We start from the raw sequence: 57,671 nt of genomic DNA, 5'->3' as shown, positions 1-57,671 counted from the left end.
GGTAGGTGAGGCAGCCGACGGCGTCGAGGCCATCGCACAATTCAGAAAGTGCCAGCCCCATGTCACCCTGATCGATCTGCGCATGCCACGCCTTTCGGGTGTCGAGGTCATCCAGCGCATCCGCATGGAGACGCCACAGGCGCGATTCATCGTGCTCACCACCTACGACGGCGACGAAGACATTTTTCGTGCGCTGCAGGCCGGCGCCCGCGCTTACCTGCTGAAGGGCATGACGACCGACGATCTAGTCTCGACTATTCGCACCGTGCATGCGGGCCGCTCACACATTCCTCCTGCTATTGCTCAGAGGCTGGCCGAACGCGTCGGCACGGAAGAGCTGACTCCTCGCGAGTTCGATGTCCTGGAGCAGATCGTGCGCGGGCGAAGTAACAAGGAAATCGCAACCGAATTGGTCATTTCCGAAGCCACGGTCAAGACCCACATCAACAGCCTGCTGGGCAAACTGGGGGTGACCGACCGAACCCAGGCCGCGACTGCCGCGATCCAGCGCGGCATCGTTCCCCTTGAGTCTCTGCGAAAACCAAAGCCATGAACAAGGTGATCATGAAACGAATTCTTCTTCTTGCTTTTCTTGTTGCATCCGTTCCGAACCTTGCACACGCGCAGAAATCCACATGGCATCAGGCGACGGATGCGGAATTGGCAACGCTGTTGCCAGCGCGCGCTCCCGTTATTAAGGAACACATTGAAACCGAGATGCGCACGGCTAGCGGCATTGTGGATGGCCGCGGACACTATATTGCGGGAGTGGTCTTAATTACCGCGGGATATAGCGCCGAGGGCAAGTACTCGCACTTTCTCGTGGTGCAGTCGCTCATTCGGCTCGGCGGCGTGGACCTCAAGCCCGGCGAGTATGTGTTTGGCTACACGCACGAGGGTGAGATCCTGAAGGTGCATTTCAACGAAGCAGCAACAGGTGCGCTGGTCGGAACGACCGATGCACACCTCATGCCAACGATTAAGGGGGTGACCGAGATTCACATCTGGCCACCGGCGACCCGGGCCTTCGTTCAGATTGGGCGCTTCGGCATCCCCTATGAGCTGGGCGAGAAGTAACGCGGGGAGCTAAGCATCCAACGGTCCGACAAGAATGGAGGAGGGCATGGCGTGGTACCTATTGGCATGGCAAAGGGCAACAGATTTCAGCGGCAGATCGCGGCGCACCGAGTATTGGATGTTTCAGCTGTTTAACTTTCTCGCCGCTGTCTTACTGGGTTCGCTGGCTTTTGGGTACGGCGCGCTCTTTGGCGAAAAGGATGGCTTCAATATGTTTGCCATGTGCATGGGAGTATTCGGGGTTATCAGCTTTATTCCGGCGCTGGCAATTACGATCCGGCGGCTGCACGACATAGGCAGAAGCGGCTGGTGGTATCTTATCGCTTTCGTTCCGTTGATCGGCGGTCTGATTCTGATCGTGTTTACGCTGCTCGACAGCGATCCCGATAGAAATGAATATGGCCCCAATCCCAAGGTCCCCGGACATGCCAATGTTGTGATTTGATCCATTTGGGAACGCGCTGGTATTGCAAGATTGTCAATCAGGCTGAACAGCGAAGGCCCGCGCCCTGCGGGCCTTCGCTATCAGTGGACAGGGAACCATTATTTCCGCGCGGTGAGCACCGGCTTTTGTGCAGCAGGCGATGGCGGGTTCACTTGCGCATTGAGAAAATCGGAAAGATCGTTCACATCCTGATCGGTTCCAACCATGGGCGGCATGAATTTGCGGTAGGGCGAATCATGCTTGGGATCGGTGTCATGGAGCATGACGATGAAGTTGTGAATGTTGGCGCGATCGCGTCCCTCGAGCAGATGAGCCAGCGGCCGATAGCCTCGCAGCGTGTGGCATGAGCCGCACTCACCGCGGAAGATTGCCTCGCCTCGCGAATAGCTCGAGGCCGATCCGTTCCAAACCCAGTTCGATTCGGCCAGATAGCCTTGGGAATTGATCCTGCCTGCATACGGCACGCGCACTCCGTTTGAATACATCCACCGCCCGATGACGTAAGGCTTGCGGAGCATCTCGCGCGAGTACTCTCCCGCGCCCGTCGCCATCAGCGCCAGAACCAGCACAGCGATGGCGTGGGCCAGGTTGAACTCCTTCGGATTGCGGTACGCCAAAAAGTACGCGACCCAGATGATCGTAGCCGAAGTGACGATGATGATCAGCGCCATGCGCGTCACTGTCGAGAACGTGCCGGAGTTGATGGTGTCGATACCAAGGGTGAGCAACGCGCGCTGCGAAGCCGGAACCATCGCGTAGTACCAGATCATCAGGAATGGCATTGCCACGAAGGATGGCACCAGCCACTTCACACTCCACCGAACCTTGCTCGTTTTAAGCTCGGGATGCTTGTCGCCGTTGATGCAGCTCGCTGTGATCAGTGCCCAGACCCCCGCCAGCGATGCGCAGACGCATGTACGTAGTAACAGGCTCGGCCAGTACGTCGGGTTGAAAAACGCGTTCCAGAATTTGCTCGCTTCGTGTCCCGTTCCCGCAACCCCGATCCAGGTGTCGCCTGGCGTCAACATGAATGACAAAATGCCGTTAATGATGATCAGCGTAAAGACAGAAGCGACGGCATAGACCCAACCCACTTTTAGGTGCAGCTTTTCAGGGACGCGATTCCACGTGTAGTAATAGACCGCGATGGTGGTCAGCTCAACCATGAAGAAGACCCACTCCAGCGCCCAGCCAAATACGAAGTTGTGAATCAGCGTGCTGGTTGCTTCAGGATGCGTCAGTCCGATTGCAAACCAGATGCCAACACCCGAAACGGTTCCGAACACCGCGGTGAGAACGAGGAAAAACTTCGAATGGCCTGCAAGCTGCCTTAACCACTCGGCGCGCAGTGCAGGATCCGTCATGCGCAGCGCTTTGCGCTCGGCCATGGGCAGATAGAATCCGCCACCTACCGCGAACTGAGAAATCATGACGTGGAAGATGGCGATCAGCCCGATCACCCAACCCGACCCTAAATGCGGAATGTCCCAGAATGGATAGTTCATCTTTGCTCCAGTGTGAAGAGTGAACAGTGCGCAGTGCGCAGTGGACAGTGGACAGTGGACAGTGAACGTGAGCAGTTGCTCTTGTTCAGACCCTGAGCTTTCCTAAAATTGCGAAGATCATTCTTCCGATCTCGTGCGAGAGACCCTCAGCATCATTAATGAGCTTTAGATCTCCCAACCCGAGTCTTCGGGCAATCTCCAGCTGTGTTTGCAATTCACAATTCGATCCGCGGGCGATACCGAGAAATTGTTTGAATTCCCGCGTATTCAATCTGCCTTGTCCTTCAGCTATATTGCTGGGCACGGAGACTGCACACCTTCTAAGCTGGCTTGTGAGCCCATATGCCTCTTCGCGTGGGAAGGTCGCGGTGAGTTTGTAAATGAGGACAGTCAGTTCCATCGACCTTTGCCAAACCTGCAAGTCGCGGAACGATCGCACTCTCGGAGTCGATATCATTTCATTCACTGTTCCAACTCACTGTCCACTGTCCACTGTTCACTGTTCACTGTTCACTGCCCTACCGAATCGTCCAATAGCCAATTGCTGTCGTGGCCAGGAGCGCGAAGACTGCGATCAGGCCAAAATAGTGAGCGGCGCGCCCGCGTTTCCCTGAGTCGCGGCTCGTGTCATAAAACGGAATCAGCACCCACAGCGCAATGCCGATGGTGAACAGCAGAATACCTGCGATCTCTCCGGGCTCACCCTGCAGCCACTTCACCATGCCGAGCAACTTCAGCATTTCGAAGGGGCTCATGAAGTACCACTCGGGATGAATGCCCATCGGCGCAGGCGCAAGTGAGTCGAATTGCCTCCCAAGCTGCCATGGAAACACCGAAGCCAGCAGCGCCAGAATGTTCAGCGAGATAAGCCACATCGCCAGATCCTTGCGCAGGAAGTTCGGCATAAACGGCATTGTCTTGCGATCGCGCAGCGGCTTCGCTTCTTCGCTTGGCGGCGCAGCGTTGCCATGTTTCTGCACCAGCCACAAATGAAAGCCAAGCAGCGGCAGGAACAAGGCAGGCAGCACCACGACGTGCAGAGCGAAGAAGCGTTGCACCGTGAATTCGCTCACATCCGGTCCGCCGCGCAGCATGCTTGCGATCGCCGGCCCGATAAACGGGATCGCTGCAGGAATTTGCAAACCTACCTTGGTCGCAAAGTAGCTGAGCTCATCCATCGGCAGCAGATAGCCGGAAAATCCAAACACCGACGCGATCCCAAGCAGGCCCATGCCGCTCAGCCAGCCAAACTCGCGCGGCTTGCGATAGGCCTTCATGAAGTAGACCGAGAACATGTGGACGAGGATCGAGAACATCATCAGGTTCGCCGACCATGCATGTGCCGAACGGATCAGCCAGCCAAAGTGCATCACATACGTGATCTGCCGGACCGATTCAAACGATTCGTCGCCGGGCCTGTAGTAAACCAGCAGCAGAACGCCGGTGAAGCACTGCACCAGGAAAAGAAAGAGCGAAATGCCACCCCAGTAGTACCAAAACGATTGGGCGTGCACCGGAACGGTCTTCTTGCGCGCAAATACGGCGAGTTCCGAAAGGCCTAGGCGCTCATCAACCCAGTCGTATATAGAAGCAGTCTTTGTAGTCATGCCTGATTTCCTCTTGCGTTATGCGCGCGACACTTCAACGGCGTTTTCACCGACAGCAACTTTGAACTTCGTAAGCGGCTTTGGCGGAGGTCCGCTCACATTCGCGCCGGTGTATGGGTTGTAAACACCGCCATGGCATGCGCAGTGAATGCGATCGGCCTGCGGCTCGTACTGCACCGTGCAGCCCAGGTGCGTGCACACCGCGGAGAGCGAAGCCCACGTTCCATCAGCGTGATGAATCAGCATCGCCGGCGATGTGCCGAACTTGAACATCAGCACCGAGCCCGCCGGCAGCTTCTGCGCATCCTTCAGCGAGACTTCCTTCACCGCCGTCGCGCTTGAGGCCATTTCCTCAGGCGAAGCAAGGTAACGATAAATGGGATATGCCAGCGCAGCCGTGTAACAAAGCCCCGCCGCTCCAGCAGCCACCAGGAAGGCGCGGCGCGTGGACTTGTCGGCTTCCTCGCCGGGCTTGATTGTTGGTTCTTCCAGAACGATATGCGTACTCATTTACGCCGCTCCTTCCATCGGCTTTTGCGCGCGTGCCACAACCGAAATCAGCCACCCAACTACGCCGAGCCCGCCCACAAACAGAACGAGGAACAGGCCGACAACTCCCCAATTGGTCACCACCGTCCTGTTCCACACATCGAAGCCCTTCGCCAGTAGCGAGAGATCGCGCACCGCGTCGCGATAGATCACCAGCGTGAGTTCAATCAGGAGCGCCAGCGTGGCTGCGACCCAGCCGAGCCAGTTCGCTCCGACCTTTCCAAATCCAGCGAAAGCCGCGGCGAGAACCGCAATTAACACCAGCGCCATCCAGCCATATCCGGCAAACGAAACGAAGTGATACAGCGGATGCGTCGTCAGTCCCTGTTTCACCGCATCCGGCTGCACGCGTTCCGCCCAGATTCCCGCAGCCAGGTAAACAAGCCCGAATGCCGCTGCCAGTTTTCCGCCCAGCCCGGCGACAAAACGTTTCTCATTCGGAGTGAACGTGCTGCGCCCCGCGAGATAAACCAGCCACAGTCCGCCGATAAACAATCCGCCGGTCATCATCAGCAACCAGCGCGGCGTCAAAGTCGGATCGCCCGTAGGCAGATACGCTCCCAGGGCTGACGCCGAATACATGTCGCGCCACACCTCGGGCCGCAACATCAGCGTCATATTGGTCGAAAGCATGCGCGCGATATACCCGGATAGCAGCCAAGCCGACAGACCCACCCACCACGCCGACTTCCCTGCCTCCAGCCGCGCGCTGAACTGATACAGCAGCCAGTAGGTCAGAGTGAGCACCGCGATGATCGAAATCCAGTACACGCCGATCAGCACGCTGGATGTATAAAGCGCGCGCCCGTAGAGAACCTGCGCGAACAACAGCGGCGGCACGCCCAGGTTGATCACATACGTCATCACCACGGTCAGCCGCTTCGCCAGTGCCCGCGCCGTAACTGAAGCATGCGGCGAATTGCGGAACATGCTGAGCAGAACCGCGATCAGCAGCCCGCCCAGCAACATCTCCACCGCAACGAAGTGCAGTGCCAGCGTCACGATATGCAGCAGCTTGATCAGCCATATCGGTGCCGGCAAGGGAATGGGATCTACAATGGGAAACGATTGCATGAGGTCCTTAGAAACCCCTTTCACGGTTCGAGCACGGTACGACCAAGGAGAAAATCCCTTCCGAGCGTCTGCAGGAGCGGGTGTGGGCCAGCAGTTCGCGAAGCATTTTGGACTGCTTTTCTCCAATTGATTTTGAAAAGACAGAATTAGCTAAATGGCTTCTAAGGGTCTGTGACGGTCGATACATTCGCCGGTGACGCACTCGGCTACTCTGCTCTCAACTCGCTGCGAATTGGACTCTAGCGGTCCGGATGGCCATTTGGAGTCGAGAGCACGCCCATGAAAACAATCCCACCAGACGATCCTGCGATCGAAAGATGCAACTCCTCGATGCAGCTGACCCGCGCCGCCGACTATGCCGTGCGTGTCATGATCCAGCTCGCGACCATGCCTCCAGCGAAGCGAACCTTGCTCCCCGACCTGGCCAAGGCCACCGCAACTCCTGAGAGTTTTCTCTCGAAGGTCATGCAGGCTCTCGCGCGTGCGGGGCTGATCTCTTCGAAGCGCGGCAAGCTCGGCGGCTTCGCCATTCTGCCTCGCGGCCGCGAAGCCACCATGCGCGAAGTGATCGAAGCCATCGACGGCCCCATTTGTCTCAACGTCTGTCTCAATGGCGGCAAGGATTGCGAACGTAAATCCTGGTGCCCAGCGCACCCGGTATGGGCACGCGCCCAGCGCGCCATGATCGACGTGCTGATGAGCGTAACGGTCTCCGCCATGGCATCCAGAATCCCGCCCAGCCAGGATCCAGAGGGACTAGAAAAGTCCTGACCGACCTGAACTAATCGTCCCTGACGATTCGCCAGTTATTGGCGATTTCGTTTACCGCGCCCGACGCAACGGCCATCTGACCTCATTTTCCGCATCCAACTATTTGAGGTGGAAGAGATGCGTGAACGAATCGTTGCGGTGCTCGTGTTTACCGGGCTCCTTGTATGGGCGGCTGGATGCAAAAAGCAGATTGACACGGCAGAATTCAAATCCGCGATCAACAACTCTTTCGCAGGCCGCCACGAGTGTGTCTGGCCCGAACCAACCAAACTGCCCGCCGAGGCCGACACATCCAAGGACGAAAAGACCCGCGACTACGACGCGCTACTTGATGCCGGCCTCCTCGTCCGCGGAACAGCGGAGAAGAAGCGCTTTCTGGTCGGCTCCAAACAGGTCAATCAATACGACCTCTCCGACAAAGGGCACAGCGCGTGGACTCCCGACCCCAACCAGCCGGGTTACGGCAACTTCTGCTTCGGCCACTTCAACGTTACGGCCATCGACAGCGCCGTTCCGAACGACCCTTCGAACCCCACGCAATATACCGTCAATTACCGCTACGAGGTTGAAGGCATTCCCGGCTGGGCCAGTACCCCCGAAACCATGAGAACCTTCCCCAAGATCGCAGCCGACGCATCCGTACAGGCTGGCACCGGCACCCTGATCAAAGGCACCGGCGAAGGCTGGGCAGTCGCACCTCCTTCACAATCCGCGCAATAGCCAATGAGGCAGGCTCTCCTCCGTTCGGTTGAGAGACTGCCTCACGCACGCCCCGTATACTTTTCCCATGTTTCCGGTGAAGCGCGCGTTAAGTCTTTCGGCCTTGGTCGCGGCGGGTCTGTCCGCAACGGGCTACGCACAAACTGCAAATCCGCCTGCAGCACAGCAAAAACCCGCCGACGCTACGCAAGCGGGGGATACGAGCTCGCCGCACCAGATCCAGCTGGACGACCAGCACCGCGTGATCACCGCTGGCGGATTTGTTAAATCGGGGCCTGTGATCTTCGGGGACGTCTCAGAAAAAGCCGGCCTGACCAAGTGGACCTACAAGATGGGTACGCCCGCCAAGGACTACATCATCGAGACCAAGGGATCTGGCGTTTGCCTCATTGACTACGACAACGATGGCTGGCTCGACATCTATGTTGTCAACGGCTCGACCGTCGACGCGCTCAGCGGTAGGGAAGCGCCGCCGCATGCCGGTCTTTTTCACAATAATCATGACGGCACTTTCACAGACGTGAGCGAAAAGGCGGGTGTCACCAACGGCCGCTGGGGGTTCGGTTGCGCTGTGGCCGACTACGATAACGACGGCTGGCCGGATCTCTACGTCTCCAACTTCGGGAAGAATCGCCTCTACCACAACAACCACAATGGAACGTTCACCGACGTTGCCGAGAAAGCGGGCGTAACGCTCGGCAACTGGTCCACGGGCGTTACATGGGGAGACTATGACGGCGACGGAAGACTGGATCTTTTTGTGGCGGGGTATCTGCATTGGGACTGGAACAATCCTCCAGCCAAGGGCGGGGAAGGCGGCTCCAGCAATTCCTTTTGCACATTTCGTGGCGAAGCCACAGCCTGCGGTCCACGGGGCTTGAAGGGCGAACCCGACCATCTCTTCCACAACAACGGGGATGGTACTTTCACCGACGTAAGCGATAAAGCCGGCGTTGCAGACAAGCCAGGTTACTACGGTCTCGGTGCGGTGTTTGTCGACATTAACAATGATGGCAAGCCCGACCTGCTCGTCGGGAACGATTCAACGCCGAACTACCTCTATCTGAATAAAGGCGATGGCACCTTTGAAGACGTGAGTTACGCTTCAGGCTACGCGCTCAACGAGGCAGGGCGTGAAACCGCGTCGATGGGCATCGCGGTCGGCGACTTTGAGAACAATGGCATGCTTGACGTCTTCAACACTACGTTTTCTGACGACTACAAGCCGCTCTATCGCAACGAGGGTGATGCCAACTTCACCGACATCAGTTATCACATCGGGCTCGGCGAGGTCACCGTCCCTTTCCTCAGCTGGGGCGATGCGTTCATGGACTATGACAACGACGGCTGGAAGGACCTGTTGATGTCGGACGGGCACGTTTACCCGCAGGCTGATAAGTACAACTGGGGAACAAGCTGGAAGCAGCGCCCCATGCTCTTCCACAACCTGCAGGGCAAGAGCTTTGAGAATGTTCCTGCTGTCGAGGGTACAGGCCTTGCCGACGTGATCGCCGGTCGCGGCATGGCTGTGGGCGACTTATTCAACGACGGCAAGATCGATGCCGTGATCAGCGTGATGGACAGCCACCCGGTGCTGCTGCGCAACGTGAGCGGCGACCACAATCACTGGATTGAGTTGAAGCTAACTGGCGGACCGAAGAGCCCGCGCGACGCGGTCGGTACAACCGTCTATCTCACTGCCAACGGAATGAAGCAGCGCGAAGCCGTGATCAGCGGCGGCAGCTATCTTTCCTCGAATGATCCCCGCCCGCATTTTGGACTTGGCCCGGCCACCAGGATCGACGACATCGAGATCCACTGGCCTGACGGCAAGGTCGAGCATGTCACCGTGCCCGGCATCGATCGCATCGTCACCATCAGCGAGGGCAGCGGCAAGTAAGCCTAGTCCAACTCTTGACTCGTTGCGCGGATCAGCGCTCCTGCTGAACGTGTCAGCCGGGACACGGTCGTGTTTCCTGAGACACGCACCCCCATCCTTCATTCCTCGTTAAATCCTTTGCTTTCTGCATCGTGTGTTTGGTACTCATCCTGCAATCTCTCACGGCGTTGGCAAATGAGAGATCGATGGGGGACGCGATGAACGGAATGAGCAAATGGGCGATGGTGGCGAGCATGGCGGCGGTTCTGGGAGTTCAGGCGATGGGTCAGCAGGCAGCCCCAGTTCAGACAACTCCCGTTCAGGCGACGCCTGTTGCGAAGCGGGTGATCGTGGTGAGCCTGGAAGACAAGAAGCTGGCGCTGGTGGAAGACGGCCAGGTGAAGAAGGTCTATACCGTCGCGGTTGGCAAACCCTCGACACCGAGTCCAACTGGACAATTCACCATCGCCCGTCGCGTCAAGAATCCAACCTATTCGCACGATGGCAAGACCGTTCTGCCGGGGCCGGGAAATCCGGTGGGGACGCGCTGGATGGGGTTGAACATCAAGGGCTACGGAATCCACGGGACCAATGAACCGAAGTCGATCGGCAAGGCAGCTTCCCACGGCTGCATCCGGATGGCCAAGAAAGATCTGGAAGAGATGTACGAGATGGTCAGCGTGGGCGACTCCGTAGAACTGGTTGGGGAGCGCAATGAAGAGACAGCGCAGTTGTTCGGTGGCGAGCAGAAGCCAGTGGTTGCCGGCGAGCAGGAACCCATGGTGATAGCGAGCCTGGGGTCGGCCGCGACGACAACAACGACGGAAGCAACCGCCGAGGGCGTTGCAGTTACAGGAAATTGGTAAGGAAGGTCGGCGATGAATCTTCTGGGGGAAGCCATGAGCGGGTTGGGGGCAGCGTTGCTGCCTGTGGCAGCTGCGCTGCTGTTTGAGGAGTTGACTTTTGGCGGGCTGGTCCGGCTGTTGCTTGCTCCATGGCCGGGAGCTGGAAAACACGGGGCACGCGGTGGAGGATCATCGTCGCTGGCGTGCGGACGGAAAGAGCACAAGCACGGATTTGGAGGCGGGGAATGATCGCGTTGAAGATGTTGCTGACGGTTGCGGGAGTGCTGCTGATGGCTGCCGCTGTAGGGATTCCGCTGTATGGGCTGTGGCTGCGCATCCGGTATGCGCAGAAGAGGAAAGCAAACAATGGCGAGTTGTTCCTTGAATCAGGCGTGGTGGAACCCGAGCCAGCCCCGATTGCGTGGCGCGGGCCTGTGGCACTGGCGCTGGTTGGGTGCCTGCCGCTGCTGGTCGCGAACAGCATGGTGGTGGTGCCGAGTGGAATGGGCGGCGTGCGCATCAGCCAGATCGGCGGGACGGAGCCGGGGACTCTGTACCCGGGGTTACACTTTGTTACGCCGCTGGTAGAAAGCGTGCAGATGTTTGACTTGCGGGATCATCTCTTCACGGCCGGGATTGTGGATGCCGGAAAGCCGGGTATTAAGAACGAGATGACGGTGCAATCGCGCGAAGGGCTGATCATCGGACTGGCCGTCACAGTGCGGTACAGGCTCGATCCCAATAAGCTCGCAAGCGTACAGGCGCATCTGGAGCAGCCGGCAGACAAGGAACTGGTGCCTCCGGTGGTGGCAAGTGCCTGGCGCCAATTGGCGCCCTCGTACACGGTGCGCGAAATCTTCGCGACGAAGCGTGAAGAAGTGCGGAATGCCGCGGCGGGAATCATCACGAAGAAGTTGGCAGCAGACGGCATCGTGGTGGAAGAAGTGATGCTGGCCGACATCCAGTTGCCTGAACAGTATGCCAAGGGGCTAGAGGGGCTTCTGTTGAAGGAACAACAGGACGATCAGATGGCGGTGGATACTGACATCCAGCAAAAGCAGGTGCGGATCGCCGAGCTGGAAGCCGAGGCAGAGGCGAAGCAGAAGGAGAAGCAGGCCGAGGGCGATGCGCAATCAAAGGTAATCGAGGCCAAAGGCGAGGCGGATGCCATGCAGTACACGCTACCGCTGAAGCAGAAGCAGATTGAGCAAAGCAAACTGGAGGCCGAAGCACGCAAGGAAGCAACAATCCAGAATGCCCAAGCCGACGCAGAAGCCAAGGTGATCGACAGCAAGGCAGAGTTGCAGCGGCGCAATCTGCTGGCGGATGCAGAAGCCAGCCGCATCAAGCTGATTGCGGCGGCCAATGCGGAGCGAATGACGAGCGAGGCGGCACTCCTGAACAAGTCTCCTTTGTTGATCAACAAGATCGTGGCAGAGCGGCTGTCAGACAAGATCCAGGTAATGATGGTGCCTTCTGACGGGAAGTTCTTCTTCGCGAATGACGTCTTCAAGGGGATGGCGAGCGCACCGGTAGTAAAGCAGGAGATGGATTCGGAGTCGGAGCCCGAGCCAAAGAGCGGGCATTGAGAGCCGAGGGGTGGCGCACAACGAGGAGGCGCGGGGAAGGCTGCGCCTCCTCGATTACGTGTGGCGATTACGTGTGGCGCAGCAGGCAAACCGCGGTTAACGGACGTGATACGCCGCAAACGATATAATCCGCGCAAAGCTCTTGGCATAAATCTGGAAGTGTAAAAAGCAGATTCTTCGCTCACCACCCCGAACTGAAAAGCGTTCGGGGCCCCGTTCGCTCAGAATGACACTTTCAAGTTTTATGGACTGACACTTCCAAGTTTTATTGAGAACTTCAGGGACCGGATACTGGTAGAGAAACGATAAGTATTGTGAAGTTCACGGACCGGACACTGGTAGAGAAATGATGAGGGCGATGAGGCTGATCCGGGCAATGGCACTGGGGTTGTTGGGATTGGCCGGCTTGGCGGCATGCCGGGCACAGGCTGTGCCGACGCCGAGCCGATGGTCGCAACCAGCAGCGGACCTTTCGACACAGATCGCGGACATCCTTGGTCCGGGGCAGGCCCAGGTGACTATTCGCAATCTATCCACCATACCGCCGAGCGAGATTCCTTCGGTTCGAAAGCTGATTGAACAGGATTTGAAGGCACACGGCGTTCTTGCCTCGGGTGCGGAGAGCGCTAATTCAATCCGAATAACCCTCAGCGAGAATGCGCGCGAGCGAATATGGGTAGCCGAAGTTGTGGAGGGAAGCGAAACACATGTCGCGATGGTGCATGTGGATGTCTCGATGGCTTCTGTATCGACCGCCGACGCGCGGATGGTGCTGCGCAGCGAGAGGATTGCCGGGCTCTCAATTCGAATCGGCGGATTAGTTCGGAACGACCCAATTTTGGCTGCCGCTGAGATCAATGGGCACTTCCTGGTGATCTATCCGGATCGGATCTCGATCTTCTCTTCGGCCGCAGGTGTTTGGACAGAAGCAAACACAATCATGATGGAAAGGCAGCTTTCGCGCGATCCTCGCACGGTATTGGCAGCAAATGCGGATGGCGGTTTGTTCACAGCCTATATGCCGGGGACGCAGTGCATTGGAAACTATTCCCTTCCCATGGCTGGACCAAGCGCGGATAGTGGCTGGTCTGTTCGTTGTCATGCCAGTGATGATCCGTGGCCGGTTTATCAGAGCGGCGATGCTAGCAGCGCGACACCGTTGAAGGCGTTCTATAACTCCGCTCGCGATTTTTTTACCGGGATCGTTACGCCTGGCATTGGGGTCGATCTGCCGCCGTTTTACATGGCGGTAATGATTCCGCGTGCGGCGGGGGGAGCGGCGTTGCTGATATCCAGCATCGACGGCAATGTGCAACTTATCGAGAACGGCGCCATGCGCTCCGTCGCGGGAACTCGAGATTGGGGCAGCGACTTTGCGGTGGTGCGCTCGGGCTGCGGGGCGGGTACACAAATAATTGCTTCGAGTTCCGGGGAAGCCGAAAACGACAGCCTCCGCGCATTTGAGATTCCTGCTCTTGAAGCTCTTCCCGCGAGCGGCCCTCTGACGCTGGATGGAACCGTGACCGCACTTTGGACCGCACAGGATGGAAAAAGCGCGTTTGCGGTGGTACGCAGTGCGACGGCCGAATACGAGGTGGACCGTGTTACGGCGCTTTGCAATTAGTGCTCTGCTTTTAGCGGGAGCTTTGACGGCGATGGCGCGTACGCGCCCGCACTATGGCGGCACGCTCCGGGTGGAGACAGCGGGCGACCCCTGGCAGCACCCTGACGGAATCGCGCGAAGGCTGGTGTACGACGGGCTAACGCAGTTGGATTCAGACGGCGCATTGCGACCGGCTCTCGCATTGACTTGGGAATCAGACGGTAACAATCATCGCTGGCAGTTTCGGCTTCGCTCCGGCGTGCATTTTCATGACGGCTCGCCTCTCACATCGGCTGTCGTTGTGGCATCGTTGACCACTTCCTGCAGCTCGGAATGCCCGTGGACCGCCGTAAAGGCTGTCGGTCCGCTCGTGGTATTCACAAGCGACTCGCCGATGCCGAATTTACCAGCGCTGCTGGCGGGGAATGCTTTTCTGATTGGATCTGGGCCAATGGGAGACGGCAACCCGACGACAAGGCAAGGCACGGGGCCATTTCAGGTGACGGGATTCAACAATGGCGTGCTGACATTAGCTGCCAATGAAAATTGCTGGCAGGGGCGGCCGTTTGTGGATGCGGTGGAGATTCGTGTACACCGGCCAGTGCGTGAGCAGTGGCTGGACCTTGGCGTGGGGCGTGCGGATGTCGTGGAAGTTCCAGCCGAGCAGTTGCGGCAAGCGCAACAGCAGCGGCTCAGCGTGTTGACTTCGCCGCCTCTCGTCCTCGTTGCACTGCAAGTTGCCGATTCCGGAACTTTGGCAAATGTGAAATTGCGCGAAGCCATTGCGGCAGCGGTCGACCGCAGCGCGCTCTACAACGTCATATTCCAAAAGCAGGGTGAAATAACGGCGAGCCTCCTGCCCCAGCGTCTGACGGGGTATTCTTTTCTGTTTCCTGCCGGCAGGGATATGAACAAAGCCCAGGAACTCCGTGGAGGGCTGACGAGTGGCCCACTGACCCTGGCCACAGAAAGCGACGGTGCGATGCAACTGGCAGCGCAGAGAATTGCGCTTAACCTTCGCGAGGTGGGATTCAATGTGCAGATGGCGCCTGCAGGTGCAAATTATGCGGATTTGATTCTGCGCAAACTGCAATTCACGGGTATTGATCGGGCTGCATCCCTTGAGCAGGTTATGCGCAGCGCCGGCGAATCAGGCCCGGTGACTGAAGCTACTCCCATGGCGCTTTTCAAAGTTGAACAGATGTATCTGGGCGAAAAGAAACTCATTCCCCTTCTCGATTTGCCGTTAGCGTGTGCAAGGGGGTCTCGGGTGCGCGATCTGCATTTGCGCGCGGATGGCACACCCGATCTGGCAGATGCTTCCCTGGAGGATGTACGGTGAGCCTGCGGCAGAAGTTGCTGTTGCTATTTTCGCTCACGGTAGCCGCAGCGGTTGCAGCCGTGGCGTGGACGGTGCTTGTGCGCATCCGACAAGTGTTTGAAAAGCGCGATCAAGAAGAAACTGCCCTTTTCGTCAGCCAGTTTCAACGCGAATTTCAGCATCGGTCAGCGGATGTTGCGGCCGCCGTCGATCGCATTGCAGTTCAGGAACACGTGCGCAGCATGGCGTTTGAGCTGGTGCAATCGAATGATGCCTCACCTTACCTGCATGAAGCGCAAGTATTGGCGCAGGATGCGCGACTGGACTTCCTCGAAATAGTTGGCCCCGACGGCAATATTGTGAGTTCGGCGCAGTGGCCGGCGCGGTTCGGGTATCCGGAACCCGCTGCCAATGAAGCCTCGCAGACCCCATTCTTGAAACGCGAGGAAATGCAGGATGGCACCTCCGTGCTTGGCTTATTAGCTGTGCGCGCGATTCGTGGGGCGGAGCCTGCGGTGAAGCTGGTAGGTGGCAGGCGGCTCGATCAGACCTTTCTTGCCGATTTGCCGGTTGCGCCTGGAATGCAGTTGGGGCTCTATAGCGATGCGGGCGCCATGAACGATGTCGGAGCAAGCGTGAACCGGGGAAGTGCAATGGGTTTTGATCCGAAGCGGCTAGTCAGTGCGAGCGGAGATCTTCCGGGTGCCGTTCATTATGCCTGGCTGATCGATCAGGCACGCAAAAGCGGCCAGCAGGCGAGCGGGATTCTTTACCTGACGACTCGGCGCGAAGACAGCGTAAGTGCAACGGCAATTCCACTGAAAGACACGGCCGGAAATGTTCTTGCAGTGCTGACGGTGGCAATTTCGCGCAGTGGCCTGGTTGCCGAGCAACAGCAGATTCGCGCGATCGCCTACGGTGTGGCAAGCGGTGGCATCCTGCTCGCAATTGTCTTCAGCCTCTGGATTGCGGCGCGTGTGTCGAGGCCGGTGGAAGAACTGGCTCGTGCCGCAGAAGAGGTCGCGGGCGGACGCTGGGATGCGCGAGTGCCTGTGCGGGGACGAGACGAGGTGGGAGTGCTCGCACGCAGCTTCAATCACATGACAGAGCAGCTGGAAAACCAACGCGAGAGGCTGGTGCAGAGCGAGCGTGTAGCCGCGTGGCGCGAACTTGCGCGAAGGCTGGCGCACGAGCTCAAAAACCCGTTGTTTCCACTGCAGTTGACGGTGGAGAACCTGGTGAGAGCGCGGCAGTTGCCGGCGGCGGAGTTCGATGAAGTGTTCAACGAGAGTACACAGACGCTGAGCGTGGAGATCGCAAATCTCAAGAAGATCATCGGGCGATTCAGCGACTTCAGCAAGATGCCGAAACCGGAGCTTGAACGGATCGACGCACGTGATCTGGTGGCGCGCATTCGAGCGCTCTATGGAACCACGAGTGGGGACGGACCGGTAATTCGCCTCGAGACCGTTGTTGATGATCGGCCAATGCCCCTGATGGCTGACCCGGAGATGCTGCATCGCGCGCTTTCAAATCTTGTCCTGAACGCGAAAGATGCGATGCCGGACGGAGGCACCGTCACCGTCTCAGCTCGTTCGAGGGATGAAGCAGTCGAAATCCGCGTGGCTGACACTGGCCAGGGCCTTACGCCGGAAGAGTGCCAGCGGCTCTTCACGCCGTACTACACAACGAAGCAGCACGGAACGGGACTGGGACTGGCAATTGTGCAATCGGTGATCGCCGACCATGCAGGTACCATATCGGTGGAGAGTTGCGAAGGAAAGGGTGCGAAATTTGTGATCACACTGCCGAGGGCTGAAGGATGAGCGCGAAGATCCTGATCGTCGACGATGAAGCCAACACCCTGGCATCGCTTTCACGTGCCTTCCGGCTGGCGGGGCATGAGGCGGTGGTGTGTGACAACGCAGCGCGTGCGCTGGAACTCGCGCAGGCCCAGCCATTCGACCTGATTCTGAGCGACGTGGTCATGCCAAGGCGCGATGGGCTTTCACTGCTCGAAGACTTGAGAAATGCCGGGATCGGAACACCGGTCGTCATGATGAGCGGACAAGCTCATATCGAGATGGCGGTGCGTGCCACGCGGCTGGGCGCGCTCGATTTTCTGGAGAAGCCGCTGACGACCGAGAAACTGCTCGTCACGGTCGAAAACGCAATGAAGCTCACGCGCCTTGAAACGGAGAATCGCGATCTGCGCACGCGGGTCGGCAAACACACTATGGTGTGGACCGGGGAAACGATGCGGCGCGTGATGACGCAGATTGAACGAGTGGCCGCGAGCGAGTCAAGGGTGTGCATCTATGGCGAAACCGGTACAGGCAAGGAACTGGTGGCGCGTACGCTGCACGAGAAGAGCCAACGGGCAGCGGGCCCTTTCGTGACGCTGAATTGCGCCGCAGTGCCGGCAGAACTCATCGAGAGCGAGTTGTTCGGTCACGAAAAGGGGTCGTTCACGGGCGCGGCGCAACGGCACAGCGGCAAATTCGAACAGGCACATCGAGGGACCCTGTTTCTCGATGAGATTGGCGATATGCCCGTTGCAATGCAGGCGAAACTGCTGCGCGTGCTGGAAGAAGGCGAGATCGAACGCATCGGCTCTGACAAGCCTACGAAGGTGGACGTGCGCGTTGTTGTCGCGACACATCGCAATCTTGAACAGCTGGTAGAAAGCGGCGGATTCCGGCGGGATTTGTATCATCGTGTCGTCGTTTTTCCTGTGACACTGCCGCCGTTACGCGCGCGATGCGAGGACTTGCCTGCACTTGTTGAACATTTTGCGCGCCAGGTGAGCGCACAAAACGGATGGAAGCCAGTGCCGTTCAGCGCGGAAGCGATTGAAGAATTGAAGCAATACGGATGGCCTGGAAATATTCGAGAACTGCGGAACGTTGTGGAGCGATTGCTTCTGCTTGCCAACAGCGAAGTGAATGCGGAGGATGTACGCCTGGCGCTGCCTGCGACGCGCGCCATCGGGTCGGAGTGGACGGTCGCAGACCCAGGGACGGGAACGCTGTCGCAGCGCGTGCTCGCTTTCGAACGGGGAGCCGTGCTCGCAGAGCTCGAACGGCACGGCCGGCATATCACCCAGACTGCCAAGGCTCTTGGCTTGGAGCGCAGTCATCTTTACAAGAAATGTGCGCAGCTGGGAATCGTTCTACAGAACTTGCCGGAACGAGAATAGTTCCAGGTCGCCTGCCTTCTCGAAATCAATTCCCTTCAACAGCCTTCATTCCGTCGGCATCTAACGGGTAATGATCGAAGCAATCTGGCAAAATTCGCCTATTCTGCGGAGCTGTGAGACCGCTTTTTCGGGAGGACGATACCTGTGATTCTGGTGCTGGCCGTTGCGGTGCCTGCATGGTTGGCGGTTCTCGCCTCGGTCGCGCTCGTGTTCTTCGTGTCGTCTCTGCTTGGGGGCCTCCTGGGGCCGATGCCCCGATACAGGATGATGAATGCCGATGAGATGCCCGCGAATGGATCGGATCGATTTCTAGAGGTCGTGGAAGCCCTTGCGGATGCGGAATTGAATCGGACGGGTGATGTAGAGGTGCTTACGAACGGTCCCTCCTTCTACCCCGCAGAGCTGGAGGCGATTCGCGGAGCGAAACAGAGCGTGAACCTGGAAGCATACATTTTTGCGAAAGGCGAGATTGCCAGGCAGTACGTTCAGGCGTTGACGGAGCGTGCAACGGCGGGTGTGCGAGTGAACGTGGTGATCGATGCATTTGGCAGTGCAGGCACCGGAAAGGCATTTTTCAAATCATTGGAGAAGGCGGGGGGCAAGGTTCGCTGGTACAACGGGCCACGCTGGTACTCGCTGATGCACCTGGACAACCGCACGCACCGGGAACTGATGATCGTGGACGGCAAAATCGGATTTATTGGGGGAGCCGGTATTGCGGACCAGTGGTACAGCGGGACACACGGGCAGCCGCGATGGCGCGATTCAGCCGTCCGCCTTGAGGGCGAAGCAGTGTACAACCTGCAGGCCACCTTTGCGGAGAACTGGCTGGCCGCTTCGGGCGAGTTGCTTATCGGAGATGAATATTTTCCGCATATTCACAATGAACACAGGCTGATTTCGCTCATTGTGAACAGTACGCCGACGGTGGGAGGATCGACGCGTGCGCGGATTCTTTTTCAGCTGCTGCTCGTGTCTGCCAAGCGGAGCATCTCCATCACGACTCCGTATTTTCTGCCCGACAGAGGTCTCATGGATGAATTGTGCCGTGCGGTCGAACGCGGGTTGCGGGTGCGCATCCTCGTTCCGGGTCGAAAAAGCGACCATATGGTTACGCGGAGCACAAGCCGGGCCGGATATGGACCCTTGCTGAAGGCCGGCGCCGAGGTGTACGAGTATCAAACCGCAATGATCCATGCGAAGGTGCTTTGCGTGGATGATTTGTGGGTGGTGGTGGGGTCAACTAATTTTGATAACAGGTCATTCGGGATCAATGATGAAGTGAACCTCGCGATCAAAGACGGTGCTGTGGCAGGACGCTTTGAGAATGACATGGCACTCGACCTTGAGCAGAGCCAGAGGGTATCGCTGGAGGAGTGGAAGCATCGCCCGCTCACGGAGCGCGCGACAGAACTGATGGGTTTAGTATTCGAGCGACAACAATGAGCAAAGCACTGGTTCACTTCCGAATCGCCTCTTACAACACCCACAAGTGCCGAGGCATTCACGGAACCATTTCGCCGGAGCGCGTAATTCGCGTGATCGAGGAACTTGATGCGGACATTCTTTGCCTGCAGGAGATCGTAGACGCCTCAGGCGGGACCGGAAAATATGACCAGGCACGCCGGATTGCAGAGGCTCTTCCTGAATTGAACGTAGCTTTCGGCGAGACACGGCCACTGCACGGGGGCCGTTACGGCAATATGCTCATGACCCGGTTCCCGATTCGAGAAACGCGGACGCACGACATCACAAAATCAACCCGCGAAGAGCGTGGGGTATTGCAGTGCGCAATCGAAGTCGGACGTGCACTGCACGTGAATGTCTTCAACGTGCATCTGGGAACGGGCTACCTGGAACGGCGGCGTCAACTCGAAGTTCTGATCGGGCCGGAGATCCTTGCACGGCCAATGTTGAAAGGGCCGCGCATCGTGATCGGCGACTTCAACGAATGGACGCGCGGGATTACGACAAGGCTCCTGCAACAGAACTTCCAAAGCGATCGCCCCATCCGGAACAGGCGGTCAGCGCGGACTTTTCCGGGAGTGCTGCCGATGCTGAGCCTGGATCATTGCTACTACGAAGCGCCTCTCGAGATGGAAAGCACCAAGATCTGGCGCAGTCGCCGGGCGATGATTGCATCGGATCATCTGCCGCTGATTGCCGACTTCAGCCTTCCGGCACGTCCCAATGATTGAGGTTCGCTTCGAACTTGACCAGTCGCAGACATATCGTTTGGCAAAGCGAGATGCCGGGCCTTCTCAGAGCATCTCGTCCTTCTTGACCACCAGCGCAGTGCTCATCAAACGAAGTTTAAGCGGGGTACCACCTGCGGCGGGGGCAACTTTTCGCGCAAGATCTTCAAAGCCTTTTACGGACGATGGATTGTCCCACACCCCATCGTTGACAACGAAGGAAATCATGGTGCCGTCTGCATGTTTCGACAGAAAGACATCGCTTCCGTTGCCTTGAAAGAACCCGGCAGTCTTGAGAGCTTCGCCAAGAGATTGGGCGTCTGTCTCAGTCGCGGCGCCGAGGTAATACACACTGTCTTTTCGATCGGCGGCAACTTTTCCAACATTGGAGTTCATCTCGACAACGCGTTCTTTGTTCAGCAGGTCCACCTCGATCGGAAGCCCGCCAACACTTGCTGCGACCTGTTGCCCAACGATCTCGAAGCCTTCAACCATTGGAACCTGATTCCAGACTCCCTCCTTAACTACAAACTGGATTTTCGTTCCGTCCTTGCCTTTTACCAGGATGACGTTTGTGCCTTTGTCGGAGAAATATCCATCGGTCTTCAGTGCAGTTCCGAGTGCCTGTGCCTCTTCTTTCGTTGCTGAGCCTGAGTAGAAAACTTCGTCTTTCGAACCGACCATTACGCCCGGGAGACGATCCTTCATGTAAAGCACCAGGAAAATGCAGCCAAACAGGGCCGCCAGAGTTGCCAAGCCAATCCAGCAGGCGCTCCACATGGATGCCAGTTTGCCTCCGCCCGCGACGTGCTCCGTGATCGTATGGCCCTGGAAAGACTTGGCGATTGCCTTCATTGCGAACATCACTCCGATGGCGATAAGGGAATCGAGCCCATGTGGGATATCCCATCCAACCAGAATCAGGAGTCCAGTCCCGACAATCGCGGCGATCATCGTCTTGACCGCCGTGCCAGGCCGTCCGATGCGGCGATAGTTCAGTGCGATGAGAATGCCGCCGGCAACCGGGGTTCCAAGAAAAGTTGCAAGCGCCACAGCTCGTGCGTCGTACAACGTGCAGGCAGCTTTATCTGTCGAGTTGGGCGTGGAAGAACCTTCCAAACTCTGCGCTGCGATGGTTGTCATGGTTTTCCTCCTTATTGCGATCCATCTCCGTGGACACCGTCCGGATCTGCGGTTGGATTGTCTGGTGGCTCCCCTTGCCGGGAAGTGCTCATCGACGCTAGTCAACGATTGCGGATCGTGGTGGGGATCTTTCTGACTTGTACGCGTTAACCACCTTGGGAATGAATCAAGCAGATCACAAAAGATTGGATAAATCGGCAATCATTTCAAGATCTGGATTCCAAGGCCGGCGCGTTCCGCAATCTGACGAGCGACGGCCATCGGTCGAAAAAAGGTGAAGGACGAGAACGTGGCTTCACTCCCGTCTTTCGCTTCTACCGAGAATTGCAGCCTGTTGCCGATGCGTCGGCGCGTGATTGCCGTGATCTGATCCCAGGGAAGGAACAGGTCTGACGGCTTCTTTTTCGTGCCCAGGTTGAAAGTGATGCCACGCGATTCGAGCTTTACTCGATATTCCGCCATCGCGCGACCCCTGTTCCACACCCACCGGCACATCAATAGCATCGACAATGCGCCGACACCCCACTGCATAGCGGCTATCAAATTGCCGAAACTAAAGCTGCCCTGAAGAAACAACAGAGAGAACACCATCAGCAACATGCAAACACCCATGAAAGCGACGGCAATGCTCAATCCAACGGTGATCCAGCAGAGGATTCTGCTGTTGCGCAACACCCTGGGTATCGCGCGCTTGAATTCCATCTGGGAATTGATGCCTGCATTCGGTCCGGGTGCAGGAAACTCAGCGGTGCTCATCACTTGACCTCCGTCTCACTTGGCTCCGACCGAATGACCGCGGAGCCAATTCGGGGAATCCGCAGGTCCCCACGGATTGAGTAACCGCAGGTGATTTGATCGTTTAATTGAATCGCGTCAAAGGACGAGGAATTGCGTCAAATCGTCGAGACAATGAACGTTGATAAGGTCGGTTCGAACTCTGGCCGACATTTATTTTGTGAGTCTGGATTGAATCCCGGAGAGCACCTCGTGTGCTTCTGCTCCCATAAGTTTGGCGCCGACTGATACTGCATTTGCGGCAAGCAGCTTGTCTGCGATCAGAGCGTGGGGCAGCGCATCCCGGTCGTGATGTTCGCCCACAAGCGCCTCGGCCCACAGCAGATGCGATGCTCCGAATCGCCGGTCGGTGGGGGCAACCTTCCCCTCCTGAACCGCGACCAATTCTTCGGCCGATTTTTTCCCTTGTTCGAATTTGCCGGTTTCAACATAGGCCTTGGTCAGAAAGTAGAGCGGCTCAGCGAAATCAGCGCTCGATCCATAGACCTTTTGAAAGCTCGGCATCGCCTCTTCCATCATTGGCAAAGCCTCTCTGGCCCTCCCGAGCTTCATAAGTGCCCCAGCAATGTACTCTTTCTGAGTAAGTGCGCCTCGGCTTTCCGCGCCGGAACACTTTGCATAACCGTCATAAGAGCGTTGATAAATTGGAATGCTGGCAGCAACCTGACCGCGCATCTCGGTCACGTAGGCCAGGTCGCCGTAGACTTCTGACTGATCGCAGAGAGCAAACGGATCCGAACCATAGACCTGAAGAGACTGGTTGAAAGCCTGTTCTGCCTCGTCGAGGCTCCCACGCAACTCGAGATCTTCGCCCAGAGTGTAGAGGGCATCGGCGGTTTCACGCGGAGAGAGTTTGTTATCGCGGGACTCTTTCACCGCGCTCTGGAGAAGCCGCAGGTTCTCGTCGGCTCGATAGCCATTGTTGTCGCGATCCCAGGCATAAAAAATCTGGCTCCAGACGCGGACATGTGTCGGCACGCCGGGTTTTCGCGCCAGATCAAGCGCATGCCCTGCAAGCGTTTGTCCGAGGGAATTGTCTCCCTGCATATACGCAATGTGTCCTGAGAAAGCCTCCGACTCAGCCTCGGACGGGATATCGCCGGCAACCTTTGCGCTGGCGGTGGTTTGCAGAAGAACTTTCTGTGCCTCATCCACATCGCCGTTTTCGTACATAGATTCGGCCAGGCCAAGTTGAGCCTGCCGGAGATCAGATGGGTCGGTAATGTATTGGGGCAGCATCCTGACCCCTAGCTCGAGAAACTCAGGAACAGTCGCCGCCTGCTTGCCGGTGTAGTTGGAATTCGCCAGCTTGAAGAGCCTGTACATGAAGGTCTGCATGCGTACCGCGCGTTGGGCTTCACGGAGCGCCTGCTGCTGACGCCAGCCAGCGTAGGCCGCGCTGGCGACCAGGCCAACGGCAAGCAGGAGCGTCGCAGCAACGGGGCCTCGATTGCGACGGACGAATTTACCTAAGCGATAAATCGTGGTCTGTGGACGCGCAAGTATCGGCCTTCCGCCAAGATAGCGTTGTATATCCAGCGTCAGTGAGTCCACCGACGGGTAGCGGTCCCGGGGACGCGGGTTCAGGCACTTCGCCGCAATCGTGGCCAAGTCGCCCGTCAGCATCTGCCGCAGTCGAGATTCTGACATGCCACGGTTTTCCGCAGCCAGGGCAGTCACGACGTCGGGCAAGCGGTCGGCCTCCTGCTCTCGCATGGCGCGTTCGATCATGATCGCAACGGAAGCTCCTCGACCGGGTCTTGCGCCGCCAAGCATTTCAAAAAGAATCGCGCCCAGTGCGTAGATGTCGCACGAGGTGGTAACAGGCTCATTGCGTAGTTGCTCGGGGCTGGCGTACGCAGGGGTGGCCATCACCGTGGTCGTAAGCAGACTGTCGGGCTGAATCAGTTTCGAAGTTCCAAAGTCCAGCAGTTTCACACCACCATCGGCCGTAACCAGAATGTTGGATGGCTTCAGGTCAAGATGCACAATGAGATTGCGGTGGGCATAGGCGACAGCATCGCAAACGCGCAGAAACAATTGCAGCCTCTCCGGGATCCCCAGCTTGTGCGTATCGCAGAACACATCCAACTGCACGCCATCCACATATTCCATCACCAGGTACGGCTGACCCCGATCACTCAGGCCTGCGTCAAGCATGCGCGTGATGTTGGGATGATCCAATGAGGCGAGTATGTGTTGTTCGCGGTGAAACCGCTCCACAAACGATGGCCCGGCTGAATGCGGCGCCAGCACTTTCAACGCTGAGCGCTGCAATACGCCTCCCGTCAGCCGTTCCACGAGGTAGACAGCGCCAATGCCGCCGGTGCCAAGGTGCCGGATGAGCGTATAAGGACCGATTTTTCCGGAAAGAAATGATTCCTGCGTGAAGTCGCCCGCCTGCGTCGATACCGCGTCTTCGAGATTGGCCGAGTTGAGTAGCGTCATCGCGCGGCGGCGAAGCTCGACACTCGGGCACTTTTCGGCCAGCACCCGTTCGCGGTCTGCTTCAGGCGTTGCCTCAGCCAGATGAAACAAATCCTGGAGCAGCTGCCAGTTTTCTGCGTCCTTCATCATGCCTATCTCTTCTGTTGGCGCGAAACCAGGCGGAGTTGTGTCATTTTCCTAGGTTGATTGAAGGCGATCGTTGAGCCAGCCCTTTAGAAATCTCAATTCGCGATCAACCGTGGCTTTGGAAATATTCAGCAGCTCCGCCGTTTCCTCCGCCGTAAATCCAAGGAAAAAACGAAGCTCGACCAAACGACACTTGCGTGGATCAATCTGTTCCAGCTCTTCGAGAACTCGATCCAGATCGATCATCTCTGCGGGTTTGGCATTGATCCATGCCATGTCGGCCTCAAGGGGAACGGGAATGCCGCCGTCCCGCTTTTGGCGGCCCTCGGAACGCGCGTGATCGACCAAGACGCGGCGCATTAGTCGCGCGGAGAGGCTGTAGAAATGTTCGCGATCTTCAAACCGCAGGCTGCGCTGCCGCACCAGCTTCAGGAAAAGCTCGTTCACCACACAGGTGGGCTGCAGCAGATTCTCCGGCCGCTCTCCTCGAAATAACGCGCCGGCGATCTGCCTCAACTGCGGATACACCAGCTCGAACAGGTGGTCCATGGCCGCAGGATTGCCGGCTCTCCAGTCGCGGAGAAGTATTGTGATTTCTCCCGCTTCCGCCATGTGTGTGGGTCCTTGCAAGAAAGTATAGATATCTCCGGAGTGTTTTTCTCCAATAATTGTGACTCCCCGTTCTTCCGTCATGCTCGCAGACCCGTTTCAGGGCAAGAAATTGCTCGGGCACGTCCCACCGTGATCATTGCGGATCGTGACGCGTTATTCCGGCGGATAACGCCTACTGACCAGAGAGATCCTCACAGCCCTCCCCGTAGATCAGGATCCTCTCCCAGGATTCCCCAGCCGGTTCGCACCATGGGCCGGCCTACGGAGGTCGCCATGAAACTGAAGCCGATCTGGGTTGCGCTTCTTATGTTGGGCGCGGTGATTGTCATCGCCATTGCCGTTGGCAGTCGGAACTCTGACTCCGCCGACGCGTCGAAGCCATCGCCGGTCATTCATCCGGGTGATAACCCTTCGCCGGACGATCCAGATGATCCAGACGAGCCAGACCATCCGCATCCACAGCCGGCCCAGAAGAATGTCTCCTGGGACAACGTCAGCGACAGAGACGTAGACGATTCGGGGTTGAATTTGACCGCCTACACAGTCGGCGTGCCCGAGGGCTGGAAGTTTTCCGGCGAGATGGCTCCCGGCCAGAACTGCCACGGCACCGGCCAAACGCTCGTCTACACCCTGAGCAGCCCCGACGACCAGATCATCATCCGCCGCCTTCACGAGGAAAACTGGTCCTACGGCAATGGCCAGCAAAACCAGAGCCGCCTGACCTGCGGATCGGTTGAGATGACATCGGCAGTCGATTTTCTCGTCAACATCGTGGCGCCTCAACTGCACAAGAGCGCCACGGTCCTCGAAGTGCTCCCGGCTACGCCGGAAGGCGAACAAGCGATCGAAGAGGAAAGACAGCACGACCAGGAGAAGCAGACAGCAACGGCGCAATTAATCGGGATGCCATCGGCGAAGGCTCTCGTGAACGGCGCCCGCGTGCACATCGCCTATGAGGAGAACGGCCAGCAATTCGAAGAGCTCCTGATGGCAGTTGTCCACTGCGCCGAAACCGGAGCCGGCCGCAATTGCCAAACCGGCGGTGGAACCACCGTAATTCGCACACCCGCGGGACAGTTGAGCGCGCTCATGGCCAACTCCGACTTTCTGGAAATGGCCGCGGACGTTCACGACAACCCGGATTGGCAGGAAAAACGGACATCGATTCAAATGCAGAACTTCATGCACAGGCTGCAATCGTTGCGCGGCGATGCCGCACAGATTGAAAGAATCAGCTGGGAAAGCTATCACCAGACAATGCTGAACAACGATCGGGCTTTTCAGGGAATGATGGCCAACAGCCGAGCCTTCAATGCGGCCCAGGCGGACCAATTCCAAAGGTCTCAGGCAGTAATTCATGAGCAAGAAGATGCGATGGGTCGCAGCGCGCGGAAGACAGAAGATTTCGCACTCGATCAACGGCGATACCCCAATCCGTACAACGGCAAGATGGTTACCGCGAGCAACGAATTCAACCGCGTATGGGCTGCGCCGGATGGCACGCTGGCAGGAACGACCGGCAATGTCGATCCCAATGATTTCACGGCCCCTGGATCCCCTGTCCTTACCCAGTTGCCGCCGCAGGACTGAACAGAGGCAGCGCCGCGACGGCTAATTTGCAACGCGAAAATGAGTCCAACTTTGAACACGCAGCAGACGAAAGGAATCAGTCATGAACCACTTCGTTGCCCTCCGTCGTGAAAGCGCAATCGGTGCCTCCAGCAGCGCCGCCAGACAAACCTTGGCGATGGTTTCCCTGCCATCTTTACTCTCAGCACGGGTTGCTCTGGCCTTAGTGTTCTGCATCTGTGCGCTCGATGGCGCAACTGCAGCCCAGGCCCAGAGAGTCTATCGCGACCCTGCGGGCAATTTCACTGTGCAAGTTCCACAAGGCTGGCAGACACAGCCGCAGGACAACAACGGGATCTCGGTCGTCAACGAACAGTACAAAGCGAGTGTCTCGGTGTTCGTGATGCGCGGGCCCGATTCAAGCACTCCATCGGCTGAAAAGCAGCTCGCTGACATACGGAAGCAGGTCCAGGGAGACTGCCCCAATGCCAACCTCCAGACGGGCGACTCCAATATTCTGGGGCTGCACGGCAAGTTCTTGATCGCTGGTTGCCACGACAATAGCGGCGATGAAGTCCTCAAATTCGCGGTTGTCAGCGGTCCCGGTGTCATGGTGATTTTGAACACGGCAGCGCCCCAGGCCAACCTCGGCACCGTTGGACAAACGCTGGTGTCGATCGAGCGAAGCGTCACGCTTGGGAGCGGTTCGGCCTCGTCTTCGCAGCCGTCCGGCGATTCGCGCCAGTTGGCGGCACTCAAGAGAGCCTGCAGCACCGGCGCCCTGGACCAGGCTGAGTGCGATCAACGCATGGCGAAATACAACAATCATCCCGATCCGCCCGCCTCAGATAACCGGGGCGCCATGGTCACTTCCAATGATCCGAATTTCAATCCCAATGCGGGTCCGTCCGAAGGATCGGGAAGGTCCGGTATGTATCGAGACAATCAGGGACGCTACTCGCTGGTCGTTCCCGACGGATGGAGCGCAACTCCGGAAACCGATGGTTCGGGCACACTGCAACTCTCGCGCGGCAACGCGTGGGCGACTGTGGCGTTGATGGAGGGTGCAGGCGATAGCGCGTCAAAACCGGTGGATATTGCGCACGGCATCCTCCAGGAAATGCAGCCCCAGTATCAGCAGGCGGAATTGGTCAGCGAGGGAGACTTCGAAAGCAATCGGCACGCTGCGCACGGAAGCAATGCGACCGGCATCGATTCCCATGGGGCGCATGTCTCAGTCACTGTGATCAGCATTCAGGCGCGGGGATTGAATTTTCTCAGCGTGGTGTCTTCTGCACCGGAGAGCCAGGCCGACGAGATCAATAGCCAAATCCTGGAGATGGTCAAGAGCATTCGCTTCGCCGGAGAGTAGTCCGGAGTTTCCGCGACGGCCCGAACGCCGCACGAACGAACTGGGCGCCGCAGTTGGGTCACGCGACGCGATCGGTCACGCCGCAGCGCCAACAAGAAGGCGTCCAGACCTGAAGGATTCCGTCTGCCGTCCACGCGTTTGGAGCCATGCCGGCGCTCGGCTCGTAAGTGGGATTCCAAGCATCGTGCGCCTCGACAGTGGACAACCCTTCCGTTACTCCTCAGTAGTCCTTATGTTTACTCCTCAGTAGTCCTTATGTAGTGACCGGGTCCGCAGCGCTAGTCGTGGGTTAGGCTGAGTTTGTTCCAGGAACGTCAGTCCAGAGCCACAAGCGGAGGAACCGGTCATGAGAGATTGTATGAGCGTTTGAGGCTGGTGCCGGGAGGGGGGGTCGAACCCCCACGACCTTGCGATCGGCGGATTTTGAGTCCGCTGCGTCTGCCAGTTCCGCCATCCCGGCCAAGGGTGGGCGCAAGAAAAGTATCGCACAGCTATTGGTTACCGGGCCACCCGTGCTCTGCCGGAAAGAGAGCCATTTCAGGCGCGGTCCTTTCGCTAAGTCCTTTCTCCAGGCCTACCGCGCGCCGGCTCCGAAATCCCGTGCGACAATGGAGGCAATCGTGATGACTACTGCCTCTTCTGCAGTCGTTCCCGATCCGGTCGTTGTGACCCCGGAATTGCTGGCTCAGCACAGCATCACCCGGGATGAATACGAGCGGATTCTGACGGCCCTGGGACGTGTCCCTTCCCTTACCGAGCTGGGAATTTTCAGCGTGATGTGGAGCGAGCATTGCTCGTATAAGTCGAGCCGTGTGCATTTGAAGCGGCTGCCTACAAAAAGCGATCGCGTGGTGCAGGGACCAGGCGAAAACGCCGGCATCATCGACGTGGGCGAGGGATGGGCCTGCGCGTTCAAGATCGAAAGCCACAATCACCCCAGCTATATCGAGCCTTTTCAGGGCGCGGCGACGGGAGTGGGCGGAATTCTGCGCGACATTTTCACGATGGGTGCGCGGCCACTGGCGGTGATGGACTCATTGCGCTTTGGGCCGATCCAACCCGAGCCTGGGGTCGAAACGGAGCTTGTCGCGAAGAACCACTCTGTGGTCGAGGGCGTGGTGAGCGGAATCGCCGGATACGGTAATTGCTTTGGCGTGCCAAACCTGGGCGGCGAGACGAAGTTCGAGCCGTGCTATAGCGGCAATCCGCTGGTGAACGCATTTGCGCTGGGCCTGGTGCGCAAGGACGAGATTTTTTACGGCAAGGCTACCGGCACCGGTAATCCCGTCATATATGTTGGCGCGAAGACCGGCCGCGATGGGATTCACGGCGCCACGATGGCTTCTGAGGAGTTCAAGGAAGGCTCGGAGCAGAAACGGCCGAACGTGCAGGTCGGCGATCCATTCATGGAGAAACTGCTCCTCGAGGCATGCCTCGAAGCGATGAAAACGGGCGCGATCGTGGGTATCCAGGACATGGGCGCTGCGGGGCTGACCTGCTCCACCTGCGAGATGGGCGCGCGCGGCGGAGTGGGGCTCGATGTGGAGCTGGACTTTGTTCCGCAGCGCGAAACCGGGATGAGCGCTTACGAGATCATGCTCTCTGAAAGCCAGGAGCGGATGCTGCTGGTGGCCGAGAAGGGCCGCGAGGAAGAAGTACTGCGCGTCTTTGCCAAGTGGGGACTGGACGCGGTGATTGTAGGTACGGTGCGGCCAGAATCGCGGTTGCGCATACGACATCACGGGGAGCTGGTTGCGGATATTCCGAACCAATCGTTGACGGATGATGCTCCGCTGTATCACCGGCCGGTTGGGACGTGGAAGGCACCTGTGCCAACCGATCCTCCGGATCAAGCGCTGATTGCGTTGGGAGAGGATCGCGATTACCTCGCGGACCTGAAGAAGCTGTTGGCGAGCCCCAATGTCTGCTCGAAGCGCTGGGTGCATGAGCAGTACGACACGATGGTGCAGACCAATACCACAATTGGGCCCGGCGGTGAAGCCGGTGTAATGCGGATCAAGGGAACAGCCAAGCCGGACGGACCCGAGGGGCCAGTTGGAGAGATCGGGCTGGCCATGGCGCTGGACGGAAACGGGCGCTGGGCCTATCTCGATCCCAAGCTGGGTGCGATGCATGCAGTTGCGGAAGCGGCGCGCAAGGTTGCCATGACTGGGGCGACTCCAGTGGCGGCGACGAATTGTTTGAATTTCGGCAATCCAGAGAAGCCCGAAATCATGGCGCAGCTTTCTGCAGCCATCGACGGCATCGCGGAAGCCTGCATTGCGCTGGGAACGCCGATCACTGGCGGCAATGTTTCGCTCTACAACGAGACCAAGGGCGAAGGGATTTATCCGACGCCGGTGCTGGGGATCGTCGGAATCCTGGATGATGTAACTCGCGCTGTGCCGGCGGCGTTCCAGCAAGCCGGTGACGCTATCTTGATGTTGTGGCCGATGCCGCGCGGCGAAGATCCGAATCCAGGCCTTGCAGTTCCATTCACGCCGGCGCCCATCAATCCGTACATCATTGCGGGGCTTGAGCCGAATCCGCCGTTTCCCGTCGCCAGCCCACGGACTACACCGGTTCCCGATGCTCCCGAGGACACAACGGACTCGCCCTCGAAGGAGCTTGCAGCATTCGGCAGTTCGGAATTCTCCAAGTCGGTCCTTGGCGCGCTTTGGGGAACGCCTCCTGCTCTTGACCTGGAGGCAGAGGCGGGGCTCCAAAAGCTTCTGATTGAGCTCGGATGGCGAAGGTTGATTCGTTCTGCCCGTGACATCGGCGACGGCGGTATCGCGGTTGCCCTGGCACAGGCCTCTTTCCCTCTGGGTATCGGCGCCAAGGTTGAGCAGGAGCAATCGCTCATGGTGCACCCGCTCTTTGGGCTGTTTGCCGAACCAGCATCCACAGTGCTCGTAACCACTGCCTCAAGCAATATCTCAGAGATTGAGTCGCTTGCGGGGGAATTCAACTATATTTGCGCGCGAATCGGCATCACTGGCGGAAGCCGTCTGGAGATCACTGTAGATGGCCAATCCTTCATCTCGGCGTCACTCGACGAGTTGCGTGAACCGTGGGCCCGGTCTCTTGAAGCAGCACTTCACAATGAGGTGACGGCATGAGCCGGTTGTTGTTTCAGGGGGTCGAAGGTCTTGAGGATTGTTCAAAGGCGATTGAGGCAGAGTTGAAATGCAGGTCCTTCGGCTCGACATCGTCTGACGACGATGCCTCGCTCAGGATGACAAACCATGAGAGCGACAAGTTGCGTGAAGAGTGCGGCGTTGTTGCTATTCATGGGCATGCTGATGCGGCACGGATGGCGTATCTCGGCCTGTATGCTTTGCAGCATCGCGGCCAGGAATCGGCCGGGATTGCGACGGCCGATGGACAGCACCTCGCCAACATCAAGGGCATGGGCCTGGTGTCGGAGATTTTTACCGACGAAGTGCTGCAGAAGCTGCCGGGGCAGATGGCGATTGGTCATACGCGCTATTCAACTACCGGCGACTCTGCACTTTTAAATGCCCAGCCGATCCGCGTGGATTCGACCAAGGGCTTGATTGCGATTGCGCATAACGGCAATCTCGTAAATCTTGGTACGGTGCGAACGAAACTCGAGCGCGATGGCGCCTATTTCCAGACTACGTCAGACTCGGAAATCATTGTGCAGCTCATTGCGCATTCGAAGGCCGGCACGCTGGTGGATGCCATCGCCGATTCGCTGGGGAAGGTTGAGGGCGCCTTTTCGATCGTGATGATGACGCGGGACCGCATCTTCGCAGCGCGCGATCCACGCGGATTCCGCCCACTCTCGATCGGGCGCATCAAGAATCCCGACGGTCCCGACACAATTGTCTTCGCGTCTGAAACATGCGCTTTCGACCTGCTGCGCGCCGAATATGAGCGCGATGTGCTGCCAGGCGAGCTGGTGATGGTGACCGAAGACGGCTTGACCAGCCGGCAATATGCCAGCGGAGTTCCGCAGTCGAGTTGCATTTTCGAACACGTCTACTTTGCGCGGCCCGACAGTCGCATCTTCGGCCGCTGGGTGCAGGAAAGCCGTGACCAGATGGGGCGGCAGCTTGCCCGTGAATCAGGTGTGATCGCGGACGTGATTGTGCCGGTGCCGGACTCGGGTGTGACGGCGGCGTTGGGTTATGCGGAACAAAGCGGCATTCCGTTTCGATTCGGCTTGATCCGCAATCATTACGTGGGGCGCACCTTTATCGAACCAGAGCAGAGGGTGCGGGACTTCGGCGTGCGCCTCAAGCTGAACCCGGTGCATAACCTGCTCGAGGGAAAGCGCGTGATCTTGATCGACGACTCGATCATTCGCGGAACCACGAGCCGCAAGATTGTCCGCATGGTGCGTGGCGCCGGCGCGAAAGAAGTGCATCTGCGCATCAGTTGTCCGCCGACGATTTCGCCATGCTTCTATGGTGTCGACACGCCGAGCAAGAAGGAACTGATCGCGGCCAACAATAGCGTTGAAGAGATTCGCCGCTACATTGAGGCCGATTCGCTGGCTTATCTTTCGCTGGAAGGGTTGCTGAAGTGCTGCGATGGCAGCGAACACAACGGGTACTGCACAGCATGCTACACCGGCAACTATCCGACGGCGTGGGTGGATGTGGACGAGATTCTGCCGGCGACCGCGAGCGCCTGACTCTACCAAACGAAATTGAAGGTTATCGACGCGCCCTGCTCTTAGGCAGGTCCGTCTGCAAGCGCGACGAGCCGTGCCTTCGCGTATGTTCTGGCGAGGTTGCGCGTCAGCAGGAACATGACGAGTGCTGCGCCGACGCTCGGAACGATAAGTCCACGCAGCCCTAGCCAGTAACTGCCGGTCGCATCCTTCGTTACGCCCATCCAGTACGGTCCTATGAAGCCGGAGAACATTGTGATGGTGTTCATGGCGGCAATGCCCGCGGCCGCGGCGCGTCCTGCCAGAAACTGTGTCGGCACCGCCAGGGCCGGCCCTTGCATCGACATGAAAGCGACAAAGCTTATTCCCAACGTCGTGACAATCAGCCACGGCGTTCGTGCGTAACTCGCTGTCAAATAGCCTGCCCCCATCAGAATGCAGGGAACAACGCAGTGGAACGTTCGTTCACCGCTGCGATCGGAGTGCGCACCGTTCAGCAGCATTCCGGCAGCGCCTGCAACGCCGAAGCCTGCTATCAGAAATCCAACGTTTGTGACAGTCCAGCCGGTAGCTTCCTGCAAAATCGCAGGCGCGGAAAAGTAGTAGGCATAGTTCGCTGTCAGGGCGCAAAGAAAATAAGTTCCGATCATCCATACCTTGGGCGACAGCAACGCCTGGAGCACGCCCGCTTCGTGGCCGAGATGGGCCTGCGATGAGTCCGCATCGATTTGCCGCTTGAGCCACATTCTCTCGTCTGCTGTAAGCCACGCGGCTTGCATGGGCCCATCGGGAAGTATCCAGAGAAAGATGAAACTGAAGAGCGCGGCGGGGAGTCCCTCGACAAGAAATAGCCATTGCCAGCCGGCGAGACCGAGCGTGCCTTGAAGGCCCATCAGCCAGCCCGCGACTGCGCCCATCACCACCGAACTGAGCGGAAGAGCGATGTAGAAGCGACTGACGGCACGGGCCCGCATGCGGGCCGGAAACCAGAGCATGAGGTAATAGAGGACGCCGGGAAAGAAACCGGCTTCGGCCATGCCCAGCAGTAGTCGCACACCGTAGAACTGCCAGGGGGTGCGAACGAACATCATGGCGGCCGCGAGCAGACCCCAGGTAAACATGATGCGGGCGAGCCAGCGCTTTGGGCCGAAGCGCAGGAGAAGCAAATTCGATGGCACCTCGCAAAGCGCGTATCCGATGAAGAACAGCCCTGCTCCTAATCCGTAAACCGTGGCGCTGAAGTGCAGGTCGCTATTCATGCGCAGCGAGGCAAAGCTGATGTTGATACGGTCCATGTAAGCAAGGCCGTAGCCGATGGAGATGATCGGAAGAAGGCGGATCGCGGCTTTGCGCTGGGCCGACGCGCCGATGGCGGCGTCGCCTTGAGGTGGAGCAGCTGCGTTTGGCTCAAGTCCGATTGCTGCCATTACAGCTGACCTCGCTGGGATTCGGATGGAACTTGCCGGGAACTGGAACGAGCGGGGGCGGTAAGGCGAATCTATCACACATTCGGCAAGATCCGGGTTCCGAGTCGCGGCCACTTGTTGTGATAGCATCCGCCTGATTGTGATGAGGGGCTCATCCGATGAATCTTGATCGCGAAATCCCATTTCTGAGGATGCGATGACACGTTCGCGATGGCTTTTTGGCAGCGCGGTCTTTCTTGGTGCGTTCCTGCTTTTTCTTGTGGAGCCGATTGCGGCGAAGCAACTGCTGCCCGTACTCGGTGGGTCGGCAGCGGTCTGGATTACATGTCTCGTGTTTTTTCAGACGGTGCTGCTATGCGCTTATCTCTATGCGCACTGGATGAGCAGTCGGCCGCGGTGGGTTCTCTATTTCAGTTTGTTGCTGGTTGGTTTTGCTTCGGCGGTGGGGTGGTGCTGGCGGGGCGCAGGATCGGGTATCGGAACTGCGCATCCGATCTTAACCGTATTTGCGGTATTGGGAAGCACCATTGGATTGCCATTCCTGGTGCTGGGAACGACGAGTCCGCTGATGCAGGTGTGGTGGGCTCGGCTGCATCAGTCAGCGATTCCCTACCGCCTGTTCGCCGTCTCGAACCTTGCATCCCTGCTCGCGCTCGCGGTTTACCCGACACTCATCGAGCCGCATTTGACGCTGCAGGCTCAGCGCGTCACCTGGTGCGGCGGATTCGCACTCTTCGCGTCAATCACCGGGGTACTGGCCTGGAAAACGCGCTCGGCAGCAGAAGCCACGCCGGCTCAGAATGTCGCCGGATTTGAAGATGGCGCACCCACTGCGCCCATGCAAAAACGCCTGTGGGTGCTGCTGCCGATGTGTGCCGCAATGCAACTCAGCGCCGTCACCCGCTACATCACCGCCAACATTGCCGCCATTCCTCTGCTATGGATCCTTCCGCTCGCGGTTTACCTTCTCACGATCATTCTGGCCTTCGAGTTCCCTCGGATGCTGCCGCGCAGCATCATTGCGCGCTTCCTCATCGTGATGCTTGCTGGGTTGGGCTACGCGCTTTCAAAGCAAGACGTTGAATGGCCGCTCCGCATCAGCATCGGTTTCTTCTTGATCGAAGCATTCATCGCGTGCCTCTTTTGCCACAGTGAGGTATATCGACTTCGTCCGCGCCGTGCGTCTGAGGCAACGCTGTTCTACCTTCTCTTTGCCGCCGGCGGTGCGCTGGGCTCCTTTCTCATTGGCATCGCGTTTCCGCTGGTGTTTCGGTTCAACCTTGATCTCGTGATCACCTGCTGCTTGACCGCACTGCTGGCGTTGCTGGTGACGTGGAAAGACGGATGGAATTCGCGGCTGCTGTGGGGGGTGGCCACAATCGTGATGGTGGTGCAGATCTTCTGGATCAACATTGTGAATCAGCGCAACACCACCGTCGCGGTGCGGAATTTCTACGGCGCATTGCGGGTGAAGCAGACCTTTGGATTCCCCGGAGCCACTCTGCGGACGCTCACGAACGGCAATGTGGAGCATGGGACCCAGATCTTCGGCACGGACGAACAGCGCCACATGCCGACCAGCTACTATGCCGAGGATTCCGGTGTCGGCATGGCCATTCGCATGTGTTGCGGCACGCAACCGCGCAACATCGGAGTAATTGGACTGGGCGCGGGAACCATCGCTGCCTACGGACGCCAGGGCGATCACATTCAGTTCTATGAGATCAACCCCGCGGTCGAGCCGATAGCTCGGAACGTCTTCACCTACATTCGGGACTCCGGCGCTCAAGTCTCGATCGTTCCGGGAGATGCGCGTACCTCTCTCGCCGCGGAACCGCCGCAGCAATTTAATGTCCTGGTGGTCGACGCCTTCTCGGGCGATGCGATACCACTGCACCTGCTCACGACTCAGGCCCTTGCACTCTATCGGCGGCATCTGGGCCCCGGCGGAGTCATCGCCTTCCACATCTCGAACCGGCACGTCGATCTGGAGCCGCCGATCTGGGTGCTGGCAAACCAGGCCGGTATGCAATCGAGGATCGTATCCAGCTATGCCAATGATGCGCGGGACGAATTTACTGCGACCTGGATGCTGGTTTCGGACAATTCCGCTTTTTTTGCCCAGCCTGAAGTCAGCTCTCACTCTTCGCCGGCGGCCCCGAACTCCTCGCTGCGGCCGTGGACCGATGATTTCTCGAGCCTTCTGCCGGTCCTTCGGTGGTAAGTGGCCCGTGTCACATGACGTTCACAGTTCCCATGTGATAGCATCCGTTTTCTTAAAGCTAGACGCTTGGCGGCACCCTCATGCACTTGACCGCCTCGCGCCTGCCGGGGACTCTCCGCATGGACGAGGAAGACGGCAGATTGGGCCCTCGAGGCCGCCAACCCGGACGCATTGACGTCCTCACGGACGCCTCGATGATGTCCCTGCGTTCCATCCTTTGCCGGTTTTCACACCGGTTCCAGACACCCGCACTCATATTCCGCATGAAGGAGAATTGCCATGAAAACTTACCAGGGAAGTGAGATCCGCAACGTAGCTGTAGTGGGGCATGCTCAGAGCGGCAAAACGTCATTAATCTCCGCGCTGCTGCATGCCGCAAAGATGACTCCGACGCAGGGCAGAGTGAGTGAAGGCTCGGCTGTGACCGCCTATGACGATGAAGAAATCGCTCGCGGCACAACCATGTCGAATGCAGTAGCCTTCGCCGAGTGGCAGGGTGTCAAGATCAACTTCGTCGACACTCCGGGATTCCATATGTTCTCGCACGAGGCGCGTGCGGCACTGCTGCCCGTGGAGGCCGCCTGCGTGGTAGTGAATGCCCAGCATGGCATTGAGCCGGTGACGGAGCGGGTGTGGAGGTACGCGGAAGAGGCGAATATTCCCCGTTTTGTGGTGATCAACCAGATGGATCACCCCAAGGCGGGCGGCGGCGGCGGATTGAGCGCGCTGATTGACGATCTGCATGAACGATGGGGACGCAATTGCGTGCCGGTGCAGATGCCGATTTCGGATGCGCAGGGATTCCACGGCGTGGTTGACCTGGTGACGATGGAGGCGTTCCACTACACGCCGAACGGCGATGGACGCGGCAAGATCACGGGCGAGATTCCGGCGAGCATCGCGCAGCAGGCCAAGGAGGCGCACGAGGCGCTGGTTGAGCTGGTGGCCGAGGGCAAAGACGAGCTGATGGAGGAGTATTTCGCCGAGGGGACGATTCCTGAGCAGCACCTGATCACTGCGCTCCATGAGGCTATTCGCGAAGACCGCATCTTCCCAGTGCTGTTTGCGAGCGGTGGAACCAACGTGGCAACGGATCATCTGCTCGACTTCATCAAGGTCTATGCGCCGTCGCCGACGGAGCGCACGCCTGTACCAGTGAAGACGGCGGCGATGCAGGCTGTGGCGGCAAACGGCAATGGCGGCGATGCTGTCGCGGGTGGAGGTGTCTCATTCCGCAAGGTCGAAGATGGCGAGCCTGCGGCGCTTGTGGTGTTCAAGACCATGAGCGATCCCTTTGCGGGGCGCATCACCTTCTTCAAGGTGGTCAGCGGCGTGGTGAAGAGCGATGCGACGCTGGAGAACTACACGCGGCGCGGGCAGGAACGCTTCGCGCACTTGAGCGTGATGCAGGGCCGCAAAGCCGTCGAGGTAGCGGAACTGCATGCCGGCGATCTCGGAGCAGTCGCCAAGCTACGCGAAACGCTCACCGGTGACACGCTGGGAGCGAAAGGCGGAGATATTCAGGTTGAGCTGGCTCCGTTGCCTGAGGCTGCGATGACGTATGCCATTGAGCCGAAGAGCCGCGCCGATGAAGACAAGCTCGCGCCCGCAATCCACAAGCTGATGGAAGAGGATCTGCTGATTCGCTTCTTCCGCGATCCGCAAACCAACGAATTCCTGATCGCCGGCGCCGGCCAGCCGCACATCGAATCGATCGTTTCGCGCCTGAAAAAGCGCTATCACGCCGAGGTGACGCTGAAGGCGCCCAAGGTGCCTTATCGCGAGTCGATCCGCGGAAAGGCCGAAGGGCATGGACGCCACAAGAAGCAGAGCGGTGGTCATGGGCAGTTCGGCGACTGCAAGGTTCGCATGGAACCGATGCCGCGCGGCGGCGGATTCGTGTTTGCCAATGAAATTTTTGGCGGGTCGATTCCACGGCAGTTTGTGCCGGCGGTCGAGAAGGGCATCGTGGAGTCGGCCGCACGCGGATACCTCGCGGGCTATCCCGTCGTTGACTTCAAGGCGACGGTTTACGACGGCAGCTACCACGATGTCGACTCGAACGAAATGTCATTCAAGGTGGCCGGGCGGCTGGCTTTCCGCAAATGCATGGAGCAGGCCAAGCCGTGTTTGCTTGAGCCGATTATGAAGGTCGAAATCGAGGCGCCGGACGAGTTCGCCGGAACTCTGATGGGGGACCTGAACAGCCGGCGCGGGCGCGTGCAGGGCATGGAGTCAAAGGGACGCACGACGGTGATCAATGCCGAAGTGCCAATGGCCGAGATGCTCACTTACGGCACGCTGCTGACTTCAATGACGCAGGGCAAGGGCAGCTACCGGATGGAAATGCACCACTATGACGTCGTTCCGCAGCTGGTGGCCGAGAAGATTCTGGCGAATGCGAAGCGGCCGGTGGATGAGGATGAGGAGTAGCGCGGTCAGCGATCAGTGGTCAGTGATCAGTTGTCAGTTGAGTTGTTGAGATCCGCGGCTGTCTTTGGGAGGGCTCGAAGATGGTCGCGGATTTTTTGTTTGTGTCCGGGCTGACTGCGCTGCGTTCGAGCCCCACCCCTATTATCCCGTCTCTCAGGGCAACGATTCTGTTTTCATTGGGTTACAGATGCATTAATATACATGACGCACCATAACAATTGTGGGAGTATAGAGATACCGTGACAGGGCAGTGCTTTATGTTCTTTTGGGTTTGCTTAGGTTCTTCACGCTAGATTTGCGCGGTGGGAGTTTCCAAGAGGCTATGCTGTCCAAAACCCTTGGGATCGGCTTTATCAAATGCTCATAGTCGAGCAACGGAGCACGCCACGGAAGACGGTGCATTCTTATGTGCCATTCTCTGGTCTCCTTGTTGACATGATTGATGCACCAAGCGAATAGGTCAGCCATTTGAAGAGCGGGAACGTGTGTCGATATGGCTTCGTCAACGCTGATAACATCTTTCATCAATTCAATATCTTTCTTAGCCTTCGGATGCGTCCACCTGTCGTGTATGTGCCCATAGAACTTCTCTCCCCGGTCGAAATGCAGCTCGTATTTCTTCGTACCGATGTGCTTGCCCCACCGAAGGACGAAGCCAAGAGATTCGGTGGCGCACAGTTCCTCAATGGAATTTGGTAGATCGGGGAGCGTCTTGACAGCCCTTACCCAATCATCGAAGAGAATCGTAAGCGTAACCGGATATAGGCCCTCCTTTGGCCTTTTCCCGAGCACTCCGTCAGGGATCATCATGTGCCGCTCGATCACGCCAACGCAGTCGCCGATGAAAGAATCGACGCGCCTCACAGTCCATCCCTTTTCTTTTTTGAAGTCATTCCGCAACGAGACGGCATCCGTGGTGTGCAGGTAGCCAGCACGATGTCTGTAGAGCACCTTGTTCCAGTCCCTATCAAATCTCTTCCACTGTTTTCCTGTGCCGCACACAGCGGCGATACTAATGCGGTCGTATTGGCTACTGTCTGCTTGATTGCTGCCGTCGAAGTAGCTTTTCAAGACCACGAGAAGATGATCCTCTGGAGGTGGATTTAGAGGGGACAGATCAGATAATGATAACGAAATTAGACGCACATCCGCCTTTCCAGCGGATTTGATACACTTCCGCCTAGCGGCGGATTATTGCCAAGCTAAAATTTAGGTTTTTAAATACGCGCCTGCCAGGGCGACGTAGGTTCGACGCACTCAAGCGAATCATCGCATGGAGTGTGCCTTAAATGCAAAAAGCTAGTTCACTGGACCTTTTGGATCGAATTGTTCAAGCAGCGTGCGCAACTCCCCCTCCTGAACTCCTTCTTCAACTTGTTGAATCAGTGAATCGAGATCATGGAATCCCTTTTCCATCTGTTCTTGAAATGGTCGGGACTCGGCATAGACTTTCTTCATGTCCTGAATTTGCCCCCGAAGCTCCTCAGGAAAATTCGCAAGCGCACCATGAAACCCCATCGACTCAAGAGCACATTGCTTGAGTCTCTTCAATAAAAATCGCACAAGTTCCTTCTGTGCATCGAGAGCGGTCACGTTCTCTTCTCCAGTTGCGCTATGATAACGCCATGAAGCCACCGCCCGACAATCCTGAGTTCACCCGCTTCACGCAAGCGATGCGCGGCTTGATGAAGGTGTCTAAGGCTGAGATAAACAAACGCATGAAGGCAGAAAGAAAGCGGAAGGCTAAGCCCTCCGCTTCCCGCGTCCCTGCCTCTTCTTAATCGGTTTCCGCCCCTCCCACCTTGCCAGTCAGTTCTGCATACGTCAGCCTTTTCCCTGCCGCTTGCGATACTGCCAGCGCAAATCTATCTGCATCCGTGAGTGGATTGTCTTTCGTGGCGCGGTTGTTGTAGCGGAATACCTGCTCATCGAGATATCGATCAAGATGGAACGGTTCGACCGCTACATAGGTTCCGCGCAATCCCCGTTTCAGCAAAGACCAGAAGTTCTCGATTCCCTGTGTGTGGACTTGCCCGTTCACGTATTCCTGCGAGTGATTGATGACTTTGTGAATCAAGTTCTTGTCGAGTCCGATATAACCCGTTGCTTCGTCTGTGTAGACCTTGGCGAATGGCGTCACATTATCGAGAATCGCGCTTTGCAGTACTTCGCGGTTTACGTTGGGAATCACCTTTGCACGAACCTGCCGCAATTCGCGGTCCAGTATCCCGTGTACAGCAGTCTTTCCGACAAACCCACCCTTGAGTCCGTCACGCGCTTGCACCTTCGCCTTGCGGTCCTTGTGCATCTTCTGAGGGTTGGGACCAATGAACGCCTCATCCGATTCCACAGGCCCACCAAATCCGAACTTGTGTTTGGGGTCGTTTTTCAAGGCAAGTCTAATGCGATGGAGCATGAACCATGCCGACTTCTGGGTCACTTTCAAATCGCGCATGATCTCGTAAGAGCTAATCCCGTTTTTGCAGTTCACGACTAGCCAGATCGCAGTCAGCCACTTGTCAAGCGGAATAGGGCTGTCCTCGAAAACGCTGCCAGTCTTGACACTGAATTGCTTGTGGCAGTCCTTCGCCATGCACTTCCAGATGCGGCGGGATGAGAGGTACGAAACCTTCTTACCCTCGCAGTGAGGGCATGTGACGCCATCAGGCCATCTCATAGACGCCACGAAGTCTACACACACATCAGGGTCTTGGAAGTAGCGAACCGCTTGCATCAGGCTTTTCGGGAACTCTTTGGCGTTTTCCATAGCTAGATCATTATGCCTGAATGGTTATGGTGTGTCAAGTATGTTTATGCCGTTACAGAAGGACATGGCGGCAAAGTCTTCTCTTTATTCCACTTGACTGTAGAGGCTTCTCCGGGAAGGACTTACCTGCGTGTTCACGATTTCACCGATTCGCGAAGCCGCTTTCGAGATGGAAAGAATGGTTTGCCGCATAGATTCAGCCTAGTCCAATTGGAGAAATAACCTGCAAATCCGGGAAAACTTTTTGGCCTTTGTTTTGACCGGGTTAGATGGGGATGATCGGACAAGGGGCTTGACACGGGAAAATCCAAATTATTCCGGGAGTTTCGGCCGGCCCTACGGGGCGGCGGCCGATTTTGCTTGGCGTATCCCAGGGTTTCACTGCCTCAGGAGGCGGATTGTTCAGCGGCTCTTTCGTAAACTCGTGCCCTGACGCAAGGCGGGCTGGTTCACGAGCGAGCCTGGGTTCGTTGCTCTCCTACCCATCGCGCGATGGGACTGCGCGATGGATGGGGCACCCGGCGCACTTTTTGAGCAGGTCCTCGAAGGCTCCGCGGATGTTGCCTTCGTTGTCGAAGCGGCCTTTGGCGAACTTCTGGAGGGTTGCGTAGTAGGCCCGTACCGGCGCGTTGGCCGGCTTGAGATTGAGTGTGGACATGAATGCAGCTCAGTCGCGAGGATAACGCAAGGCGGGCTGGTTCACGAGCGAGCCTGGGTTCGTTGCTCTCCCACCCATCGCGCGATCGGACTGCGCGATGGATGGGGCACCCGGCCCTGCCAGATCATCGGAACAAGTGGGGGACGAAGCTGCTGGTGTTGTTGGTGATGAGACCCTTTGATTCGCGGATGCCCATGCCGGCGGATTCACCGTCGATTAGCCATGATCCGAAGACGGCGGTCTTTCCGGCTTCGTTGGCCATGGGGGCGAGGGCCTGGTAGACGCAGTTTTCCGCGTTGCCGGAGCCGGGAGCGCCTTCGACTACGCTGCCATCGCGGATGATGGCGATTCCCTGCCCTTCGCGTCCGAAGAAAGGTTTGCGCACATAGCTCGTGAGTTCGCGGGGGCCGTCGGTGTAGGCGGGGAGAAGAAGATCGTGACCGGGGTTCAGTTCCCAGAGGATGGCGAGTAGAGCCTTGTTGGACCACATCATCTTCCAGATGGGCTCGATCCAGAGCGTCGATCCCCAGGTGCGGCGGTCTTTGCGCGGGCCGTATTCGCGCAGCGGCGATGTGGGAGGGAGCGTGGACAGCGCATTCGAGGCGAAGGGTTCGGCTAGGAGCCACTCCCATGGATAGAGCTTGAAGATGGTGCCGATGACGTGGTCGTCGAGATCTACGAAGGCGGCGCGCTTTGCGTCCCAGCCAATCTGCTGCATGCCGATGTGGCGCGTCTTGATGCCGGCCTGCTGCGCGGTGTCTTCGAGGTACGCGGTGGTCATGCGATCTTCTTCGCTGCCGCCGTCGGCGAAGTAGATGGGGGTGGTGGTGTAGTCCTTGAGGTCTTTCCACTTGGCGATGAGTTTCTCGTGCGCGGAGTTGAACTGGTCGGCGTCAGGGAAGCAATCCTGCAGCCAGTACCATTGCGCGACGGCAGCTTCGACAAGGCCAGTGGGCGTGTCGGCGTTGTACTCGAGGAGTTTGATGGTGTCTCCGTCGTAAGCGAGATCGAGTCGGCCGTAGAGCGCGGGCGGCTCGGCGTTCCACGCGGAGCGAATAGCAGCATGTGCGGGGGCGGGGATGCCCATTTGCGCGAGGCGATCCTGATTGAGGATGACGTCACCGGCAGCGAGAGCGAGGCGTTGAATCTCGTTGGTCGCGGCTTCGAGGCGATCGATTTCGCGCGCGGAGAATTCCCAGTAGGCGGACTCGTCCCAGTAGGGAGTGCCGTCGGCAAGGGTGTGATAGGTGAGGCCGATTTTTTCGACGCGCTTTTGCCAGTCGGAGCGCGGAGTGAGCGTGCGGCGGCGCATTACTCGCCCCCTGCGGAGTCGCCGCCACCGCCAATGCCGCCGAAGCCGCCGCGTGGAGTGGTGCTGCCGCCGATAACGGAATCGCCGAAATGGCCTCCACTCGATCCGCCGTAAACGTAGCGGTAAATGCCGGCTCCGCCGGTTGCGTTGCAGTAGGAGTCAGGCTCCTTACGGCCCTGGGGATCAATGCAATCGCGGCGTTCGGTGCGGCAAGCTGTCATGGAGAGAGCGACGGCGGCGAGGAGAGTGAGTTGGACTTCGCGAGACTTGCGCATGGTTTTGGTTGGCCGAGGCAAGGATAGTGAATTGGGGCTGGAGAAACAACTGCACGCAACGGGTATGTGGGTGGACGCGATAACTAGAAGCAGGTCCTTCACTTCGCTTACCCCATCGACAAAGACCTGTCGCTGGGGACCCCGACCAAAGCGCTACGTTCAGGATGACACCGTACGGTGACGGCGGATTTTGCTGGAAATTGAAATTGAAATCGGGTTATAGTCTTAAGACCCGCCGGACCTTTCCGGCTATGGAGGAAACAGTGTTTCAGCCTACCGCCGTACGAATCATTCGCTGAACATTGCCTCGGGTTTTCCCGTACTGCCGCCTCCTGGCGGCGCCCCCGAGGTTGACTTCAGCCCCTGGGGTGATTCTGCAAATCACAAATTGATGGCAGCGTGACCCCTTCGCTATTGATGTGTGCGTTCGTGCGCGTTCGCATGCGTTGACGTGGAGATTTTCGAATGTCTGTTCTTGAAGGTTTGACGCCGCCTCCGATGGAGGATGGGCGGAGTTTCTGGTCTTCGGTACGCGAGGCGCTGAGCGGCTCACACCAGGACTTCACACAAGGGAATTTGAATCGCGCGATTCTTCTGCTGGCCATACCGATGGTGCTGGAGATGGTGCTGGAGTCGCTATTTGCCGTCACCGATGTGTTCTGGGTGGGCAGGCTGGGCGCAAACGCAGTTGCAACAGTCGGCATCACGGAATCGATGCTTGCGCTGGTGTTCGCCATCGGGCTGGGCGTTTCGATGTCGACGACGGCAATGGTGGCGCGGCGCATCGGCGAGAAAGATCCGGAAGATGCGGCGATTGCCGGCGTGCAGGCGGTGGTGCTTGGCCTGCTGATTTCGCTGGGGATCGGGATTCCGGCGGGAATTTATGCGCCGGAGTTGTTGCGGGCGATGGGCGCTTCGCCGGAGATTGTGGCGAGTGGATCAGGGTATGCGCGCGTTGCGCTGGGAGGCTGCGGCGCGATCATCATGCTGTTCCTGAATAACGCGATATTTCGCGGGGCCGGCGATGCTTCGATTGCGATGCGGCTGCTGTGGGTGTCGAACATCATCAATCTCGTACTCGACCCGTGCCTGATTTTCGGGCTTGGGCCGTTTCCGAAGATGGGTGTGACGGGCGCGGCGGTGGCGACATTCACCGGGCGATCGATCGGCGTGCTGTACCAGTTCTATCGGCTGTTGCGAGGAACGGAGCGCATTCACATCCTGGTCCGGCAACTGCGCATTAACGTGCGGGTGATGGTGAAGCTGCTGCGGGTGTCGGCAGCGGGCATTCTGCAGTTTGCCATCGCAAACACGAGCTGGATTGTGCTGGTGCGCATCATCTCGATTTTCGGATCGTCGGCGGTGGCGGGATACACGATCGCTATCCGCATCGTGGTGTTCTTCATTCTGCCGGCATGGGGATTGAGCAACGCGGCTGCAACGCTGGTGGGACAGAACCTGGGAGCGAAGAGACCGGACCGCGCGGCACAGGCGGTTTGGCGCACCAGCGTGTACAACGTGATTTTCCTTGGAGTGCTGGGTATTTTCTTTGTTGTGTTTGCAACGCCGGTGGTGCGGCTGTTTGTGCATGACCCGGCGGTGGTGCCGATTGCTGCGACAGCGCTGCGCACCTTCGCCTGCGGCAACGTTGGCTATGCGTACGTGATGGTGATGCTGCAGGCATTCAACGGGGCTGGCGACACACTGACGCCGACGATTGTGAATTTTTTCGGCTTCTGGGTGTTGGAGCTACCGCTGGCATGGTGGCTTGCCATTGGGCTGAGGCTTGGCGCCAACGGAGCATTTCTGGCGGTGGTGATTGCTGAATGCTCGATCGCGGTGGCGAGCATTATTCTGTTTCGGCAAGGCAGGTGGGCCCGGCAGCGGATTTAGGCAGATTCCGGGGCGAACGCGGTTGATTCGCTCCGGTTTCGCCGGATTCTTAGCATGATCGGGAATCCTTAAGGACTCCGCTACATCTGAGAGAATGATGGATGTGAAAGTAGCGAAACATTTTGCCGGCCTGCGGCGCTCGGGACTGGTGTGCGCGGCGGTCATGGTGTTGACGGGAGCTGTGTGCGCGCAGACTGAGAACCCCAGTTCGACGACGAATCCCTATTACGGTAGCGTGACGGCGCATGTGGTGACGGACCAGCCACTGCAGTTGTCGCTGGACGAGGCAATTCGACGCGGGTTTGAGAACAATCTTGGATTGAAGGAAGCCGAGAGCGGCGAGAAGTTGTTTCAGGGCGAAAGGAATATCGCGCTGCAAGAATTTTTGCCCACGATTAATCTTTCGGGCGGCACCGGCGTCTTTCAACACAACCTGGCGGCGCAGGGATTTGGGCCGGGAGTGCTGAAGCAGTTCGGAAATCTCTTCCCGGGCGGAGTTCCGGGGGGGCTCTCGCTGATCACGAAGGACGATTTGACGCAGGGTCAGCTGACTTTCAAGCAGACGCTGTTTTCGGGTGTGGTGATAGCCGGCTGGAAAGCGGCAGGAGCGGCGCAACGATCTGCCTACTTCAGCAAGATGACGGCGCGCGGCGAGGTCGTGCAGCAGGTGGCGACAGCGTACCTGCGCGCAATCGCGGATGCCAGCGAAGTGGACAACGCTATGGCGCTGGAGAAAGCGGACGCGGTTTCGCTGCAGCATGCGCACGATGCGCACGTTGCGGGCACTGCCGCCAACCTGGATGAGTTGCGGGCGCGGGTGCAGTTGCAATCGCAGCAGCAGACGCTGATTGCGGCGCAGAACGCCGAGGAGAAGGACCTGATCCTGCTGAAGCGTGAGATCGGAATCGATCCGGGGCAGAAGATTGTGCTGACCGACCCCGCGCCCTATAGCGACCTTGCAGAGCAAACGCCCGCGGAAGTGCGTGCCGTCGCGTACAAGAATCGGCAGGACTATCAGAATCTGCAAAACCAGGTGATTGAGCTGCGCGCGCTGCACTCGGCTTACAGGGCGCAGCGGTTACCGAGCTTGAGTTTCAGCGGCAATTACGGCGTCGACAAGGTAAACGGGAGCCCGAGTCACGGCGTGTTTGCTGCGGTGGGAACGCTGAATGTGCCGATCTTTCGGGAGGCGAGTCTTCGCGGAGATTCCGACGCTTCTGCAGCGCAACTGGCCGCGGTGAATGCGCAGCTTGACGATGTGCGCAGCAAGATCGACCAGCAGGTGCGGTCGGCGCTGCTGGACGCGGACGCAGCGAAAAAGCTGCTGGAGGTCGCGAAGTCGAGTGTCGATCTGGCTACGCAGGAACTCAGCGATGAGACGGACCGCGTGAATGCGGGAGTGGATAACAACCTGCCGCTGGTTACGGCACAGGCTTCGCTGGCATCGGCGCAGAGCAATTATGTGCACAGCCTGTATCAATACAACTTGTCGAAGTTGGCGCTGGCGAGATCGGCGGGCGTGATTGAGCTGCAGTATCGGGCCTATCTGGGAAAGTGATCAGCGGTCGGTGGTCGCGGCATCGGAAGGCAAGAAGCGGATTCTTCGCTCACCACCCCCAAACTGAAGTGCGTTTGGGGCCCCGTTCTCTCAGAATGACGCCTCAACTAAAAGAATCTCAGGCTCGAGTAACTAACTCCCCGGAGTGACTTTGCCGGTCAGGGTGAGGTCGATGTCTACTTCTTTGGCTACTTTGAGTATGAAGATGCTGGGGTCTTTCAGGCCCCACTTCACATAGGGCACAACGAAGTGCGTTTTGGCAGTGAGGGATCCGGCGTCGATGTGGATCTGCATGGGCACGGTGAGGTCGTGGGGTGTGCCGTGAAGTGTGAACGTGCCTGAGACCTGGATGGTGGAGTCGCCGGTGGGCGCGATGGCGCCATCGTATTTCTGTGGTGCGAAGGTGATCTCGGAATAGTGTTCGACGTCGAGGACATCCTTGTTCATCTTCTTATCGCGGCCGGGTTCGCCGCTGTTGCCGCTGCCCGCCGCGACAACTACCGAACCGGAGATCGTATGCGCGGTGCCATCGAAGTCGATTGATCCGCTCTGCACGTGGAAGGTGCCGGTCACATGGTGGCCGTTACCGCCGAGAGCCCATGCAACCTGGCTGGCGTTGGGATCTACGGTGAAGGTCTGGTGCTGTGCGAAAGCGCTGGCGGCAAAAAGCAGCGAGCTCGCGATAAAAGCGGAGCGGACTGAAACGGAACGCAGGGGGCCTTTCAATGTTCGTCTCCTGAAGTGGAATGCGACGTTTGCTCTTGTGATGGCTGCGTAGTGCTTTGCGCAAGCCACAGGGTCAGTGAAGCAATATCTTTGTCGGGCAGATACTCGTGCCCTGCCATGTCTGAGTTGGGAATGCCGAACTTTATGATTTGCGCGAAGTGATCGACGTGCGCAGGTTGCGGTTTTGAGGTGGAGGAGGAGCGTCTTGGGCCGGAGGTCAGGACCGCCGGAGACTCGATGAACTCTGATTGCCACTTGAGGCGGGTTTGGCCGCTCGCGTTGTGGCAGGTGGCGCAGTAGCGATTGTAGAGTTGCGGGCCCTCTGCCGGGTTGGCGGAGGCAAGGACATCGTCGGGCAGATGCCATTGCTTTTCATCGACGCCGTGCCGCTGCGTTTCTGAGGAGTGCAGGCTTGCCAGATATGCAACCAGATCGTTGCCTCTTCCATCGCGGAAGAGGAATGCATAGGACGGCATGATCGAGGCTCCGCTGACTTCGCGGGGATTGTAGAGGTGCATCTTGAGCCAGAGGGCAGAACGGCGGACGCCTACCTGCGAGAGGTCCGGCCCCTGGCGACGATTTCCGATCAGCGGCGGGCGCTGCTCGTGAATCTTGTCGACGCTTTCAACGGGCCCCCACATGAGTTCGTCGGCGGTGCCGGGGCGGACATATTGCGAGTGGCAATGGATGCAGCCCTCGGAGATGTAGACGAGGCGGCCGCGTTCGATAGCCGAAGGCGAAGCAGCTACGGGAGCTGCGGGCTGAATGCGATAAACGACGAGAGCGATGAGAAGTACGACGCCGGTGAGTGCGAGCTCGCGGGGGCGGCCGCGACGGATCTTGAAGATGATTGGTGCAAGAACGACTGCGGTGGCGACAGCGACGAAGGCTGGCGGGACGTGGCCAAGATTCTGGCTCATGCCGATGCCAAGTGCAGAGCCGATCCAGCCGGCAATCGCGTAGATCCAGCCTGCCTGACGACCACGCTCCGCGACGGTGGCGGCGGGTGACAGCAGCGATGGATATGCAACCAGGGCTACCGAGTAGAGCGAGACTCCGACGGGATAGAAGACCGAGGCGGTGAGGGCGCGTGCGGGATCGAGCAGAAGCAGGCAGGCAAAGGCGAGCGCTCCGACGGCCGCCGCGAGAACGATTGGCAATTCGCGACGCGAGAGCAGCCATGCACTGAATACGGCTGCGCAGAGGTGAATAAGCGCGTTGGCCCAGAGGTGCGCGGAGCCTTGCCAAATGAGGGCTTTGAGGGCGGTGGAGTTCTGGATGATGAAGAAGGCGGCGGAATCGAGCCAGATGAGAGTTGCAAAGGACGCGACGACAAGCGGAAATGGAATGGCAGGCGAGGCCGAGGGCGTTTTTGACTGGGTTTCGGATGAGGGATCGAGGATAAAGTCTGCAAGGACGATGCCAATGAAGCAGAGAAGGCCTGCGGTTGCCGACTGGACTTGCGGAGTCGCCGCGAAGAGGGATGGGACGTTGCAGAGAAAGTAGCCAATCCCAGTGCCGAAACCGACTTTGAGGAGGGCGTCGCGATCGCCGATCCATTGACGGAGATGTGTGACGAGGGTGACGGTGAGCAGGCCGAGGCTAGCGCCGATGAGCGTGGAGACTGCGATAGCGGAGGCGAGGGTGAGCGGGGCAATAGTGAGGAATGCCGCAATGGCAGCGGCGACGAATGCACATTGAAGGCGGCGGGCGGAGGACGGAAAATGCCTGACGCGTGGAGAGAACAGGCTGAGACCGATGCCGCCGATGGCCATGGATGCCATAACGGACTTGAGATGCGCGCCCGTGATGCCGAGCGTATCGAGACGGTGGATGAAGGCGAACTGCGCAAATATCAGGAAATAGACATAGGTGACGGCGATAAGGCCGACACCCTGGATTCCCGATGTGCGCAGCTTAGTGAGTGACATGCGACAACCAACCTCTGTGCAGTCCGCGCGCCTGAATCAGAACGCAGATGCAGTCGAATAGCGCAATCGTAATCCAACCGAGCGCGAGCGTGCCGGTGAGCACCGCGACCAAGACAAAAATCGCAACCGAACTGCGGATGATGGCGGTGAGGAGCCATACGGCTTCAAGGCGCGGCATGCTTCCGGTGCGATGGATCAGGAGTGCGCCGTAGAGATAGGACAGGCCGACTGCAAAAACAAATGATCCGATGAAGGAAAGGAACGGAGCGGCATCGCGAGGAGCCGACAGTCCCATCAAACGAACGGTAAAGACAGGAGCGGCGATGAGCAGGGCACCGGTAGAAGCATCGGAGACGCCTGCGATGAGCTGGTATGCGAGGAGGTAGAGGTCTTTCATACTGTCACCTCATGGGTACGTTCAGATGGAACAAAGCCGCGGATGCGTATGAGCGCTGATGCCGCTGCGAGCCACTCGGCGGAGGAGATGAGCATGAGGACGCCGGTGACGAGGCGAAGAGTGTACAAGACGTTGCGCGCGAGGCTGGGAACAATGGTGAAAGCGGGATCGCTGCCCTCGACCCAACCGGCAATGAGCATCAGGACGACGTAGGCCAGTACGCTCCAATTCCACATGTGAAACGACCAACGGCGGGTGAGGATCCAGCCGTCGTCGCCGAGGAGTTGAACCATCACGACTGCTAGAAGCGCGGAGAGAAAGCCGGCGACAGCGATGAGTGAATGGCCGACCAGGCCGTCGGTGAACTTGAAATGATCGAGCACGCCGGGAAGGAACATGATCCAACCGGAGACGACAAGGAATCCCCACCACCAGAGAAGGGCCGTTCGCCAGGATCGTGTATTGTCGTGCCACTGAAAGGTTGCATAATATGCAGGCGCGAGGGGGAGCCATACCAGCAGGCTGCCGAGGCTCAGGTATTGCGATGGCACGTGATGGCTGATGTCTCCGCGGCTCATGGAGAGACAGAGCAGTGATTCGGCGGCGAAGACTATCGCGGAAATGAGAAGAGGCCGTGGGCGGCTGGGCTTGCGGCGCGCTACTCCGAAGGGAACGATGAGCAGGATAGCGACGACGCCGAGGGAGGACTCAAGCTGGCTTTCGCCGGTGGGACCGCCGGTGGAAGGATTGATGGCGGGGTAGAGGCCGGGACTTGAAGCAACGTAGATGGCGGCTGGGACGGCGAGGAGGATGGCCAGGCCGATAATTTTCACGGCGTGTGCGGACCATGGTTTGTTTCGCGCGGAATTCCAGGCAAGAACCAGCGAGCAGGCGAGCAGGAGCCAGAGCGCAAGCATGGCGGCGGGGAACGCGAAGCGCGCGTAGCCGGACCAATCGAGAAAGAGCTTTCCGCTCGAGTGACCGGCGAGCCAGGTGAGCGATCCGATGAAGAGCACGGTGGACCATGTCCACAAGACGGGGCGGCACCAGGGTGCGGCGGGACCGCGGTCGGCGCCGTAGGTGCGGAAGAGCCAGCCGAGCATGGGCAGGCCGCACCATCCATAGAGAAGGATGTTGACGTGAACCATCATCCAGCGACCGTAGGTCCATTCGCCGAGCACTGTATTGAGAGAGGGAAGAAGTAAAAGAAGCGCGAGCATGACGCCGATGGCGTTGCCGATGACGAGCCACAGGAATGCGTGCCAGGCAGCGGTGGCGATGGGGTGCGCCGTGATGATTGTTGAATGCGAAGGATGGACAGGGTCGGCGAGCGATGGCTCGGGTTCGGCCGAGCTTGCGGTTAACAACGGGGCTGCGGGCGGATCGAGAACGCTAGACGGTGCGAGGTTCATAGATCCTCCCGTCGTGCATTTCGACATAGCGGTCGCATCGGTAGGCAAGACCGCGATCGTGGGTGGCCATCAGCAGTGTGACGCCATCGTTGGCAGCAACATCGAGCAGGAGTTGAAAGACGGAGCCGCTGGTGTGTTCGTCGAGGGAGCCAGTGGGCTCGTCGGCGAGCAGGATCTTGGGGTGGTTCATCAACGCGCGACAGATGGCGGTGCGCTGGCGTTCGCCGCCAGAAAGCTTTTGGATTTTTTGATGGAGGCGGTGGCTCAAGCCGGTGCGTTCGGCGAGTTGATGCAGGCGCTGATTTGCCAGGATCCGGTTGGTGCCAGCGGCCACTGTCGGGATCAGACAATTTTCTGCGAGAGTTAGATCGGGAATGAGGTTGTGTAGCTGGAAGACGAAGCCGATTTCGTGGCGCAGCAACTTGAGCAAATTGCGATGACGATTGACTTCAATGCCGTTGACGACGATGTGGCCGCTGTCGGGTGCGTCGAGTCCGCCGAAGAGGTGGAGGAGTGTGCTTTTGCCGCAGCCGGAGGGACCGCAGAGCGCGATGGTCTCGCCCTGGGCGGCTTCGAAGTCAACGCCCCGAAGGACGGTGATGGCGCCATCGTCGAAGCTCTTCCACACCTTTTCGGCGCGCAGAACGATGCGGTCGGTCGAACTCGGGTGGGTGGCGAGGCTGCTCATTCGAAACGAAGCGCCTCCACCGCACGGATGCGCATGGCGTAGGCTGCCGGGTAGAGCGCGCCGCCGATGCCAGTAAGCAGCGCGAGCACAATGACGACAAGCATGAGGAGCGGTTTGATGGAAGCGTCAACATAGCCATCAAGCGCGGGGACGTGCTTGAGGGTGAAGAGCGCGACGACACCGATGACGAGTCCGACGAACGCACCGAAGGCGGCGACGCAGGAGGATTCGCCGAAGATCATGGCGGCGATTTGCGTATTGCTGAAACCGTTGACGCGGAGGATCGCGATCTCGCGGATGCGCGTGAAGACCGACATGATCATGGTGTTGGCGATGCCGAGTCCGCCGAGGATGAGACCGCATCCGCCGACGGCCCAGGCGGTGGCTTTGAGGATTTTGAACTGGGAGTAGGAGTGCTGGAATTCGGTGTCTTCAAGCGCGATGAGGTTGGGGTAGTTTTGGTTGATTTGCGCTTTGAAGGCTGCGGCATCGTCTTTGTTTTGGAGTTTGACGGTAACGACGGAGGAGCCGTCTTTGTGGAAGAAGCCTTGGGCAGCGGCGAGCGGCATGAAGACGCCACCATCTTCGAAACCGTTGGCGGCCCTGAGAATTCCAATGACATGGAAAGTGCCGTGGCCAATGGGGACGCGGCTACCGACACTGGCGTTGAGGAAATCGGCCGCACGGGAGCCGAGGACTACGTCGTCATTGTTCTTGCCAAAATCGACGCGATCGCCGGCTAGCCACGTGGCTTTACGAATGCGGGCATCGCCGGGCGTAACGCCGAAGCAGGTGATGATGGGGTGGTCGGCGCTGGAGACGATGCCGAAGAGAACGGGGTCGGCGTGCGCGACGGTGGGCCAGGTGGAGATTTCACCGGAGAGGGATGCAGGGACATTGCTAAAGAAGAGATCGGATACGTTCTTCTCGAAGACGATGACTTCGCTATCGCTCGAGAGAATGCTGGAGAACATGCCGATGGCGCCCTGAAGAATGGTGACGACAGTGAGCATGGCGGCCACACTAAAGGCAATGCCGGCGATGCTGATGAACGAACGGATGCGGTGCCGGCGGAGATTGGTGAGGATGAGCTTGAGAAAGATCATGACCGCTCTTTCGTGAACGCCTCCTCAGCCATTTCGCAGGCGACGTCGGTGACCTGGCGGAGTTCGGCTTCGAGATCACAGCGGAGTTTGGAGAGGAACGATAGAGCGGGGCGACGAATAAGCAGGCGATGGAGGGTGAGATCGCCAATATGCAGGATGCGCTCGAGGCGTTCGACAGTGCCGCAGACACCGATGGCGCTGGCGATGTTGGGACGATCGAGGAGTTCGTCGCGGGCGGCGGTTTTGCCGGTTTCGGTGGCGCTTTGCAGCACATCCTTGAGATCGTCTATCGCCTGGTAGGCGAGTCCCCAGCAGACGGCGACGCGTTCAAGCAGCTGAATCTCGCGGGCGGGAGCGCCGCCAAGCATGGCGGGAACGACAAGGGTGAGACGAATGAGCGAAACGGTCTTGCCGAGGGCGATGCGCTCGGTGGTTTCGCGCGTGTGGGGGAGCGAGGAGTAGTGGAGATCGAGGCTTTGACCGTTAAGCAGGCCGTCGACTCCCAGGCGCTGCTCGATGTAGGCCATCACGGGACGCTGGGCGCCTTGTGGGCAGGCGGCAACGGCGCGCCAGATGAGAGCGTAGGCGCGATTGATGAGAGCAAGCGCAGAGAGGATGGCGGTGGATTCGCCGAATTCGATGTGCACGCAGGGGACGCCGCGGCGCTCGAGAGCGTTGTCCATGCAGGGCAGGTCGTCGAAGATCAGCGAGGCGGTATGAAAGTACTCGAGCGCGATGGCGATGTTGTGGGCGGAGTCGGTATCGAGATCGTAGGCTGCGCCCAGGCGGAGGACCATGCGGGGGCGAACGAGACTGCCGGGAGATGAGAGCACGTGGCGCAGGGCATCTTCAAAGGCGGGATCGAGAAGCGACGGCAGCGGCAAGGAGGTGCGAAAGGACTCTTTCAATAAGGCCGAGTTGGGTTCGTCGAACTGAGATTCTCGCGGCACGCTGCTCCTTGTCTCCCGTTGGTGTTGGATTGCGAGTGCAGCGCGCGAGGACACCTTCCGGATCAAATGAGCACGAGCCGCCATGTACTTGGTTGAGACGCGTTTCAGCCGGGTTTGGCGCAAGTGAACGGCAGCGAAAGTGAATGAAGTTTTGTTCATTTGACAGGACGCACAGCTACAGATGCAATCAAATGGGCTTTTGTTATCAACCATATTGGATGCACATGACGTAGAAACAGCACCTACATGACGAATCGTTCATGGAGTGCGTTCGTTGGAACAAATCTGCCATGAGTTCGCTCAAACTTTCGAAGGGGTGAAACACAGTCTGTGTCTAAGTGAATGAACTAAGATGGCCTTCATGCGGCTTCTGTTAGTTGAAGACGAGCACGATATTCAGGCGTTTCTGCGGCGTTCGCTGCAGGAGGCAGGGTACCAGGTGGACGTGGCCTCGGACGGTAAGACGGCCGAGCGTCTGGCTATCGAAAATACGTACGACATCCTGGTGGTGGACCTGGGGCTACCGGACTGCGACGGGATCAGTCTGATTTTGCGGCTGAGGCAGATCGGGGTGAAGGCACCGGTGCTGATTTTGTCGGCGCGGCGATCCGTGGATGATCGGGTGCGCGGGCTGGAGCAGGGCGGCGACGACTACCTGACGAAGCCGTTTGCGCTGGCGGAGTTGCTGGCGCGGCTGCGGAATCTGCTGAAGCGCAACGGTCCCGCGGGGAGCGAATCGACGAAGTTGCGCGTGCTGGATCTCGAGCTGGATTTGCTGCGGCGGGAGGCGACGCGCTCGGGTGAAGTGCTGCAACTGACGCCACAGGAGTTTGTGCTGCTGGAGTATCTGTGCAGGAACGCGGGGCGCGTGGTGACGCGATCGATGATCCTGGACAAGGTATGGGGGATGCGCATCCAACCGGACACGAACGTGGTGGATGTGCACATCTATCGGCTGCGCGGGAAAGTGGACGGCAAGGGACAGCAGCCGATGATTCGCACGCTGCGGGGAGTAGGGTATGTCCTCAAAGACCGGTAAGACGGTGATGCACAGTGCGGCATGGCGCATTTCGCTATGGGCCACGCTGGCGTATGCCGTCGGCACGATGCTGGTGTTTGTGTTTCTGCATCGATTTGTTGCTTCGGATATTCAGCGGCGCAGCGACGCATGGCTTTCCGGTGAAGTCGAGGTGCTAGGCGATGTTGCGGAGCACACGCCGAAGGATGCGCTCTACGGCCGTGTCATGGGCGAGGTGGCGGAACTTGCCAGCAAGGAAGTGCCGAACCGGGTGCGGGGGGAAAGCGCAGAAAACGACTCGGTGTTCTTTGTCCAGCTCGGCAGCAATGGAGCAATGGAACTGTGGGCGGGACCGGGAAGCAGCAATGCTTTTGTCGACGCAATTCAAAAGGCGACGATTCAGCCCGACCGGCCAACGGATGTGAATGTTGCGGGAACCGCAATTCCCTTTCGCGTGGCCACGCTGCGCATCGATGACGGAAGCCGTGTGTACCTGGGGCTGTCAGAGCGCGATGAGCTTCGAGTACTCAACAAGCTGCGGCTGAGATTCATTTCGTGGTGGCTGCTGCTGGTGGCGCTGGGATTTGCGATTGTCTTCTTTACAACGCGCAGAATGCTGAGCCATGTGCGGGAGATTACGGAAGCGGCTTCGCGCATCGGTCACTCGGAACTGAATGCGCGCGTGCCGACCACTGAGCGCAGCGACGAGGTGGGACAGCTGGCACGCACGCTGAACCGGATGCTCGATCGGATCGAGAACTCGATGCACCAACTGCATACGATTACGGATTCGCTGGCACATGATTTGCGCAGTCCGCTGACGGCGATTCGCGGGAAGCTGGAGATGTCGCTCTCGGCGGCAACCGATGCGGAGCAGGCGGAGCCGATTGTTTCTGCAATCGAGGAGTTGGACCGACTGACGGAATTTCTGAACGCGTCGCTGGATGTGGCCGAGGCGCGGGCGGATGCGCTGCGGCTGACGCGAAGCGAAATCAATCTGGATGAACTCTTGCGGATCATGATCGATCTCTACGAACCGTCGATGACGGAAAAGGGATTGCAGATCAGGCTGCGCAGTGCGGGGCCGGTGACGATCGACGCGGATGCAGCGCTGGTGCACCGGATGATTGCCAACCTTTTCGACAATGAATTGAAACATCTGCCGGCGTCGTGCACGGTGACGGTGCGGCTGGAGTCGGGGGATGGCGTGGCGATGCTTTCGGTGGAGGATGACGGGCCCGGGTTCTCATCGGATGTGAGTGAGCACCTGTTTGAGCGGCGCGTGAAAGGCAAAGATTCGAACGGGCACGGACTGGGGCTGGCGTTTGTGGATGCGGTGGTGCGGGCACATGGCGGAACCATCACGGCCACGAATCGTGAGGGCGGAGGGGCGCGGATTGCGCTGACGATGCCGGTGGTGCCGGTGCATGCGGTGTAGAAGCCGGATTCTGAACTTTCGAGCTTAATTAGAACTGAGCGTGAAGCCGCCGTTCAGGTTACTCGACAGCATCTTTTAGATTCATCGGTTCTGTGGAGACAATGCCCTCAACTCACCTGGAAAGCTGATTCAGATGATCCAGAGTTGCTGCCGCGGGAGAGAAACCCGGAGCAAGTTGCAGTGCCATTTCCGCTTCCTGACGAGCCTCTGCGTATCGCCTGACGGCGGCCAGGGCGTTGGCGAGGTTAGTGTGGTACTCCGGATCGTTGGGTGCAATGCGAGTTGCCGTCCCGAATTCCTCGATCGCAGCGCCGAAGCTGCCCCGATCTGCATCGACGCCACCGAGATTACTGTAGAGCGAGGCGCTGA

The 57,671-nt window shown here is 58.5% G+C and carries 49 protein-coding genes and 1 tRNA gene (1 of these 50 running past the window's edge); 25 read left to right on the top strand and 25 right to left on the bottom strand.

The window, feature by feature from the left end; genetic code table 11:
• The 3 genes in view from VK574_RS13320 to VK574_RS13310 are tightly spaced (at most 46 nt apart) and all read left to right on the top strand, a layout consistent with a single transcriptional unit that may run on beyond the window.
• A protein-coding gene (locus VK574_RS13320) for a response regulator (protein WP_472800332.1) crosses the window boundary here: on the top strand, window positions 1–553 show its 3' portion. The gene continues 104 nt to the left of window position 1, outside the view; 553 of the gene's 657 nt are visible here — the last part of the coding sequence; the start codon falls outside the window, past its left edge; the stop codon is at window positions 551–553.
• A gap of 11 nt (window positions 554–564) precedes the next feature.
• A complete protein-coding gene (locus VK574_RS13315) occupies window positions 565–1,077 on the top strand; it encodes a hypothetical protein (protein ID WP_472800331.1) in 513 nt (170 codons plus the stop codon).
• A 46-nt stretch (window positions 1,078–1,123) separates the two neighbouring features.
• A complete protein-coding gene (locus VK574_RS13310; protein ID WP_472800330.1) occupies window positions 1,124–1,522 on the top strand; it encodes a DUF805 domain-containing protein in 399 nt (132 codons plus the stop codon).
• Between the two features lie 98 nt (window positions 1,523–1,620).
• On the opposite strand, the gene VK574_RS13305 is transcribed toward VK574_RS13310, so the two are convergent.
• The 5 genes from VK574_RS13305 to VK574_RS13285 form a co-directional block, all read right to left on the bottom strand.
• Complete coding sequence (locus VK574_RS13305) at window positions 1,621–3,027, bottom strand: cytochrome ubiquinol oxidase subunit I (protein ID WP_472800329.1); 1,407 nt, start codon at window positions 3,025–3,027, stop codon at window positions 1,621–1,623.
• 85 nt (window positions 3,028–3,112) lie between these two features.
• Window positions 3,113–3,484 carry a four helix bundle protein gene (locus VK574_RS13300; RefSeq protein ID WP_472800401.1) on the bottom strand — a complete coding sequence of 124 codons (372 nt, stop codon included), beginning with the start codon at window positions 3,482–3,484 and terminating at the stop codon, window positions 3,113–3,115.
• Between the two features lie 61 nt (window positions 3,485–3,545).
• Window positions 3,546–4,634, bottom strand: coding sequence for a cytochrome b (locus tag VK574_RS13295; RefSeq protein ID WP_472800328.1), 1,089 nt, complete (start codon window positions 4,632–4,634; stop codon window positions 3,546–3,548).
• Between the two features lie 18 nt (window positions 4,635–4,652).
• Window positions 4,653–5,144, bottom strand: coding sequence for a QcrA and Rieske domain-containing protein (locus tag VK574_RS13290; protein ID WP_472800327.1), 492 nt, complete (start codon window positions 5,142–5,144; stop codon window positions 4,653–4,655).
• A complete protein-coding gene (locus tag VK574_RS13285; protein WP_472800326.1) occupies window positions 5,145–6,257 on the bottom strand; it encodes a hypothetical protein in 1,113 nt (370 codons plus the stop codon).
• Between the two features lie 279 nt (window positions 6,258–6,536).
• On the opposite strand from VK574_RS13285, the gene VK574_RS13280 reads away from it, so the two are divergent.
• The 12 genes from VK574_RS13280 to VK574_RS13225 all read left to right on the top strand — a co-directional run bounded on the left by VK574_RS13280 (window position 6,537) and on the right by VK574_RS13225 (window position 20,382).
• Complete coding sequence (locus tag VK574_RS13280) at window positions 6,537–7,028, top strand: RrF2 family transcriptional regulator (protein WP_472800325.1); 492 nt, start codon at window positions 6,537–6,539, stop codon at window positions 7,026–7,028.
• Window positions 7,029–7,145: 117 nt separating this feature from the next.
• A complete protein-coding gene (locus tag VK574_RS13275; protein ID WP_472800324.1) occupies window positions 7,146–7,748 on the top strand; it encodes a hypothetical protein in 603 nt (200 codons plus the stop codon).
• Window positions 7,749–7,815: 67 nt separating this feature from the next.
• On the top strand, window positions 7,816–9,648 hold the full coding sequence (locus tag VK574_RS13270) for a CRTAC1 family protein (protein ID WP_472800323.1): 1,833 nt from the start codon (window positions 7,816–7,818) through the stop codon (window positions 9,646–9,648).
• A 206-nt stretch (window positions 9,649–9,854) separates the two neighbouring features.
• Complete coding sequence (locus VK574_RS13265; protein ID WP_472800322.1) at window positions 9,855–10,493, top strand: L,D-transpeptidase; 639 nt, start codon at window positions 9,855–9,857, stop codon at window positions 10,491–10,493.
• A 12-nt stretch (window positions 10,494–10,505) separates the two neighbouring features.
• Window positions 10,506–10,721, top strand: coding sequence for a hypothetical protein (locus tag VK574_RS13260; protein ID WP_472800321.1), 216 nt, complete (start codon window positions 10,506–10,508; stop codon window positions 10,719–10,721).
• Complete coding sequence (locus VK574_RS13255) at window positions 10,718–12,061, top strand: prohibitin family protein (protein ID WP_472800320.1); 1,344 nt, start codon at window positions 10,718–10,720, stop codon at window positions 12,059–12,061. Before VK574_RS13260 ends, VK574_RS13255 begins: the two co-directional genes overlap by 4 nt.
• A 358-nt stretch (window positions 12,062–12,419) precedes the next feature.
• Entirely contained in the window at window positions 12,420–13,685 is a 1,266-nt protein-coding gene (locus VK574_RS13250) for a hypothetical protein (RefSeq protein ID WP_472800319.1), read from the top strand.
• Window positions 13,686–13,716: 31 nt separating this feature from the next.
• Complete coding sequence (locus VK574_RS13245; protein ID WP_472800318.1) at window positions 13,717–15,006, top strand: ABC transporter substrate-binding protein; 1,290 nt, start codon at window positions 13,717–13,719, stop codon at window positions 15,004–15,006.
• A complete protein-coding gene (locus VK574_RS13240; protein ID WP_472800317.1) occupies window positions 15,003–16,811 on the top strand; it encodes a sensor histidine kinase in 1,809 nt (602 codons plus the stop codon). The genes VK574_RS13245 and VK574_RS13240 overlap by 4 nt, the downstream gene beginning before the upstream one ends.
• Window positions 16,808–18,184 carry a sigma-54-dependent transcriptional regulator gene (locus VK574_RS13235; RefSeq protein ID WP_472800316.1) on the top strand — a complete coding sequence of 459 codons (1,377 nt, stop codon included), beginning with the start codon at window positions 16,808–16,810 and terminating at the stop codon, window positions 18,182–18,184. The genes VK574_RS13240 and VK574_RS13235 overlap by 4 nt, the downstream gene beginning before the upstream one ends.
• 144 nt (window positions 18,185–18,328) lie before the next feature.
• Window positions 18,329–19,630, top strand: coding sequence for a phospholipase D-like domain-containing protein (locus VK574_RS13230; protein ID WP_472800315.1), 1,302 nt, complete (start codon window positions 18,329–18,331; stop codon window positions 19,628–19,630).
• Window positions 19,627–20,382, top strand: coding sequence for an endonuclease/exonuclease/phosphatase family protein (locus VK574_RS13225; protein ID WP_472800314.1), 756 nt, complete (start codon window positions 19,627–19,629; stop codon window positions 20,380–20,382). The genes VK574_RS13230 and VK574_RS13225 overlap by 4 nt, the downstream gene beginning before the upstream one ends.
• Window positions 20,383–20,445: 63 nt before the next feature.
• On the opposite strand, the gene VK574_RS13220 is transcribed toward VK574_RS13225, so the two are convergent.
• From VK574_RS13220 to VK574_RS13205, 4 genes are all read right to left on the bottom strand, one after another.
• Window positions 20,446–21,522: a hypothetical protein gene (locus tag VK574_RS13220; protein WP_472800313.1), complete on the bottom strand. Its 1,077-nt coding sequence runs from the start codon at window positions 21,520–21,522 to the stop codon at window positions 20,446–20,448.
• Window positions 21,523–21,723: 201 nt separating this feature from the next.
• Window positions 21,724–22,278, bottom strand: a complete 555-nt coding sequence (locus VK574_RS13215; RefSeq protein ID WP_472800312.1) for a hypothetical protein — start codon at window positions 22,276–22,278, stop codon at window positions 21,724–21,726.
• 192 nt (window positions 22,279–22,470) lie between these two features.
• Complete coding sequence (locus VK574_RS13210; RefSeq protein WP_472800311.1) at window positions 22,471–24,894, bottom strand: protein kinase domain-containing protein; 2,424 nt, start codon at window positions 24,892–24,894, stop codon at window positions 22,471–22,473.
• Between the two features lie 48 nt (window positions 24,895–24,942).
• Window positions 24,943–25,503 carry an ECF-type sigma factor gene (locus tag VK574_RS13205; protein ID WP_472800310.1) on the bottom strand — a complete coding sequence of 187 codons (561 nt, stop codon included), beginning with the start codon at window positions 25,501–25,503 and terminating at the stop codon, window positions 24,943–24,945.
• A 273-nt stretch (window positions 25,504–25,776) separates the two neighbouring features.
• Here VK574_RS13205 and VK574_RS13200 point away from each other — a divergent pair, with 273 nt between their 5' ends.
• Entirely contained in the window at window positions 25,777–27,093 is a 1,317-nt protein-coding gene (locus tag VK574_RS13200; RefSeq protein WP_472800309.1) for a hypothetical protein, read from the top strand.
• Between the two features lie 82 nt (window positions 27,094–27,175).
• Window positions 27,176–28,444, top strand: a complete 1,269-nt coding sequence (locus VK574_RS13195) for a hypothetical protein (protein ID WP_472800308.1) — start codon at window positions 27,176–27,178, stop codon at window positions 28,442–28,444.
• Between the two features lie 373 nt (window positions 28,445–28,817).
• Here VK574_RS13195 and VK574_RS13190 read toward each other — a convergent pair.
• Window positions 28,818–28,904: transfer RNA gene (locus tag VK574_RS13190), tRNA-Leu, on the bottom strand.
• A gap of 163 nt (window positions 28,905–29,067) precedes the next feature.
• Between VK574_RS13190 and purL the strand changes: the two genes are divergently transcribed.
• Together purL and purF are read left to right on the top strand one after the other, a co-directional pair.
• Window positions 29,068–31,566 carry a phosphoribosylformylglycinamidine synthase subunit PurL gene (purL, locus tag VK574_RS13185; protein WP_472800307.1) on the top strand — a complete coding sequence of 833 codons (2,499 nt, stop codon included), beginning with the start codon at window positions 29,068–29,070 and terminating at the stop codon, window positions 31,564–31,566.
• A 116-nt stretch (window positions 31,567–31,682) separates the two neighbouring features.
• Window positions 31,683–33,110 (top strand): amidophosphoribosyltransferase, encoded by a 1,428-nt coding sequence (gene purF, locus VK574_RS13180; protein ID WP_472800400.1) that lies wholly within the window; start codon window positions 31,683–31,685, stop codon window positions 33,108–33,110.
• Window positions 33,111–33,151: 41 nt separating this feature from the next.
• Here purF and VK574_RS13175 read toward each other — a convergent pair whose 3' ends face one another.
• Window positions 33,152–34,516, bottom strand: a complete 1,365-nt coding sequence (locus VK574_RS13175) for an MFS transporter (protein ID WP_472800306.1) — start codon at window positions 34,514–34,516, stop codon at window positions 33,152–33,154.
• Between the two features lie 196 nt (window positions 34,517–34,712).
• Here VK574_RS13175 and VK574_RS13170 point away from each other — a divergent pair, with 196 nt between their 5' ends.
• Together VK574_RS13170 and fusA are read left to right on the top strand one after the other, a co-directional pair.
• Complete coding sequence (locus tag VK574_RS13170) at window positions 34,713–36,740, top strand: fused MFS/spermidine synthase (RefSeq protein ID WP_472800305.1); 2,028 nt, start codon at window positions 34,713–34,715, stop codon at window positions 36,738–36,740.
• A gap of 279 nt (window positions 36,741–37,019) precedes the next feature.
• A complete protein-coding gene (fusA, locus tag VK574_RS13165; RefSeq protein WP_472800304.1) occupies window positions 37,020–39,173 on the top strand; it encodes an elongation factor G in 2,154 nt (717 codons plus the stop codon).
• A gap of 255 nt (window positions 39,174–39,428) precedes the next feature.
• On the opposite strand, the gene VK574_RS13160 is transcribed toward fusA, so the two are convergent.
• From VK574_RS13160 to VK574_RS13135, 6 genes are all read right to left on the bottom strand, one after another.
• Entirely contained in the window at window positions 39,429–40,250 is an 822-nt protein-coding gene (locus VK574_RS13160; protein ID WP_472800303.1) for a hypothetical protein, read from the bottom strand.
• A 222-nt stretch (window positions 40,251–40,472) separates the two neighbouring features.
• Complete coding sequence (locus VK574_RS13155; protein ID WP_472800302.1) at window positions 40,473–40,766, bottom strand: hypothetical protein; 294 nt, start codon at window positions 40,764–40,766, stop codon at window positions 40,473–40,475.
• A 184-nt stretch (window positions 40,767–40,950) separates the two neighbouring features.
• Entirely contained in the window at window positions 40,951–41,907 is a 957-nt protein-coding gene (locus VK574_RS13150) for an IS1595 family transposase (protein ID WP_472800301.1), read from the bottom strand.
• 511 nt (window positions 41,908–42,418) lie between these two features.
• A complete protein-coding gene (locus VK574_RS13145; protein WP_472800300.1) occupies window positions 42,419–42,598 on the bottom strand; it encodes a hypothetical protein in 180 nt (59 codons plus the stop codon).
• Window positions 42,599–42,722: 124 nt separating this feature from the next.
• Window positions 42,723–43,910 (bottom strand): glutathionylspermidine synthase family protein, encoded by a 1,188-nt coding sequence (locus VK574_RS13140; protein WP_472800299.1) that lies wholly within the window; start codon window positions 43,908–43,910, stop codon window positions 42,723–42,725.
• Window positions 43,910–44,185 carry a hypothetical protein gene (locus VK574_RS13135; protein WP_472800298.1) on the bottom strand — a complete coding sequence of 92 codons (276 nt, stop codon included), beginning with the start codon at window positions 44,183–44,185 and terminating at the stop codon, window positions 43,910–43,912. Before VK574_RS13135 ends, VK574_RS13140 begins: the two co-directional genes overlap by 1 nt.
• Window positions 44,186–44,650: 465 nt before the next feature.
• Here VK574_RS13135 and VK574_RS13130 point away from each other — a divergent pair, with 465 nt between their 5' ends.
• Entirely contained in the window at window positions 44,651–46,078 is a 1,428-nt protein-coding gene (locus VK574_RS13130) for an MATE family efflux transporter (RefSeq protein ID WP_472800297.1), read from the top strand.
• Between the two features lie 103 nt (window positions 46,079–46,181).
• Window positions 46,182–47,636 carry a TolC family protein gene (locus tag VK574_RS13125; protein ID WP_472800296.1) on the top strand — a complete coding sequence of 485 codons (1,455 nt, stop codon included), beginning with the start codon at window positions 46,182–46,184 and terminating at the stop codon, window positions 47,634–47,636.
• 132 nt (window positions 47,637–47,768) lie between these two features.
• Here VK574_RS13125 and VK574_RS13120 read toward each other — a convergent pair whose 3' ends face one another.
• Genes VK574_RS13120 through VK574_RS13090 form a run of 7 tightly spaced genes read right to left on the bottom strand, consistent with a single transcriptional unit; the run spans window position 47,769 to window position 54,846 of the window.
• On the bottom strand, window positions 47,769–48,362 hold the full coding sequence (locus VK574_RS13120) for a YceI family protein (protein WP_472800295.1): 594 nt from the start codon (window positions 48,360–48,362) through the stop codon (window positions 47,769–47,771).
• The gene (locus VK574_RS13115) at window positions 48,359–50,293 is read right to left on the bottom strand and encodes a cbb3-type cytochrome c oxidase subunit II (protein ID WP_472800294.1); all 1,935 of its coding nucleotides are present in this window, start codon (window positions 50,291–50,293) and stop codon (window positions 48,359–48,361) included. Before VK574_RS13115 ends, VK574_RS13120 begins: the two co-directional genes overlap by 4 nt.
• Window positions 50,280–50,690 (bottom strand): hypothetical protein, encoded by a 411-nt coding sequence (locus VK574_RS13110; RefSeq protein ID WP_472800293.1) that lies wholly within the window; start codon window positions 50,688–50,690, stop codon window positions 50,280–50,282. Before VK574_RS13110 ends, VK574_RS13115 begins: the two co-directional genes overlap by 14 nt.
• A complete protein-coding gene (locus VK574_RS13105; RefSeq protein ID WP_472800292.1) occupies window positions 50,687–52,102 on the bottom strand; it encodes a hypothetical protein in 1,416 nt (471 codons plus the stop codon). Before VK574_RS13105 ends, VK574_RS13110 begins: the two co-directional genes overlap by 4 nt.
• The gene (locus tag VK574_RS13100; protein WP_472800291.1) at window positions 52,083–52,790 is read right to left on the bottom strand and encodes an ABC transporter ATP-binding protein; all 708 of its coding nucleotides are present in this window, start codon (window positions 52,788–52,790) and stop codon (window positions 52,083–52,085) included. The genes VK574_RS13105 and VK574_RS13100 overlap by 20 nt, the downstream gene beginning before the upstream one ends.
• Window positions 52,787–53,896, bottom strand: coding sequence for an ABC transporter permease (locus VK574_RS13095; RefSeq protein WP_472800290.1), 1,110 nt, complete (start codon window positions 53,894–53,896; stop codon window positions 52,787–52,789). Before VK574_RS13095 ends, VK574_RS13100 begins: the two co-directional genes overlap by 4 nt.
• Window positions 53,893–54,846: a polyprenyl synthetase family protein gene (locus VK574_RS13090; RefSeq protein WP_472800289.1), complete on the bottom strand. Its 954-nt coding sequence runs from the start codon at window positions 54,844–54,846 to the stop codon at window positions 53,893–53,895. The genes VK574_RS13095 and VK574_RS13090 overlap by 4 nt, the downstream gene beginning before the upstream one ends.
• A gap of 361 nt (window positions 54,847–55,207) precedes the next feature.
• Between VK574_RS13090 and VK574_RS13085 the strand changes: the two genes are divergently transcribed.
• Window positions 55,208–55,885, top strand: a complete 678-nt coding sequence (locus VK574_RS13085; RefSeq protein WP_472800288.1) for a response regulator transcription factor — start codon at window positions 55,208–55,210, stop codon at window positions 55,883–55,885.
• The gene (locus VK574_RS13080) at window positions 55,866–57,302 is read left to right on the top strand and encodes a sensor histidine kinase (protein ID WP_472800287.1); all 1,437 of its coding nucleotides are present in this window, start codon (window positions 55,866–55,868) and stop codon (window positions 57,300–57,302) included. Before VK574_RS13085 ends, VK574_RS13080 begins: the two co-directional genes overlap by 20 nt.
• A 112-nt stretch (window positions 57,303–57,414) precedes the next feature.
• Here the strand turns inward: VK574_RS13080 and VK574_RS13075 are convergent.
• Window positions 57,415–57,671 (bottom strand): tetratricopeptide repeat protein (locus VK574_RS13075; RefSeq protein WP_472800286.1); only part of this gene is annotated, 257 nt, incomplete at its 5' end.

This window comes from Occallatibacter sp., from assembly GCF_035317045.1.
Classification (GTDB): Bacteria; Acidobacteriota; Terriglobia; order Terriglobales; family Acidobacteriaceae; genus Telmatobacter.
The sequence above is the reverse complement of the archived record's forward strand: the minus strand, read 5'-3'. Positions and strand labels throughout refer to the sequence as shown.

Coding starts and splice junctions, on each gene's coding strand:
- VK574_RS13250 (WP_472800319.1), top strand. CDS start 12,420: ATGAGGCTGATCCGGGCAATGGCACTGGGGTTGTTGGGATTGGCCGGC.
- purF (WP_472800400.1), top strand. CDS start 31,683: ATGACAAACCATGAGAGCGACAAGTTGCGTGAAGAGTGCGGCGTTGTT.
- VK574_RS13285 (WP_472800326.1), bottom strand. CDS start 6,257: ATGCAATCGTTTCCCATTGTAGATCCCATTCCCTTGCCGGCACCGATA.
- VK574_RS13305 (WP_472800329.1), bottom strand. CDS start 3,027: ATGAACTATCCATTCTGGGACATTCCGCATTTAGGGTCGGGTTGGGTG.
- VK574_RS13130 (WP_472800297.1), top strand. CDS start 44,651: ATGTCTGTTCTTGAAGGTTTGACGCCGCCTCCGATGGAGGATGGGCGG.
- VK574_RS13175 (WP_472800306.1), bottom strand. CDS start 34,516: ATGGCAGCAATCGGACTTGAGCCAAACGCAGCTGCTCCACCTCAAGGC.
- VK574_RS13195 (WP_472800308.1), top strand. CDS start 27,176: ATGAACCACTTCGTTGCCCTCCGTCGTGAAAGCGCAATCGGTGCCTCC.
- purL (WP_472800307.1), top strand. CDS start 29,068: ATGACTACTGCCTCTTCTGCAGTCGTTCCCGATCCGGTCGTTGTGACC.
- VK574_RS13290 (WP_472800327.1), bottom strand. CDS start 5,144: ATGAGTACGCATATCGTTCTGGAAGAACCAACAATCAAGCCCGGCGAG.
- VK574_RS13315 (WP_472800331.1), top strand. CDS start 565: ATGAAACGAATTCTTCTTCTTGCTTTTCTTGTTGCATCCGTTCCGAAC.
- VK574_RS13210 (WP_472800311.1), bottom strand. CDS start 24,894: ATGATGAAGGACGCAGAAAACTGGCAGCTGCTCCAGGATTTGTTTCAT.
- VK574_RS13105 (WP_472800292.1), bottom strand. CDS start 52,102: ATGAACCTCGCACCGTCTAGCGTTCTCGATCCGCCCGCAGCCCCGTTG.
- VK574_RS13080 (WP_472800287.1), top strand. CDS start 55,866: ATGTCCTCAAAGACCGGTAAGACGGTGATGCACAGTGCGGCATGGCGC.
- VK574_RS13265 (WP_472800322.1), top strand. CDS start 9,855: ATGAGCAAATGGGCGATGGTGGCGAGCATGGCGGCGGTTCTGGGAGTT.
- VK574_RS13260 (WP_472800321.1), top strand. CDS start 10,506: ATGAATCTTCTGGGGGAAGCCATGAGCGGGTTGGGGGCAGCGTTGCTG.
- VK574_RS13225 (WP_472800314.1), top strand. CDS start 19,627: ATGAGCAAAGCACTGGTTCACTTCCGAATCGCCTCTTACAACACCCAC.
- VK574_RS13140 (WP_472800299.1), bottom strand. CDS start 43,910: ATGCGCCGCCGCACGCTCACTCCGCGCTCCGACTGGCAAAAGCGCGTC.
- VK574_RS13300 (WP_472800401.1), bottom strand. CDS start 3,484: ATGATATCGACTCCGAGAGTGCGATCGTTCCGCGACTTGCAGGTTTGG.
- VK574_RS13310 (WP_472800330.1), top strand. CDS start 1,124: ATGGCGTGGTACCTATTGGCATGGCAAAGGGCAACAGATTTCAGCGGC.
- VK574_RS13110 (WP_472800293.1), bottom strand. CDS start 50,690: ATGAAAGACCTCTACCTCCTCGCATACCAGCTCATCGCAGGCGTCTCC.
- VK574_RS13135 (WP_472800298.1), bottom strand. CDS start 44,185: ATGCGCAAGTCTCGCGAAGTCCAACTCACTCTCCTCGCCGCCGTCGCT.
- VK574_RS13100 (WP_472800291.1), bottom strand. CDS start 52,790: ATGAGCAGCCTCGCCACCCACCCGAGTTCGACCGACCGCATCGTTCTG.
- VK574_RS13275 (WP_472800324.1), top strand. CDS start 7,146: ATGCGTGAACGAATCGTTGCGGTGCTCGTGTTTACCGGGCTCCTTGTA.
- VK574_RS13220 (WP_472800313.1), bottom strand. CDS start 21,522: ATGACAACCATCGCAGCGCAGAGTTTGGAAGGTTCTTCCACGCCCAAC.
- VK574_RS13200 (WP_472800309.1), top strand. CDS start 25,777: ATGAAACTGAAGCCGATCTGGGTTGCGCTTCTTATGTTGGGCGCGGTG.
- VK574_RS13150 (WP_472800301.1), bottom strand. CDS start 41,907: ATGCAAGCGGTTCGCTACTTCCAAGACCCTGATGTGTGTGTAGACTTC.
- VK574_RS13295 (WP_472800328.1), bottom strand. CDS start 4,634: ATGACTACAAAGACTGCTTCTATATACGACTGGGTTGATGAGCGCCTA.
- VK574_RS13205 (WP_472800310.1), bottom strand. CDS start 25,503: ATGGCGGAAGCGGGAGAAATCACAATACTTCTCCGCGACTGGAGAGCC.
- VK574_RS13270 (WP_472800323.1), top strand. CDS start 7,816: ATGTTTCCGGTGAAGCGCGCGTTAAGTCTTTCGGCCTTGGTCGCGGCG.
- VK574_RS13280 (WP_472800325.1), top strand. CDS start 6,537: ATGAAAACAATCCCACCAGACGATCCTGCGATCGAAAGATGCAACTCC.
- VK574_RS13145 (WP_472800300.1), bottom strand. CDS start 42,598: ATGTCCACACTCAATCTCAAGCCGGCCAACGCGCCGGTACGGGCCTAC.
- fusA (WP_472800304.1), top strand. CDS start 37,020: ATGAAAACTTACCAGGGAAGTGAGATCCGCAACGTAGCTGTAGTGGGG.
- VK574_RS13085 (WP_472800288.1), top strand. CDS start 55,208: ATGCGGCTTCTGTTAGTTGAAGACGAGCACGATATTCAGGCGTTTCTG.
- VK574_RS13115 (WP_472800294.1), bottom strand. CDS start 50,293: ATGTCACTCACTAAGCTGCGCACATCGGGAATCCAGGGTGTCGGCCTT.
- VK574_RS13170 (WP_472800305.1), top strand. CDS start 34,713: ATGACACGTTCGCGATGGCTTTTTGGCAGCGCGGTCTTTCTTGGTGCG.
- VK574_RS13255 (WP_472800320.1), top strand. CDS start 10,718: ATGATCGCGTTGAAGATGTTGCTGACGGTTGCGGGAGTGCTGCTGATG.
- VK574_RS13095 (WP_472800290.1), bottom strand. CDS start 53,896: ATGATCTTTCTCAAGCTCATCCTCACCAATCTCCGCCGGCACCGCATC.
- VK574_RS13235 (WP_472800316.1), top strand. CDS start 16,808: ATGAGCGCGAAGATCCTGATCGTCGACGATGAAGCCAACACCCTGGCA.
- VK574_RS13215 (WP_472800312.1), bottom strand. CDS start 22,278: ATGAGCACCGCTGAGTTTCCTGCACCCGGACCGAATGCAGGCATCAAT.
- VK574_RS13245 (WP_472800318.1), top strand. CDS start 13,717: ATGGCGCGTACGCGCCCGCACTATGGCGGCACGCTCCGGGTGGAGACA.